Origin of the sequence: Spiribacter halobius, from assembly GCF_020883455.1 — a bacterium.
GTDB classification, from domain to species: domain Bacteria; phylum Pseudomonadota; class Gammaproteobacteria; order Nitrococcales; family Nitrococcaceae; genus Sediminicurvatus; species Sediminicurvatus halobius.
On the sequence record NZ_CP086615.1, the window covers coordinates 2,873,200 to 2,928,914 of the forward strand.

The window sequence follows — 55,715 nt, forward strand, 5'->3', positions numbered from 1 at the left end:
CGTCGGGCGCCCGACGCAGCAGGTCGGTGGAGATCCGCTCCAGCCGGCGAACCAGCTCCGTGGCGGCGGTAAGGCTCATGGGCCGGGCCGCCGCGCTAGTCCTTTGCCGGGCCGTGGCCCTGAGAGCGCAGATAGTCCATGGCCTTTGCGCTGAAGGCATCGCTCTGCTGCCGGCTGTCCATGGCTTCCCACGCCTTCAGGTAGCGGTCGGCCAGCGCCAGGTTCTCCTCGAAGTCCGCATCCGCCGGGTCCGAGTCCCGGTAGGCCGCGGACAGGGCCTGATACAGCTGCTTGTAGACCGCCCGCACCTTCATGCTGGCCTCGATCGGGGCGGGAGTGGTGCCCGCGGCCCCGCCGAGCAGGGCCTGCATGGACCCGAACAGGTCGCTGGCAAGCTGCTCCGCCGATGGTGGCTCGATGCCCATGGCGCGCAGCATCGTCTCGGCCTGATGGAGATGCTCGCGGCCGGCGAAGGCATCGCCGGCATGGGTGCAGGCCACACCCAGCGCGATCAGCAGCTCCGCTGCCTCCAGGGACGGCCGGGCAACCGTGTCCAGGCGCTCCTGAATCGCCAGGATCTCGGCGTCATGGTCGCCGGACAGGAGTATCTGCAGGTCACGGATCTTGCGCTCCATGCGCTCGGCTTCCGCGCCGTCCCCGGCCTGCCGGAACTCCGCCAGCGCCCGCTCGTAGCGCTCCAGGGCCGCGGCGTCATCGCGCAGGGACTCGCAGGCGCGCCCGGCGAGCTCCTGACACTGCCCCATCTTGCGCCGCAGGTCCGCGGGCTCGATCAGCCGGGAGTCGCTCGGGGCGTCACGCAGGATCCGGGCGTAGGTGCCATGCAGATCGGAGAGCTCCTCGACGATCTCGGCGCTGGCCGACCCCGGCATCGTGGCCATCATGCCGCGGGTCAGCCGGCGGTCGGCGGCGAGCATGGCCTGCAGGGCTTCGATCTCGCCGAGCGGCGCCGGGGCGGCATCGGCGCCCGGCGCGGCGGGCACGGGGTCGCCCAGTATGGCGCGGGCGTGGCGCTGGAACGCCGCCATCCGCTCAGCCGGGGCGGGCTCGTCAGGTTCCGCCACCTCCGGCTCCGTCGACGGGGGCGACGGGTCCGGAGCCTGGAGCTCGGGCGCGCGCTCCTGCCAGAACTGCTGGGCGTACCGCGCCAGCAGGTTCAGATCGTGGAGTCGCTTCTCGGCGGCCTGCACGTGGGGGCTGTTGCCGGCATGATAGCCGGCCTGAATCTCGGCCATGTGCTGGGCCATGCGGTCCTCGAAGCTGTTGCCCCAGGACTCGCCACCCGGATTCTCGCGGGCCTGCTGCAGCGCCTGCTCGGCCTGCTGGATCTGCTGGCCCACCACGGTCATGAACAGCCGGTACTCGGCTTCACCGTCCATGCCGAAGACATGGCTGCGAAGCCGTTCCACGGCGGCCTCGTAGCTGGGCGCGTTCATGATCTGCTGGATGGCGTTGAGATGGCGCAGGTACTCGGCGCCGGTCTCCAGCACGGCACCGGCCGCCTTCTTGATCCAGTCCCACATCACGACTCTCCTTGATCGCAGCCGCGGGGAGCGGTCATGGAGGGACAACCGGTCCACCGGGCCGACCGGCGGACGGCGCCGGCCCGAGGTAGTCGCGGACGATTGCGCGGCACCCGAAGGAAATATAGACCGTGCGTCACCGGGTTGACGGGCGCACGCGCTCACCGACCCCGAACTCTATGGAGATCGGAAGCGGGACGGTGCCTTACTCACCCAGCACGCGGCGGCGTTCCTCGAACTCCTGGGTGTCGATCTCGCCGCGCGCATAGCGCTCCTTCAGGATATCCAGCGGTGTCCGTCCGGGCTGGCTGTGCTGCGGTGGCTGAGGCCCCTGCCCCGACCCGCCGAGCCAGCGAACGAGCATCACGGCGACGGCGACCACAACCACCAGCACCAGAATCATCATGAGCGGCCCGAGGAACATCCCGTACCATCCCGCGCCCCAGTCCATCATGTGGGGCCCATAGCCACGCTCGTAGGCGCCTCCTCCGGATTGCGCCCACGCCTGGATTGGAGCCGACGCCAGAACCCCGGCGGGCAGCCCCGGCAGTACCCAGTGCCTTTTCATGTTCATGCCCCTTCGCTTCCCCTCGTGTGCCCATGCCCACTGACTCTGCCACGCCGGCTACCGTCGGGGCTTGACTTCGCTCATGGGAACAACGGGCAGGCCGATCGTTGCCACGGCCTGCCGGATCAAGGCTTCGGAGCCCGCCCGGCGCGGCATCTGGACGCGACGCACCCGCGCAGCGCAACATCCTGCGGCATGCCCGATGCCGCCACTGTGCTCGCCGTTACGCTCACCTTCCTGCTCGCTGGCGCGGTAAAGGGCGTGGTGGGGCTCGGCCTGCCCAGCATCGCCCTCGCCCTGCTTACCGCCACCCAGGGTCTGCACAGCGCCATGGCCCTGCTGATCATGCCCTCGCTGGTGACCAACGTCTGGCAGGCCCTGAGCGGCGGCTACGGCCGCCGCACCCTGGCGCGGGTCTGGCCCTTCCTGCTCGCCGCCACCCTCACCGTGTGGGTCGGCGCCCTCGCCCTCCGGCGGATCGATGTGGCCTGGCTCTCCGGGCTGCTCGGGGTTCTGCTTGCCGCCTATGCCCTGTTTGCCCTGATGCGAGCGGCGGTGCGCATACCACCGGCGACGGAGCGCTGGGCCGGACCACTGCTAGGCGGCATCAACGGCGTGCTCACCGGCATGACCGGCGCATTCGCCTTTCCCGGCGTGCTCTATCTGCAGGGCCTAGGCCTGCCGCGGGACCAGCTCGTGCAGGCCATGGGCATGCTGTTCACGGCCTCGACCCTGGCGCTGGCCCTCGCACTCGGCGGCCAACAGCTCCTCGGCTGGGACACCGGGTTGCTCTCCACCGGCGCGGTGCTGCCCGCGCTGCTCGGCATGGCTCTGGGACGCCGCCTGCGCCACCGCCTGCCGGAACCCGTGTTCCGGCGGGTGTTCTTCCTCGCGCTGCTTGGCCTCGGGCTCTATATCCTGGTGCAGGCAGTGCGTTGAGCCGGTAACTGGCGTAGCTCGTTCTGATCGTGCCCGCGGGCAACCTCCTCACATCCCACCGCCCGGCGTCCCGATACCGTGGGCCCAAGCTGTCCTACGACTCGCAGAGCAAGCTGAGTGCTGACACAACCGTTCACCGGCAACCCGAAGTATCGCGGCCCCTGAGCGGCATCAACCGGCCATGAGCGGCCGGTCGGCACTCATGCTGCGTGCTTGATGAAAAACCTAGCCTTGGATCCCAATAGTAGTGCGGAAGCCACATCGTTGAGAGGTGGAACGTAAGCGTACGACGACCACCCCTTGCGCAGGCCGGCGGATGGTCTAACGCGGCGGGTTGATCTCGTCGGTGCGCTCGCCTTCCTCGAGCGCGAGGTGGACGGCGGCGTCGAGCCGGCGCAGCAGCGCGGCGAGGTTCTCACCCCGGCGACGCCGCAGCATGGCCAGGGCGTTGTGCTCGTCGTTGGCGATGGCGACGACGCCGACCGGGTCGAGGTGGCCGACCGTGATCTGGCCATCCTCCTCGATCAGGGCCTCGATGTTCGGCAGTGCCGGTGGCGGGGGCTCGGTCATGGGATCTTCGCTCAGGCAGCCTGACGGCGATGGTCGCCCAGCTCGGCGGCCAGGTTCCAGGGCAGCAGCGCGTCGATCTCCCGGATCGGATGCTCGGCGATGCGCTCGAGCACCGTACGCAGGTAGGCGAAGGGGTCGAGCCCATTGAGTCGGGCGCTGCCGATGAGGCTGTAGATCAGTGCGGCGCGCTCCCCGCCGTGGTCGGAGCCCATGAACAGGTAGTTCTTGCGCCCGAGGGCGACCGTGCGCAGCGCCCGCTCGGCGGCGTTGTTGTCGATCTCAAGCCGCCCGTCGCCGAGGTAGCGCGCAAGCGCCTCCCAGCGGCCAAGGGCATAGCCCGCTGCCGCGGCGAGCGCGGATTTTGCCGAGAGCGTGCGCAGGATCTCCTCGAGCCAGGTTCTGAGCCCGGCAACGAGCGGGCCGGCGCGGGCCTCGCGGGCAGCGCGGCGCACCTCGGCCGGGCGGCCACGGATCTCGGCCTCCAGCGCGTAGAGCGCGCCGATGCGCGCGAGCGCCTCGCGCGCGAGCGGCGAGTCGGTGGCCGCGGCCACGTCGTGGAACTTGCGGCGCACGTGCGCCCAGCACGCCGCCTCCTCGATGCGCCCGCTGGCGTACAGCGCCCCGAAGCCGGCATAGCCGTCGGCCTGGAGCGTGCCGCGGTAGCCGGCCAGGTGGCGCTGGGGGTGGATGCCCTTGCGGTCGGCGCTGTAGCGGAAGACCACCGCGGGGGCGGCCGCGCCGCCCCAGCCGCGCTCCTCGCGCACGTAGGTCCACAGGCGCGCGGTGCGCGTGCGCCCGCGCCCGGGATCGAGCACCGGCACCGGCGTGTCGTCGGCGTGCAGGCTCGCGCCACCGAGGACGTGGCGCTCCAGCGCCTCGCCGAGCGGGGCGAGCAGCGCGCTCGCCGCGCCCACCCAGTCGGCGAGCGTGGAGCGCTCGATGGCAACGCCCTCGCGGGCATAGATCTGCGCCTGGCGGTAGAGCGGCAGGTGATCGCAGTACTTCGCCACGAGCACGTGGGCGAGCAGCCCCGGGCCGGCGAGCCCTCGGGCGATGGGCCGCTCCGCAGCCGGCGCCTGCACCACCGCCGCGCAGGCGCGGCAGCGCTGCTTGGGGCGCACGTGGCGGATCACCCGGAAGGAGGCCGGTACGTACTCGAGCACCTCCGAGACGTCCTCACCGAAGGTGACCAGCACCCCGCCGCAGCTCGGGCAGGCGCAGGGGCCCTCATGGCGCTGGGTCTCACGCGGCAGGTGCGCCGGCAGCGCCCGCGGGGTGCGCGGCGCGCTCTGCCGTGCCGGCTTGGTGGCAGGGGGAGCCGCCACCGCTTCCCCGGCCGGCTCCCCGCCAAGCGCCTCGATGGCGAGCTCGAGCTGCGCGATCTGCGCCTGCAGCCGCTCCGAGGAGCGCCCGAACTGCATCCGGCGCAGCTTCGCGAGCTGCAGGCGCAGCCGCTCGAGCTCCTCGGCCTGGCGGCGCACCGTCGCCTGCGAGGCGGCAAGCTCCGCGCGGCTCGCGAGCAGCAGCTCGCGCAGCGCCGCGGCGTCGACGGGCAGGGCGTCAGGCGGATGGGGAGTGGTGGATTGCACCGGCTAATTATACCCGGGCAGATCGGCCAAGTCGCTCTTTTTCGGATCGATTCAGGCCGCGCATTGCGGGTCGAAGGTGCGCTGCGGGAGGCGCCAGTCGATGCCCTCGAGCAGCATCGAGAGCTGTGCGGCGGTGAGGTGCACCGCCCCCTCGCGCACCTGCGGCCAGATGAACCGGCCCCGCTCGAGGCGCTTGGCATAGAGGCACAGCCCCTGGCCGTCCCACCAGAGCACCTTGATCCGATCCCCGCGCCGGCCGCGGAAGACGAACAGCTGCCCCGAGAAGGCGTTCTTCGCCAGCGCCTGCTGCACCAGCGCCGCGAGCCCGTCGAAGCCCTTGCGCATGTCGGTCACGCCGGCCACCAGGTAGATGCGCACCCCCGAGGGCAGCGCGATCATCGCCCGAGCACCTCGAGCGCGACGCGCAGGGCCGCGGCGTCCGCCGCGCCGCGCACCACCAGGCGGTGGCCGGCGGCGAGCACGATCTCCAGGCTGCCCGACGGCGCCGCGCTCTTCACCTCCGGCGGCACCGGCGGCGGCTCGGAGGCGGCCAGGCGCACCGGCAGCAGGCTCAGCGCCGAACCCTCACTCGGCGCCCCAAGTTCCCCGAGGCGGTAGAGCCGGCGCCAGCGGAAGAGCTGGTTGGCGTTGACGTCGTGGCGGCGCGCGACCACCGAGACCGAGTCCGGGCCCTCGAGGCTCTCCTCAACGAGGCGGCGCTTGTATTCAATGCTGAAGCGCCGCCGGCGCTGGCGGCTCAGCGTCTGATCCCCATCGATGGTGTCCACCTCGCCTCCAAGTGGGCACCTCACAAGTGCCCGCCTATGCGTGAGCGCTGATCATCGGCGAGGCGACGTCACAACGAGAAGTGGGTGCTGGCCGGACGCTTACGGTGGAACGGGTTTAGACGAAAAACCTAATAAAGAGGGAATATAATCAGGGCTTAGGGCTCTGTAGGGGTGGACGCTTGCGGCCTCACAGGCGCAGCACCCAAAGGGATGATGGTTCAAAATTAATCCGAAATTCGACACCTAGATTATTGTGGCGTCCCCTGTTCTCCTAAGTACAGCCCATCCGAGCCATCTGCTCAGCGAGTGCCGCTCGGTTCTCGGGCGCAGCTCCCAACTCGTCAAGCCTCTGCGCGATTTTTCGAAGGTCGCCGCATTCCCAGCGAGGAAGACCGGCTCGAACTAACTCTACAAGATACCGCGCCACCTCATCCGGATACTGCTGCAAATACTCGGAGTCAACCAGGGTGTGGGGGATTAGCGCGCGGTCCATAGGAATTCGGCGCATGCGCACTGCGACGTCGACAGCGTGCGGAAACAAATCGCCCATGTGGAGCGGCCATTCCCACATATGACGTAGCTCTGCATCGTCGATAGGTCTAGGGATTGCCATGAGGCGCCTCTCCCAATACTCACGCAGCCATCGACCCCAGAGCTCCCGCCGCGCAAGGTTCTCCATCTGTCGCAGCAGGCGACCAAGCTGGTCGGCGAACGTACCTCTGTCTTCCAGCGAAGCGTGTTGGAAGAATTCCGGTACCCAATCTTGAAGGGGATCATTTAGATGGTAGATGAGCAGCAGGGTTAGTACTCGCGTAAAGCCTTCGCTTCTCTCGGCGAGCAAGCCATCCAGTGCTCTTATGCCTTCTCGAAACGCGGGCTCCATCGCTTCAGCGAGCTTAGGGTTGACGCGCGCCCCAGCGAGAAAGCCATCCCATGCCTGGTGCAAACAGTCCTCGCCTGCAGTTGGCAGAAAGCAAGGCAAGAGTTGCTCTGTTGTCCACTCGGTGTCGTTCTTGAAGAGGAATAACAGTTGGTTAGCCAGAATGGAGCGGGCATACGCTCCGGCTACACTCTCATCTTCGGCGACTGTAGTAAGGGCATTGCGGTGCTCAAGTGGCAGCCCCTCCCCCCCCTCATTGACATGCTGGCGGTAGACTGCAATGGAATGGAGCCAGTACTGGGCTAGAGTGCCGGCTAAGGAGTTGAGAGCCTTTGCAAACCAATCGTCAGGCCTGTTCCCCGGAACTGGCTCATCGCAACTGCTCCATAGCTGCCTCGCGATGCTGTTGGTTCTGGTCTGAAACCTAGCAGCTATCGGTTTCGCGTCCTCGACCAATCGCCGCAGTAAGTCCGCTACGCCTTGCGGGTCGGCACACTGGAGTTCCCGCATCTCGAGCCACTGGATCACGTTCCCCCAGTCTTCCATCTGGAGATCGGCCCGGTGCCAACCGCGCAGGATTGCGCGCCAAAGGTCGGTCTGCCACCGACTCTTGTTCGACAAAGCTGTCGCGAGATCTAGGGACCAATAGAAGTTTTCTTGAACGGCGTTGGATACCGCTGCTAACAATCCTTCGCGGTTTGGACCAAGTAGCCCTTCCCCTCGGAACTCCAGGAGATTATTGACCCATGCTTCCGCCGGACTATTGAGAAGCTCCTCAGAGCTCCAAGGGCTACGATCACCCACCCAGCCAGAGCTCATCCAGAACGTCAGGTCAGGGTGTTCCTGAGGCTGCCACTCGGGAAACGCTTTCCATAGTGCATCCAACTCGCGCTTTGTTTCAACGCAATCAGGCACGGACTCATAGAGCCAGTGTAGCCAATTGAAACGCACGCGAGCGCCAAGTGTTTCAGCGTTCTTATCATCAGGGTCGGGCCATTGGTAACTCGCAATTGCATCTAGGACGTCCCGCCGAGTCTTCTGCCCCGCTTCCGGGTACGAGAGCCTTGCTAACCGATACACTTCGTGATGAGTCGATACCTCATGGAGCCCCGTAGTCTTCAGAAGCAATTGCAGCCGATCGTCCGAGGACATCTGAGTTAGGGTGCTCAACGCATGCGCAGCTAGCCGGCGTAGCAGAGGCGCGTTTGAATCTAGCAGTTGGAGAACCCAACGTTTGCCCCCCTCGTAATTGGCCGCAGACAGCGACTCAAGCGCATCTCGTGCTGAGTCAATCACTGCATCAACCGGTTCCCTAAGCTCATCTTGCTCATGATGCTCTATTGCCGATCTGTGCCAAGTCTCAGGGTCCCCTCCCCGATCCGCTTGGCTCCAGCACGCGAGCGTTCTGTGCGATGCCTCCAATGCAGGTATAGATACCCTCAGTACCTCCTCCGCAAACTCCGAGAGATGAGGTTTAAGTCGCTGTTCCCACAGTTCCGTGAGCGCGTATTCGGTGGAGAGTCGACGTACTTCCCCGGCAACAGCCACCGTGCCCCCAACCGAGCCGTCCACGGCGACGCGTCGCCTCAGATGGAGGCGGGGTGTGACTAGGAGTGCCCATATGTCCAACACCGAGTGGAGCAACCCCTTGTCTGTGCAGCGTTCCGCGAGAAACGTCATGAGATGATGGTCAATTTGCCTCGGCGCGGCAGCAACCAGAAGAGACACCCATTGACTCAGAAGTTCAGCGGAATAGGCGTTACGGTCTTCGCGGTAGAGGGCGAGGACCAGTGCTTGCCACAGTGCAGGGTTGAGCTGTGCACCATGTCGCTCAAGCAGAGAGAAAATCACCGATGCATTCGCGGTGGCATACGTGTTGGCGAGCCATGCGGCGAGTTCCTGTGCCTGTTCCGAGAGGGCGGGTTGGTCGAAAAGTGAGTCAAGATAGCCACGCTCGTTGAGCCACCTAGGCCATTCGGAGTGTGTGGCAGTTTCCAGGAGAAAACGAGTCAAATGGAATTCAGTAAGCGCATGATCAATTTGCCCGACCGACTCCGCGTCCTGGGGCGGACCAGCTTCGGCGATCTCATTGAGTTGCGTGCGCCACTCGAGAGCACCTCTCGAAGCGTGCTGTGCAAGCTTTCCCACACCGTCATACAGTCGTTGATGAGGGTTGTCCTCGTTCGGCTGCTTTTTGTACGGGATGGCTGTAACGCCAAGCAGGTCCCAACGAGTTGGGCTATCCTCGGTTACCTCCATGAGCGCATATCGACCGTACGCACCCGTCGCTGGAATGGCACGGGCTAGGTAGTTCACGACCGCATCCTGATGGCTGTAGCCGACGAAGAGCACCGTGAAGTGCCTGAATAGGCTCACCAAGAATCGCCGTGCCCATCCCTCCAGCAGGTAGGCACGACCGAAGTCTGCGTCCGTCAATACCATGGTGTGTGGGTCACTCAGCCCTCCATGGATATGCACAACGCCCCTAAAGTCAGACCCGACGGGAATTGCCGGTGCTTCGAATGATCGAGGGCGTTGGCCTAGGGCTTCTTCTGCGGCTGCCTCTATGAGGAACTCGAAGTTCGTCGTAACGACTCGCATACGACCGGCTTCTCGAAATAACCGCGCCAGCGCCCTGTGGAGGTCGTTTGGAGCGCCTTGGTTCCCTGAAAGGGCCCGCGCGGCCGTCGTATGAACATCGACCTTGCGACCGTCACCCAACCTTCCCAAGAACCGGTCTGGCGGTTCCTTCTCGCCGGGGGACTCGCCGGTCCCCTGGGCGATGGCGTCGACAAGCTCTCCGAAGCTAGGCATGTTTGATGGGGCGCCGATCGACACTCCCGCGCCGGCCAGCACGACGAGTCGGTCGTCGCGTAGTGCGTCAACGACCTCGTTCGGGAAATCGATTACTCCGAGCTTCATGGTTAGTCGCTATGCACTGAATCCGGCGATAAGAGACAGTTATCACATTCGAACATGTTCATGGTGAATCCGGCCGCTTTGGGTCCAGGCCGTGTGAAAACACCCTCTGAGCAGCGCAGAGGGCGGTTCCGGACCGGCGGTGGGCAGCCACAGCTGCCGTGCCGGAATCTGTACCCGGTCGCAGCAGAGACTCCTCTGCCGATGTATCTACAGGCCGATTATTCCCTAGGAGGGCCGTTGGGCGGTTTCGGGACGGTATGCCGCCCTGCCACTCAAATCTGCATGGCCTCGGCCAGGGGTCTGCAACCGAGGATGTTGACGACCCGTTTGAGGTTGTAGGCGAGCACATGGAGGCTCATCTCGGTGCTCACGTGCTCGAGCGTCTTCGTCAGGAAGTGCGTTGAGCCCATCCAGGATTTCAGTGTGCCGAATGGATGCTCGACAGTTTGCCGCCGGATGCGCATGACCTCCGGGCGACGTTCGAGCCTTGCCTGGACCGCCTCCAGCACGGCTTCATGCTCCCAGCGCTTGATGCGCCGTTGCTGACCACCGGTACACCGGGGGCGCAGCGAACACCCAGGGCAGGCCGAACTCCAGTAGCAGTGAAGCGTCTGTCCCTTCTCGACGGTGGTGAATCGCCATCGGAGGCGCTCGCCGGCCGGGCATTCGTACTCGTCGTCTTCGCTCCGGTAGCGGAAAGCGTGTCGCGGGAATAATCCCTTCGCCTGGTTCCCCGAGGTCTGGGGCTTGGGCAGATAGGTGGTGATGCCGTCGGTTTCGCAGGCGAGGATCTCCTCGCCCTTGAAGTAGCCTCGGTCGGCGACCACCGTGAGTTCCTCCGCTGTCAGCGCTTCCTTGGCCTGCGTGGCCATTCTGGCCAGTTGCCCGCGATCGTTACCTATGTTCGTCACCTCGTGGGCGACGATCAGGTGGTGCTCGCTGTCCACGGCGGTCTGCACGTTGTATCCCACCATGCCGGTGCCGCGGCCACTGGTGGCCATGGAGCGCGCGTCCGGGTCGGTCAGCGAGATCTGTTCATCGGACGCCTGGCGGCGCTGTACTTCGATGGCCGCAAGGCGCTGCGCTTCCTCCTTGAGTCGTGCGATCTTCTCTTTGAGGCGTGTCGTCTTCGCCTCCGCTACCGAGGGCTCGTCGCGATCGGCGTAATCGAGCTGGCCGAGATACCGCTCGATGCTCTGCTCGATTTGCTCCATGCGCCGCTTCATCTTGGCGGCGGTGAAGTTACGGTCGCGATTGTTGACTGCCTTGAACTTGCTGCCGTCGATGACCACCAACGCCTGCGAGAAGAGATTCAGCCGCCGGCACAGCAGCACGAACTCGCGGCACACCCCCCGGATCGCCTTGCCGTTGTCGCGGCGGAAGTCGGCAATGGTCTTGAAGTCCGGTGACAGGCGCTCGGCCAGCCACATGAGCTCGACATTGCGCTGAGTCTCGCGCTCCAGGCGTCGGCTCGACTGAATCCGATTCAGGTAACCGTAGATGTAGATCTTGAGCAGCGTCGCGGGATGATAGGCGGGGCGGCCCGTGGCGTGCGGATCGACACCGTCGAAGCCCAAGGCCCGGAGATTGAGACCTTCCACGAACGCCTCGACGGCCCGGACCGGATTGTCGTCTGCGATGAAGTCATCAAGGTAAGCCGGGAACAGGGTGCTTTGACCACGGGCCTCGCCGACAACGAAGCGCTTCATCGCTTGGTCCCCGCCTTACCGCCGAGGAACCCAGTATACCCCGGGTTTTCACACAGCCTGGGTCGATCCCGGTCACTCATGCCACAGAGATCGAAGCTTCATACTCGCGTCTCGCAGATTCGCGTCCTACCACGTTGCATGGTTAGCCGAGGCGATGGGTTTCGTTGCATACGGTGCGTGCCACGCGGCGGACTGGCACCTCTGTGGCTCCCTTGCTGCCCTACCCAGCCTTTCGCCGCGCACTACAGCGCATCCAGAACCGCGCGGAACACGCCCAGGACCTGCAGCTCGGCCGCGTCGTCGCCGTCGAGGACGATATCCTCGTGACCCGGGGCCAGGGTGTCACAGGCCAGCGTGATGCGATCGTGGCGCCACTCGTTGTCCGGGTCCAAGACCATTTCGCTGCGATAGAGCTTCACGGTCAAGCCGCCGCCGTGGTCCAGTTCCTGGATATCGCGGTGGTAGACGAGGACTACGCGGCCATTACGGCTGCCGCCCGGCTTGGCCTCGAACAGGCAATAGGCGCCGTTCGGAATGCGGCGGTTCATGGATTCGCCCTCGACACGGGCGACGAACAAGTTCGGTCGGGCGCGATAGAAGTCGGGCAGAGCCACCCACGTTTCCGCGTCGTGCAGGTTCGCCGTCTGCGCGAATCCCTCGGCGAATCCGCCTGCCGCTACGGGAATGCGATCGGCGATGCGGTTCTTTCTGACGTCCTCGACGAACGTGCGCTTGTCGCCGCTGTAGACCAGCATGCGTCCCGGCCCCCCGCGGCCGGCTACCCGATGCGCTCAGAGCTCAGTGTACTTGCGGGCGCTCCCCCGCGCCCGGCTCACCGGGTGCTTGTGCTCGTTCTTCTCGATTTTCCGCTCCACCGCCGCCTCCAGACCACGCCCACGCGGTCGGCCAGCAGCAACAGGTAAATCTGCACGTCTGCGAGCTCATCCTGCACTGCATCCCGCTTATCGTCGTCCAGGCCGTCAGATTGCTCCGCGGTCAGCCACTGGAACTCTTCGGAGAGCTCTCCGACCTCTCCCGTGAGCGCCATGACCAGGTTCTTGGGGGTCTGGAACTGCTCCCAGTCGCGCTCACGGACGAAGGCGCGCAGGCGCTGGCGGATGCCCGCGAGCCGATCGGAATTGCCTGAATCATCCATACCACTCTCCATAGCCCTGCCCCGAGGCGGCTTGCGTTCTATCTTGCCCGACCCGCTAACCGTCGACCCCGAAGTGTGCTAACCCCCGGTGCCGTGATCACACGCCTTGTACGCGAACTCGGGCCAGCAACGTGAACGGCAGGATCACCCGCCCGTACTGGGATTGCTTCAGATCACCGCGCAGCAGGTCCGCCACGGACCAGATGAAGGCGGCCGTCCGGGAGTGGTTCTCGGTGTTCAAGGGGCTTTCCGGTTCGCTGTTCCGGTTGATCGCTGGAAGCAGATGATACGCAGGGCACTCCGGGTTTCCGAAGGCTCCCGCCATACGCAGTTCACGGCTGTGTGGTGCTCAGTCGGCAGCAAACCAGTTCTCGACCGCGATACCGGGAACGGGCTCGAAGTGCCGCGTGTTGCGGGTGACGAGGATGAGCCCGGCCTCCAGGGCCGTCGCGGCGAGCAGCGGGTCGAGGCTGCCGCAGGGGCGTCCCTGCCGACGCAGGGAGGCGGCGAGCACGCCCGCTCGCTCGGCGACGGCCTGGGTGACGGGCACCCAGGTGACAAGGGGCAGGAGCTGATCCGCGATTCGCGCCCAGAAATCATCCGCGTCGTCACGCAGGGCGGCACCGTAGCGGAGCTCGTAGCGCGTGACCGCCGAGCCGAACAGGGACGCGCTCGTGTTCTCGCCAAGGCGCCGGACGACGCCGGCATCCGGATGCCGACGCACCACCTCGCTCAGGATGTTCGTATCCAGCAGGTACATCAGCGGCGCTCGCTGAAGGGATCGCGCGGCGGTTGCTCACGGTCGGCGTCCCGCAGCTGCGCCAGCGCGTCGAAAAAGGCCTCGTCCTCGATGCCTTTGGGGTTGGTGTATTGGCCGTCTTCATCGAGAACCAGCTCCGAGCGCCAGCGCTGCACCGGATCGCTCGACGGCTGGTTTGGCGGGCACTCCATTCCACGGCGCAGCAGCTCCTCGACGACGTCCTTGAGGCGACGATCCGAGCGCGCGGCCCGAACGCGGATGGCGCGCATCAGGTCATCCGGCAGCTCCAAGGTGGTCTTCATGCCCATATCCCCACGAAACCATATTGATGGATACCGTAACGTAGGCCGCTCCGATCTGGAACAGGCCGGGCGTGAGCCGGGCACCGGTCCGACGTTATACTGCGCGCCGACGCCCCGGTAGCTCAGTCGGATAGAGCAATCGCCTCCTAAGCGATAGGTCGCAGGTTCGAGTCCTGCCCGGGGCACCATTTTTCCCCGCGCGCCCAGGGGCGCTGCCGGAAGGCCCTATGCCCGTAGCGATTGCCGGTTACAGCCATGTGGGGCGGGTTCGCGCCCGCAACGAGGACGCCATCGACTGGGACGACGCGCTCGGTGTCGCCGTGGTGGCGGACGGGCTGGGCGGGCACCCTGCCGGGGACGTGGCGAGCCGGCTGGCCGTCGAGGCCGTGCTGCACATGGCGCGGAACGAGAGTGGGGGCGGGAACTGGCTCGAGGCCGGCGGCGATCCCGTGAGCGCGACGCAGCTCGCGCATCAGACGCTGCTGGCACACGGCCGGCGCCACCGCTCAACGGCGGGCATGGGGACGACCCTGGTGGTCGCGGTCCGGGCGCCGGGGCGGGTGGTGCTCGCCCATGTGGGGGATTCCCGGGCCTACCGCTTCCATGCCGGCGCCCTCGAGCGCCTGACGCGGGACCACAACGCCGCCCAGGAGGCGGTCAGCGAGGGCCGCATGACGGCGGCGCAGGCACGGATGTCGCCGGAGCGGCATCACCTGACCCGGGCAGTGGGCGTGGACCCGGACGTGCGCCCCGAGCGCACCGAGAGCGTCCTCGAGGCCGATGACTGGCTGCTGCTCGCGAGCGACGGTCTGACCGGTGAGGTGGACGATGCCGAGATCGAATCCATCCTCGCCGAGGCGGCGGATCCGGCCGACGCGGCCCGGCGGCTGGTGACCGCCGCCATCGGGCATGGCGGGCGGGACAACGTGTCGGTGGTGGTGATGCCCGGGGTGGGTTGAGGCACCCCACGGTCGGAGCCTACCGCTTGATATGCCGCAGCATCCGCTTGCGCTTGGCCTGCTGCCTCGGGGTGAGGCGGTTGCGGCGGCCGGCGTAGGGGTTCTGGCCGGTGCGGAATTCCAGGGCGATGGGCGTGCCCCAGAGGTTGAGCTCGCGGCGGAAGCGGTTGGTGAGATACCGGCGGTAGGTGTCCGGCAGGGCCGCGGTCTGGTTGCCGTGGATGACGATGGTCGGCGGGTTGCGGCCGCCCTGGTGGGCGTAGCGCAGCTTGATGCGCCGGCCGCGCACCAGCGGCGGCTGGTGGGCCTCCACCGCGTCGGCCAGGATCTCGTTGAGCCGCGGGGTCTCCAGGTCGCGGCCGGCGGCGGCGTGGACCTCGCGCACCGCGTCCAGCAGCAGGCCGACGCCGCTGCCGTGCAATGCGGAGATGAAGTGCGGCCGGGCGAAGTCGAGGAAGCCGAGCTTCACGTCCAGGCCGCGGCGCACGTCGTCGCGCTCGTCGGGGGTGAGGCCGTCCCACTTGTTCACGGCGAGCACCAGGCCGCGGCCCGCTTCGAGCACGTGGCCGATGAGGTGGGCATCCTGCTCGGAGACGTTCTCCCGGGCATCCACCACCATGATGACGACGTGGGCGGCCTCCACCGCCTGCAGCGTCTTCACCACGCTGAACTTCTCCACCGCCTCGCGCACTCGCCGCCGGCGGCGGACGCCGGCGGTGTCGATGAGGGTGTAGGCCTGCCCGTCGCGCTCGAAGGGGATGAAGATGCTGTCCCGCGTGGTGCCGGGCATGTCGTAGACGAGCACCCGCTCCTCGCCGAGCAGGCGGTTCACCAGGGTGCTCTTGCCGACGTTGGGGCGTCCGACGACGGCGACGCGGATGGCGTCCTCGGCCTCCGCCTCCTCCGGCGGCAGCTCGGCCTGGTCCAGCGTGTCCTCCTCCGCCGGCAGCAGGGTATCCAGCACGTGGTCCATCAGCCGGCGCACGCCGCGGCCGTGGGCGGCGGCGATCATCATCGGCTCGCCGAGGCCCAGGCTGTGGAAGTCGGCGCCGGCGACGTCGGCATCGAGCCCGTCGATCTTGTTGACCACCAGCTGCACCGGCCTGCCCCGGCGGCGCAGCTCCGCCACCAGGGCCTCGTCGCCGGGGGTGACGCCGGTGCGCGCGTCGGTGAGGAAGAGCACCAGGTCGGCTTCGTCCAGCGCCCGCTGCGGCTGGCTCTGCATGCCGTGGTAGACGCCGTCGTCGGGCTCGCCGAGGCCGCCGGTATCGATGACCACGTAGGGCCGCCGGCCGACCCGCCCGCGCCCGTACTGGCGATCCCGGGTGAGGCCGGGGAAGTCCGCCACCAGCGCGTCGCGGGTGCGCGTGAGCTGGTTGAACAGGGTCGACTTGCCGACGTTGGGCCGGCCGACGAGGGCGATGACGGGGTCCATGGGGGGCGCTACCGGGGCGGGAGTGGCTTCATTCCTGGGGGCGGAGAATAACAGAGCGCCGGGGGCCTTGCGGGCCGGTTTCGGGTTTCGGGTTCCATGTTTAAGGTTCAGCGCCTTTCGGTGAGGGGCTAAGGCGTGGCCGTGATCATCGCTCCAAGTTTGCACCGCCGCTGCGAGGCGGTTCGCGGCGGGGGCGCCGCTCCTACAGCATCGGGATGTCGCACACCGCCTGCGGCGGTGCACGACCTACGGGTCCCTTGCCACTTGTTACTTGCAGCTTGCAACTTGTTACTTACCACTCGCCGCCTGCCACTGCGGCGCGCCCAGCGCCGCCGCCATCAGGCGCTGCGTGTAGGGGTGCTCGGGGCGGTCGAAGACGCGCTCGGCTTCGCCGGCCTCCACCACCTTGCCGGCCTGCATGACCATGATGCGGTGGCTCATGGCGCGGACCACCTTGAGATCGTGGCTGATGAAGAGATAGGCGAGGCCGTGGCGGGCCTGGAGGTCGCGCAGTAGATCGATGAGCTGGCTCTGCACGGAGCGGTCCAGCGCCGAGGTGGGCTCGTCGAGGACGATGAGCCTCGGCTTCAGCACCACGGCGCGGGCGACGGCGACGCGCTGGCGCTGGCCGCCGGAGAGCTCGTGCGGGAAGCGCTCGGCGATGGCCGGGTCGAGGCCCACCTCGGCCAGCGCCTCACGGGCGAGCCGCCCGCGCTCGGCGGCGTCGGCGCCGATGCGGTGCACGCCCAGGCCCTCGCCGACGATCTGCTCCACGGACATGCGCGGGCTGAGGCTGCCGTAGGGGTCCTGGAAGACCACCTGCATCCCCCGCCGCAGCGGTCGCAGGGCGCGCTTGCCGAGGCCGCTGATGTCCCGGCCGTCGAAGCGGATGGCGCCGGTGGCCGACTGCAGGCGCAGCAGCGCCATGCCGAGGGTGGTCTTGCCGGAGCCGCTCTCCCCCACCACGCCCAGCGTCTCTCCGGGGCCCACGTTGAGGCTCACGCCGTCCACGGCGCGCAGGTGGTCCACCACCCGGTGCAGCACGCCGCCCCGGCGCGGGAACCAGACCCGCAGGTCCTCCGCCGCCATCACCGGCGCGCCGCCGCCGGATGGTGCCGGCCGGCCTGAGGGCTCGGCCGCGAGCAGCGAACGGGTGTACTCGTGACGGGGTTGGTCGAACACCTCGGCGAGGCTGCCCTGCTCCACCACGCGGCCGCGCTGCATCACCGCTACCCGGTCGGCGATGCGGCGCACGATGTTGAGGTCGTGGCTGATGAACAGCAGCGCCATGCCGAGGCGGCGCTTGAGGTCCGCCAGCAGCTCCAGGATCTCGGCCTGGATAGTGACGTCGAGCGCGGTGGTGGGCTCGTCGGCGATCAGCAGCGCCGGGTCGTTGGCCAGCGCCATGGCGATCATCACGCGCTGGCGCTGACCGCCGGAGAGCTGGTGGGGGAAGGCGTTGAGCCGGTTCGCCGCCTCCGGCAGCCGCACCAGCTCCAGCAGCGCGACGATACGCTCCCGCGCCTGCTGCCGGGTCATGCCCTGGTGGATGCGCAGGCTCTCGCCGATCTGCTTCTCCACGGTATGCAGCGGGTTGAGGGAGGTCATGGGCTCCTGAAAGACCATGCCCATGGCCCCGCCGCGGAGCTGGCGCAGCCGCTCCGCAGGGGCAGTGAGCAGCTCCTCGCCGCGCAGGCGGATGCTGCCGCGGGGGTGCGCGGCGTAGGGATAGGGCAGCAGCCGCGGCACGGAGAGCGCCGTGACCGACTTGCCGGAGCCGCTCTCCCCCACCAGCGCCAGGGTCTCGCCGGCGGCGAGGGTCAGATCCACGCCCTCGGCGGCGACCACCCGCCCCGGGCCGTGACCGAAGGTGACGTCCAGCCCGCGGATGGCGAGCAGCGGCGCCTCGCTCATGCGCCCCCCTGCAGCGTCTTGCGCGGGTCGAAGGCGTCCCGCGCCGCCTCGCCGATGAACACCAGCAGTGAGAGCATGATGGCGAGGGAGAAGAACGCCGTCAGCCCGAGCCACGGCGCCTGCAGGTTGGCCTTGCCCTGGGCCAGCAGCTCGCCCAGCGACGGCGAGCCCGGCGGCAGACCGAAGCCGAGGAAGTCCAGCGAGGTGAGGGTGGTGATGGAGCCGGTGAGGATGAACGGCATGAAGGTGATGGTGGCCACCATGGCGTTGGGCAGGGCGTGGCGGACGATGATGACGCTGTCGGAGACGCCCAGCGCCCGCGCCGCCTTGACGTAGTCGAAGTTGCGCACCCGCAGGAACTCCGCGCGCACCACCCCCACCAGCTGGGTCCAGCTGAACAGCAGCATGATGGTCAGCAGCCACCAGAAGTTCGGCTGCACGAAGCCGGACATGATGATGAGCAGGTACAGCACCGGCAGCCCGCCCCAGATCTCGATGAAGCGCTGGCCGAAGAGGTCCATGCGGCCGCCGAAGTAGCCCTGCACCGCGCCCACGGCGACGCCGATGAGGGAGCTCGCGATGGTGAGCGCGAGGCCGAACAGCACCGAGATGCGAAAGCCGTAGATCAGCCGCGCCAGCACGTCCCGGGCCTGGTCGTCGGTGCCGAGCCAGTTCTCCGCCGAGGGCGGCGCCGGCGCGGCGCTGCGGGAGTCGTAGTTGATGGTGCGGTAGTGGTAGCGGATGGGCGGCCAGAGCATCCAGCCCTGCTCGTTGATCAGCTCCTGGACGAACTCGTCGCGGTATTCGGCCTCGGTGGCGAAGTCCCCGCCGAAGGTGGTCTCCGGGTAGCTCACCAGCACCGGGAAGTAGAGCTCGCCGTCGTAGTGCACCAGCAGCGGGCGCTCGTTGGCGAGGAATTCCGCCCCGAGGGAGAGCACGAACAGCACCGTGAACAGCCACAGCGACCACCAGCCCCGGCGGTTGCGGCGGAACTGCTGCCAGCGGCGCTGGTTGATGGGGGAGAGCGCCACGCCCTCAGCCCTCGCGGGTCTCGAAGTCGATGCGCGGGTCCACCGCGACGTACATCAGGTCCCCGAGCAGGTTCAGCGCGAGCCCCACCAGGGTGAAGATGAACAGGCTCCCGAACACCACCGGATAGTCGCGGTTGACCACCGCCTGAAAGCCCAGGAGCCCGAGCCCGTCCAGCGAGAAGATCACCTCGATCAGCAGCGCACCGGTGAACAGCACGCCGACGAACGCCGCCGGGAAGCCGGCGATGACGATGAGCATGGCGTTGCGGAAGACGTGCCCGTAGAGCACCCGGCGCTCGGTGACGCCCTTGGCCCGGGCCGTCATCACATACTGCTTGTGGATCTCCTCGAGGAAGGAGTTCTTGGTGAGCATGGTGAGCCCGGCAAAGCCGCCGATGACCATGGAGATCACCGGCAGGGTCAGGTGCCAGAAGTAGTCGGCGATGCGCGCCGGCCAGGAGAGCTCCTCCCAGTTGTCGGAGACCAGCCCGCGCAGGGGGAACCAGTCCAGATAGGTGCCGCCGGCGAACAGCACGATCAGCAGGATGGCGAACAGAAATCCCGGGATGGCGTAGCCGACGATCACCACCGCGCTGGTCCAGACATCGAACACGGAGCCGTCGCGCACGGCCTTGCGGATGCCGAGGGGAATGGAGATGAGGTAGGTCAGCAGCAGGGTCCAGACGCCCAGGGACACCGACACCGGCAGCTTCTCGCCGATCAGCTCGAGCACGCTGCGGTCGCGGTAGAAGCTCTCGCCGAAATCCAGCCGCACGTAGTCCCAGAGCATCTTCAGGAAGCGCTCGTGGGCCGGGCGGTCGAAGCCGAACTGTGCCTCCAGCTCGGCGATGAACTCCGGATCAAGGCCGCGGCCGCCGCGGCTCTCGCCGGCCACCTCGTCGGCGGCCACGCCGGAAAAACGCGAGGTGGAGTACTCGGCGGTGCCCTGCAGCTGCGCCACCACCTGCTCGATGGGCCCGCCCGGGGCGAACTGCACGATCACGAAGTTGATCAGCAGCACGCCGAGGAGCGTGGGCACCATCAGCAGCAGACGGCGCGCGATATAGGCGTACATGGGCGGGGAGTGCTCTTCCCTAGGGCCTCAGCCGCCTCCGCCGGTGGGTACGTCGCCGTGGGGCTCGCTGTGGCGGAGCTGCTCGACGGCGCCCCTCACCGCGGCCGCCGCCGCCGCATCCGGCCCGCTGTCGGCGGCGGCGATGATGGCATCGGTACGCAGCACGGCCTCCTCCACGCGCGCCGTGCCGGTGAGCATCAGCACCTGGGTGCTCGCCTCCGGGTGCAGCCCCTCCTCGCCGTTCCAGTGTGTGGTCACCAGCACCACGCCGGCCTCGCGGGCGAGCCGCCCTACTTCCTCCTCGATGGCGCGGGCACCGTGCTCCAGGGCGTCGTCGGTCATGTCCGGGTTTGCTCCGTTAGGGTCTGTCAGCGGTTGTCGACGCGCTCGGCCTTGTCCTCGTCGTACCACCAGGTATCCAGAGCAAGGCCGTAGGGCGGGTTCTGCGGGGGCCGGCCGAAGCGGTCCCAATAGGCGACGCGGTAGACGTCGGTATGCCAGTTGGGCACGGCGTAGAAGCCGTACTGCAGCACGCGGTCCAGCGCCCGGGTGCGGGTCACCAGCGCCTCGCGCGTGGGCGCATCGATGACCCGCTCCACCAGCTCGTCCACCACCGGATCGCAGACGCCGGCAACGTTGCGGCTGCCCTGGGTCTCGGCGGCGGCGCAGCTCCAGAAGTCGCGCTGCTCGTTGCCGGGGGAGAGGGACTGCGGCGCCACGTGCACGGTCATGTCGAAGTCGAACTGGTCCATCCGGTTCTGGTACTGGGTGGGGTCCACCGTGCGCACCGAGACCTCGGCACCGAGCCGCTCCAGGTTCTGCTCGAAGGGCAGCACCACGCGCTCGAATGACGGGCTCACCAGCAGGATCTCGAAGCGCATCTCGCGCCCGCTCTCCTGATGGGTGAGGACCCCGTCCTGCACCTGCCAGCCGGCCTCGCGCAGCAGCGCCATGGCCTCGCGCAGGTTCTGGCGCAGCGAGCGGCCCTCGGTACTCGGGGGCTGGTAGGCCTGGGTGAACACCCGCTCGGGCAGCTGGTCACGGTGCGGCTCCAGCAGCTCGAGCTCGGCCGCGGACGGCAGCCCGGTGGCGGCGAGCTCGGAGTTCTCGAAGTAGCTGCGGGTGCGCTCGTAGGCGCCATAGAAGAGATTCTCGTTGGTCCACTCGAAATCGAAGGCGTAGGTCAGGGCCTCGCGCACCTGCGGGTCGCTGAAGATCTCCCGCCGGGTGTTGAAGAAGAACCCCTGCATGCCGGCGGGCTGGCTGTGGGGGATCTCCTCCTTGCGCAGCAGGCCGCGCTCCACGGCGTCGATGTCATAGGCCGTGGCCCAGTTGCGGGCCACGTTTTCCTGGCGCAGGTCGTACTCGCCGGCCTTCAGCGCCTGCAGGGCGACGGTGCCGTCACGATAGTAGTCGTAGCTGATGCGCCCGATGTTGTGGTGCCCGCGTTTCACCGGCACATCCTCGGCCCAGTAGTCGGCCACGCGCTCGTAGACGATGCGCCGGCCGGGCTCGACCTCCACCACGCGATAGGGGCCGCTGCCGAGGGGCGCTTCCAGCGTGGTGGCGGTGAAGTCCCGGTCCTCCCAGTAGTGCTGCGGCAGCACCGGCATCTGGCCGATGATCAGCGGCAGCTCCGGGTTCTGCGTGGTGGCGAAGTGGAAGGTCACCTGCCGCGGCCCGGTCTGCTCGGCGCGCTCGACGTCACGGTAGTAGAGCCGATACTGGGGATGGCCGTCCTGCTTCAGGCGCTGGAAGGTGAAGACCACGTCCTCGGGGGTCACCGGCTCGCCGTCGTGGAAGCGCGCCGCCTCGCGCAGGGTGAAGCGCACGTGGCTGTTGTCCTCGGCCACCTGGATGCGCTCGGCGAGCAGGCCGTACTCCGTGAACGGCTCGTCCAGAGAGCGCTCGGTGAGGGTGTCGTAGACGAGGCCGAGGCCCGCGGCCGGCGTGCCGCGGAGGATGAAGGGGTGGAGGCTGTCGAAGGTGGACGCGGCGACGTTGGCGAGCCGCAGGGTACCGCCCTTGGGAGCGTCGGGGTTGACGTAGTCGAAGTGCTCGAACCCGGGGCCGTACTTCGGCTCGCCGTGCATGGCCAGGGCATGGTCGTCGGCGGCGGCCTGGCCGGCGGCGAGCGCCAGCACGAGGGCGAGGCAGACGAGGCATCGTTTGGCGTGCATGGGTCTCCCCTCTCCGCGAATCCCGCTCATCCTAGCACTCGGCCAGCGCCGCAGGCCCGTCGGCCCGACTTGTCCCGGGAGAACCGGAGTCAGTAGTGTAAGCGCGTTTCCGGCGGCCGCCCGGCGGCCATCACTGCTGACCACAAGACCGCGGGGTTCGGTTCCATGGGATTTCTGTCTGACCGCAAGGCGCTGGTGGTAGGCATCGCCAGCAACCGTTCCATTGCCTGGGGCATCGCCGAGGCGCTGCACCGCGAGGGCGCGCAGCTGGCGCTCACCTACCAGAACGACAAGCTCAAGAAGCGCGTCGAGCAGTGCTCGGAGGCCTGCGGCGGCGGGCCAGTGCTGCCCCTGGACGTGACCGACGACGCCCAGATCGACGCCGTGTTCCAGCACCTGCAGGAGGCCTGGGGCGGGCTGGACATCCTCGTCCATGCCGTCGGCTTCGCGCCGCGGGAGGAGCTGGAGGGCTCGTTCGTGGACAACACCACCCGCGGCGGCTGGGCCATGGCCCAGGACATCAGCGCCTACAGCTTCGTGGCGCTGGCCCGCGGCGCCCGGCCGCTGATGCAGGGCCGCAACGCCAGCCTGCTGACGCTGACCTACCTCGGCGGCGAGCGCGCCCTGCCCAACTACAACGTCATGGGTCCGGCGAAGGCGGCGCTGGAGGCGAGCGTGCGCTACATGGCCTACGACCTCGGGCCCGATGGGATCCGCGTCAACGCCATCTCCGCGGGGCCGATCCGCACCCTCGCCGCCTCCGGCATCGGCAACTTCCGCAAGATGCTGGACTACAACGCCCAGGCGGCACCGCTGCGGCGCAACGTCGGCATCGACGAGGTGGGCAACGCGAGCGCGTTCCTCTGCTCGGATCTCGCCTCCGGCATCACCGGCGAGGTGGTGCACGTGGATGCCGGCTTCCACGCCGTGGCGCTCTCCGGGGCGGAGTTCGAGAGCCAGTAGCGGCGGCCCGCCGCCGCCCGCGGGGCGGGCCATCCCGCCTATCTCACCGATTCACGGCTGCGGGCGCGGATCTGGCGGACAGGCCGGCGTTGCGCTCGGTCCGGGTGCTCGACGTACTGTCGAGTACGCCTGCACGCCCGGACTCTCCCGCGCCTTGTCCTCCACGCCCTCGCTGCGCGCACCGGTGAGATCTGCGGGCTAGAGCCGGTCCTCGCGGATGGAGATATCCGCCTCCTCCCGCAGCGCGGCCACCAGGGCCTCGAAGGCGGCGTTGCCGTCGAGGCGGTCCAGGGTGCTGCGCAGCTGCGCCCGCTCCTCGTCGCCGAGGTCGGAGACGTCGCCGGGCCGGACCGCGTCCACCATCACCACGGCCCAGCCGCCGTCCAGGCGGGCCAGCTCCGCCGCCTGTTCGTCCCCGGCCACGGCCAGGCGGAAGGCCTGCTCGCGCACGGCCGCCGGAACCTCGCCGGAGTCCCGGCGGATCCAGCGCGGCGACTGCGCGCTCACGCCCTCGCTGGCCTCCCCGGCGACGGCCTCGAAGGCCTCGCCATCGGCGAGCCGCTGCTGCAGGGCCTCGGCCCGCTCGCGGGCGGCGTCCGCGGCGCGCGCCTCGCGCACCGCCGCCTCGACGCGGTCACGCACCTCGTCCAGGGGCTCTACCGCGGCGTCGCGATGATCGGCGACCCGGATCACGGCATAGCGATTGCCCTCCAGCTCCAGCAGGTCGCTGTTGACCCGCTCGCCGATGCGCTCCTCGCTGAAGGCCGCCTCGAGCACCGCGGGCTCGGCCGCGATGCCCTCGCCGCCGCCCTCCGGGGTGATCCAGTCGGTCTCCTGCACCTCGATGCCCAGCGTCTCGGCCGCAGGCTGCAGGCTGTCCGGGTTCTCGAAGGCCAGGGTCTCGAGCTCGTTGCCGAGCTCGTAGAGCCGGCGCTCGGCACGCTCCCGGGCCACTTCCGCCCGAAGCTCGTCGCGCAGCTCTTCGAAGGCGGGCACGTCCGCCGAGCGCACCTCCGTGACCTCGATCAGGTGCCAACCGAACTCCGTGCGCACGGGCTCGCTCAGCTCGCCTTCCTCCAGGGACCAGGCGGCCTCCTCGAAGGGCTCGACGAAATCGCCCTGCCGCACGAGGCCAAGGTCGCCCCCCTGACGGGCTGAGCCGGGGTCGTCCGAGGCGTCCTCGGCCACCTGCGCGAAGGACTCGCCGCCCTGGATGCGCTCGCGCAGTGCCTGCGCCTCCTCGCGGGCCTCCGCCACCGCCGCCTCGTCGGCGGACTCGGGCACCTCCACGAGGATGTGACGGATGCGCCTGGGCGCGCCGCGCTCGGCCTGGGCGACGCGCTCCTCGTAGCGCTCGCGCAGGGTGTCCTCGTCCACCTCGATGTCGGCAGCGAGGCGCTGCGGGTCGAGCAGGACGTAGCGCAGCCGCACCGCCTCCGGCCGGCGGTAGTCGTCCCGGTTGGCCTCGTAGTATTCCTGCACGGCCGCGTCGTCGACGCTCACCTCGTCCTCGAAGGCAGCGGCGGAGACGCTCAGCCAGCCGGCGCGCCGCTCCTGGCGCTGCAGCGCCACCAGGCGCTCGATCTCCGCGTCGCTGGTGATGGCGGTGCCAACCACCGCATCGCGCAGCGCCTCCAGGGCCAGATCCCGGCGCAGCTGGGCCTCGTACTGCTCGGGGGTGATGTTGTTCTGGGACAGCAGGCTGCGGTAGCGCTCCACGGAGAACTCCCCGTCCACCTGGAACACGGACTGCCGGCGCAGGGCATTGGCGACGTCCTGGTCGGCCACGCGCAGCCCGGCATCCTGGGCGTAGCCGAGGAGGAGCTGGCGGTCGATGAGCTGCTGCAAGGTCTCGCGGCGCAGCTGCTGGTCGTCGAACATCGCCGGGTCGAAGCGGTCTCCCAGGGCCTCGCGCAGCTGCGCCTGGCGCTGGCGGTGCGCCTGGTCGAGGCGGGTGCGGGTGATCTCCTCGCCGTTCACCGTCGCCACCGTCTGCGCGCCGCCGCCCTCGGCGAGATAGTTGTACATCCCGAACAGGGCGAAGGGGATGACAAGGAGCGCGACGATGACGTACGCGATCCAGCCTCGGGTGCGGTCTCGGATGGCTTGCAGCATGTCTGTCCAGTGTCCGTCGGCGGCGCCGGGCGCCGCATGGTAGCCCCGGTGGGGGCGGAGGCGTCACCTGCCGGAAAGCAAAAAGGCGCCGTGGGGCGCCTTCCGGGTGCTGGGATGAAGATGGCGGAGCGGACGGGACTTGAACCCGCGACCTCCGGCGTGACAGGCCGGCATTCTAACCAGCTGAACTACCGCTCCGTATTCGTTTTGGTGGGTGGTGAGGGGTTCGAACCCCCGACATTCGCCTTGTAAGGGCGACGCTCTCCCAGCTGAGCTAACCACCCCGCGAAAAGGCCGCTAGTTTACGGCATCCTTCAGGGCCTTGCCAGCCTTGAATCCGGGCACCTTGGACGCCGGGATGTTGATCGAGGCGCCGGTGCGCGGATTACGACCGGTGCGGGCGGCCCTCTCGCGGACGGTAAACGTCCCGAAACCCACCAGTGTGACCTGATCTCCCTCCTTCAGCGCGTCCGTGACCGAAGAGACGAACGCATCCACCGCCCGGGTGGCAGCGGACTTGGAAATGTCCGCGGACTGGGCGACGGCTTCGATGAGCTCCGACTTGTTCATTTGGTCTTCCCCTTGATGGTTCTTGGTCTTGGCCGGCGCCGACCGCGCCCTGACGAGCACGGCGCCGTGACAACGACGGAGCCCATGCTAGCGTTGCTCCCCCGCGGGGACAATGCCCCAGGGGCCGGACCGACCACCGCTCCCCCGAAAGACTCTTCCGCTGGTCGACCGGAGAGCGGATGCCGCCGCGCAGGCCGCGGTGGCATCGCCGGTCTTATATCAGTCAGGTTTTTCAGGTGTCAACGACGCCCCTCAGTGGGCGCGGACCACATCACGCTTGCGCCGGCGCTTGGCGGGAGCCTCCTCCTTGCTGCCGGTCTCCTCCGGCAGCGGCGTCGGCCGCGCGGTGAGCGCCACCTCCAGCACCTCGTCGATCCAGCGCACCGGGCGGATGTCGAGCTTGCCCTTGATGTCCCTGGAGATCTCGGTGAGATCCTTGCGGTTCTCCTCGGGGATGAGCACCGTGTCGATGCCGCCGCGCAGGGCCGCCAGCAGCTTCTCCTTGAGGCCGCCGATGGGCAGGATCTCCCCGCGCAGCGTGATCTCGCCGGTCATGGCCACATTGGCCCGCACCGGGATCTCGGTGAGCGCCGAGACCAGCGCCGTGCACATCCCGATGCCGGCACTCGGGCCATCCTTCGGGATGGCGCCCTCGGGGACGTGGACGTGGACGTCCAGCTTCTGGTGGAACTCGGGGTCGATGCCGAGGGGGCGGGCGCGGCTGCGCACCACCGTCATCGCCGCCTGGATCGACTCCTTCATGACGTCGCCGAGCTGGCCGGTGTTGCTGAGCCGGCCCTTGCCGGGCATCACCGCGCTCTCGATGGTCAGCAGCTCGCCCCCCACCTCGGTCCAGGCAAGACCGGTGACGCGGCCGACCTGATCGTTCTCCTCGGCCATCCCGTAACGGTAGCGGCGCACGCCGAGGTACTTGTCCAGATTCTGGGTCGTGACCTGGACGCGGCCATCGCGGGGCTTCAGCAGGATGCCCTTGACCACCTTGCGCGCGATCTTGGCGACCTCGCGCTCCAGGTTGCGCACGCCGGCCTCGCGGGTGTAGTGGCGGACGATGTCGCGCAGGGCGTTGTCGCTGATCTCGAGCTCGCGCTGCTTGAGGCCGTTGGCCTTGACCTGCTTCGGCACCAGATAGCGCTTGGCGATGTTGACCTTCTCCTCCTCCGTGTAGCCCGGCAGGCGGATGACCTCCATGCGGTCGAGCAGCGGCGCCGGGATGTTCATGGTGTTCGCCGTGCAGACGAACATCACGTCGGAGAGGTCGAAGTCCACCTCCAGGTAGTGGTCGTTGAAGGTGGCGTTCTGCTCGGGGTCCAGCACCTCGAGCAGGGCCGAGGCGGGATCGCCCCGGAAGTCCATCGCCATCTTGTCCACCTCGTCGAGGAGGAACAGCGGGTTGCGCGTACCCACCTTGGAGAGCTTCTGCACGATCTTGCCCGGCAGCGAGCCGATGTAGGTGCGCCGGTGGCCACGGATCTCGGCCTCGTCGCGCACGCCGCCCAGGGACATGCGCACGAAGCGGCGATTGATCGCCCGGGCAATGGACTGGCCGAGGGAGGTCTTGCCGACGCCGGGCGGGCCCACCAGGCACAGGATCGGGCCCTTGAGCTTGCGCACCCGCTGCTGGACGGCCAGATACTCGAGGATCCGCTCCTTGACCTTCTCCAGGCCGTAGTGGTCGGCATCGAGGATCTGCTCGGCGCGCTTGAGGTCGTGGCGCACGCGGGTGCGCTTCTTCCAGGGCACGCTCACCATCCACTCGAGATAGTTGCGCACCACCGTCGCCTCGGCGGACATCGGGGACATGAGCTTGAGCTTGGAGAGCTCCTGGTCCGCCTTCTCCCGGGCCTCCTTGGACATGCCCGATTCCTCGATCTTCTTCTCGAGGTCCTCGATCTCGTTGGGCACGTCCTCCAGCTCACCCAGCTCCTTCTGAATGGCCTTCATCTGCTCGTTCAGGTAGTACTCGCGCTGCGACTTCTCCATCTGCTGCTTGACGCGGCCGCGGATGCGCTTTTCCACCTGCAGGATGTCGAGCTCGCCCTCGATCAGCGCCATCAGGTGCTCGAGGCGGGCGCGCGGATCCTCCATCTCGAGGATCTTCTGCTTCTCCTCGATCTTGAGGCTCATGTGCGCAGCGACGGTGTCCGCCAGTCGCCCCGGCTCCTCGATCCCCTGCAGCGAGGAGAGGATCTCCGGGGGCACCTTCTTGTTCAGCTTGACGTACTGCTCGAACAGCGACATCAGCGAGCGGGTCATCACCTCGACCTCGCGATCCCCGCCGACGTCGGGCTCGGGCAGCACCTCGAGGCCGGCCGCGAAATACTCGCCGCCGGTGTCGAGGCCGCGCACGCGGGCGCGCTCGGCCCCCTCCACAAGCACCTTCACGGTGCCGTCGGGGAGCTTGAGCATCTGCAGGATGTTGGCCAGCGTGCCGACATCGTAGATGTCGTCGGCCCCGGGCTCGTCCACCTCGGCGCTGCGCTGGGCCACCAGCAGGATGCGCTTGTCCACCGCCATGGCGGCTTCCAGGGCCTGGATGGACTTCTCGCGGCCAACGAACAGCGGGATGACCATGTGCGGATAGACGACGACGTCACGCAGCGGGAGTACCGGCGTGCCCTGGTCGCTACCCTGGAGAGCGCCCTCGGTGGAGGCTTCCTGGCTCATAGGGATTCCTCGATCGGCTGGGACGGCGCGGCGTGCGCACCGCCACGGGGTTCGGGGGGAGAGATGCGGACGCATCCCCGCGCTTTCAATGCGGGAATGATACCAGCGGCGCGCGCCGGCAGGCACACCGCCGGACACCGCCGGACACCGCCGGACACCGCCGGGCGGCGACGGCCGCCCGGCGGTACGGCGCGCGTACGGTCAGTCGGAGGCGGCGGCCGGCTGCTCGGCGCCGTCGTAGATGATGTAGGGCCGGCTCTCGCCGCGGATCACCGAGTCGTCCAGCACCACCTTGCTCACGTTGTCCAGCGAGGGCAGGTCGTACATGGTGTCCAGCAGCACCGACTCGATCAGGGTGCGCAGCCCCCGGGCGCCGGTCTTGCGGGCGATGGCCTTGCGCGCCACCTCGCGCAGGGCCTCGTCGCGGAACTCGAGCTCCACGCCCTCCATGTCGAAGAGCTTCTGGAACTGCTTGACCAGCGCGTTCTTCGGCTCGCGCAGGATCTGGATCAGCGCCTCCTCGTCGAGCTCGTCCAGCGTCGCCACCACGGGCATGCGGCCGACGAACTCGGGGATGAGGCCGAAGCGGATCAGATCCTCCGGCTCGATGTCGCGCAGGGTATCGCCCACGCTCTTGCGCTGGGCCTCGCCCTTGATCTCGGCGGAGAAGCCGATGCCGCCCTTCTCCGAGCGCTGCTGGATGATCTTCTCGAGCCCCGCGAAGGCACCGCCGCAGATGAACAGGATGTTGCCCGTGTTCACCTGCAGGAACTCCTGCTGCGGGTGCTTGCGCCCGCCCTGGGGCGGCACCGAGGCCACGGTGCCCTCGATCAGCTTGAGCAGGGCCTGCTGCACGCCCTCGCCGGAGACGTCCCGGGTGATCGAGGGGTTGTCCGCCTTGCGCGAGATCTTGTCGATCTCGTCGATGTAGACGATGCCCTGCTGCGCCTTCTCGACGTCGTAGTCGCACTTCTGCAGCAGCTTCTGGATGATGTTCTCCACGTCCTCGCCGACGTAGCCTGCCTCGGTGAGGGTGGTGGCGTCGGCGATGGTGAAGGGCACCTCCAGCAGCCGGGCCAGCGTCTCGGCAAGGAGGGTCTTGCCCGAGCCCGTGGGGCCGATCAGCAGGATGTTGCTCTTGGCGAGCTCGACGTCGTTCTTGCCGTGGCTCGCCTCCATGCGCTTGTAGTGGTTGTACACGGCCACGGACAGGACCTTCTTGGCGTGATCCTGGCCGATGACGTACTCGTCCAGCACGCCCTTGATCTCGTGCGGACGCGGCAGCTTGTTGCCGGAGCCTGCCGCCTTCTCTTCCATCTCCTCGCGGATAATGTCGTTGCACAGCTCGACGCACTCGTCGCACACGAAGACGGACGGCCCGGCAATGAGCTTGCGCACCTCGTGCTGGCTCTTGCCGCAGAAGGAGCAATAGAGCAGCTTGCCGTTGTCTTCGCCCCGACCGCCGTTGTCTCTGTCAGTCATTGGCTACCCTCGAGCAGGAGAGAAGGTCACATCGAAAACCTTGCCCGCTTTTCCGGATGCACGCAAGGGAGCGCGTCCCGTCGCGGGTTGCAGGCTACGATCCGTCTATCGGCTTGGAAAGGCAGCCCGGGAAGGGAGTTCCCGACAGCCGGTGGCGGGCCCCGGGCGGGCGGCCCCCACCGGGACCGCCCGCCCGCCGGTCACTCGATGGGCAGATTGCTGCGGTCGGTCAGCACCCGGTCGATCAGGCCGTACTCCCGGGCCGACTCGGGGGACATGAAGTTGTCCCGCTCGGTGTCGCGGCGGATGGTGTCGATGTCCTGCCCGGTGTGGTGGGCGAGGATCTCGTTCAGCCGCTCGCGCATGTGCAGGATCTCCCGGGCATGGATCTCGATGTCCGAGGCCTGGCCCTGGAAGCCGCCCAGGGGCTGGTGGATCATCACCCGCGAGTTGGGCAGCGCGTAGCGCTTGCCGGCGGCGCCGCCGGCAAGCAGCAGCGAGCCCATGCTGGCCGCCTGGCCGAGGCAAACGGTGCTGATGTCCGGCTTGATGAACTGCATCGTGTCGTAGATCGCGAGCCCCGCGGTCACCAGGCCGCCGGGGCTGTTGATGTAGAAGTGGATGTCCTTGTCAGGGTTGTCCGACTCCAGGAACAGGAGCTGGGCGATCAGCAGATTGGCCTGATGGTCCTCCACCGGACCCACCAGGAAGATCACCCGCTCCTTGAGCAGACGCGAGTAGATATCGAAGGCGCGCTCGCCCCGGGCCGTCTGCTCGACGACCATGGGCACCAGGCCCGTCGCCTCGGGCCCGTCGTCGCGACGCTCGTGCTGTTCACTCATGCTGGCTCACTCCGGCCGGTTCACGCGTCCGCGGACGCGCTGTCCTCGTCCGCCTCGCGCCCGGTCAGGGCGTCGAGGCTCATGGGCTTGTCGGTGACCTGGGCGCGCTCGGCCACCCAGTCCACCACCTGATCCTCCATTACCTGGAGCTGCAGGCTCTGCATCAGTTCCTGATTCTGGAGGTAGTACTGCATGATCTGCTCGGGCTGCTCGTAGCCCGCGGCGACGCGCTGCAGCGCCTCCTGCACGCGCTCGCGATCGAGCTCGATCTCGTTGGCGCGCACCAGCTCGTTGACGATGAGCCCCAGCGCCACGCGGCGGCGGGCCTCGTCCTCGAACCGGCTGGCCGGCAGCTCGGCGTCGTCGTCGCCCTGGCCGGCCTGGCGCATGCGCTCGCGGGTCTGCTCGCGCAGCTGCTGGATCTCGCTGTCGAGCAGGCTCTGCGGCAGCTCGATGGGGTTGCGCTCGAGCAGCGCCTCCATCACCTGATTCTTCACCCGGGCGCGCACGGCCTGGTCCCGCTCGCGCTGCAGGCTCTCGCGGATGCGCTCGCGCAGGGCGTCGATGCCGCCCTCGATGCCGAGGCGCTCGGCGAAGGCGTCGTCCGCCGCCGGCAGCTCGGCGGCCTCGACCTTCTTCACCTTCACCGCGAACTGCGCCTCGCGCCCGGCGATCTTCTCGTCCGGGAAGGCCTCGGGGAAGGTGTAGGCGATGGTCTTGTCGTCGCCGGCGGCGAGACCGGCCAGCTCCGCCTCGAAGGCCTCGGGCATCTGCCCCTCGCCGAGCGGGACGGGGACATCCTCGCCGCTGTTGCCGTCGAAGGCCTCGCCGTCCACGGTGCCCTCGAAGTCGATGGTGACCCGGTCGCCCTCGGCGGCGGGGCGATCGACCTCGGTGTACTCGGCGTGCTGCTTGCGCAGGCGCTCCAGGATGCGATCGACATCCTCATCGGTGATGTCCACCACGGGGCGCTCGATGGCGATGTCCTCGACGCCCTGGACCTCGATGCTCGGGAGCACCTCGAATTCGGCCTGGTACTCGAGATCCTGCCCCGCCTCGGTCTGCAGCGGCTCGATCTCCGGCGCGCCGGCCGGGCGGAGGGACTCCTGCTCCAGCGCCTCGGCGTAGGTGCGGCGCACCACCTCATCCAGCACCTCGCCACGCACCTGGGCGCCGTAGCGCTTCTGGACGACCTTGAGCGGCACCTTGCCGGGACGGAAGCCGTCGAGGCGCACGCGCCCGCGCAGGTCGCGCAGGCGGCTCTCGACCTCCTGGTCCACGCGCTCCGAAGGGACCTGCACCTTCATCCGGCGCTTCAGCCCCTCGGTCGTCTCCACGGATACTTGCATCGAGCACACCTCTGATCAGTGACCGCCATCGCGGCGGGCAAGCGGTTTGTCTGGTGCGAAAGGCGAGACTCGAACTCGCACGGGGCGTCAACCCCACTGGGACCTAAACCCAGCGCGTCTACCAGTTCCGCCACTTTCGCAAGGTACCCGGGCCCGGTACGGGCATACCCGCCCGGATAGCCCGCGGAGTATACCGCCGCCGCAGCCGCCGGAAAAACAACGGCCCGCCGGTCTCCCGGCGGGCCGCGATATGGTGGGCCGTCAAGGACTCGAACCTTGAACCTACTGATTAAGAGTCAGCTGCTCTACCAATTGAGCTAACGGCCCGCTTTTTAACTGGGGTGAGCGATGGGACTTGAACCCACGACCACCGGAGCCACAATCCGGAGCTCTACCAACTGAGCTACGCCCACCATTGACACTGCGCCCGCCGGAACTGGCGCGCCCGGCAGGACTCGAACCTGCAACCACCGGCTTAGAAGGCCGGTGCTCTATCCGCTTGAGCTACGGGCGCCTCGCGAACAGTCTAAACAACTCGCGCGCCCGGCGCCGGCAGAATCTGGTCGGGGTGGAGGGATTCGAACCCCCGACATCCTGCCCCCAAAGCAGGCGCGCTACCAGGCTGCGCTACACCCCGGTCGGGCCGGCGCACCCCGGCCGGGCCTCCGGCCGAAGTGCCGGAATGATACGCAGCGCCCCCAGGGCCGTCAAACCGCGCGCGCCGCGCGGTTGAGGGGGGTCCGGGCGCGTGCGAGAATCCGCGCGCACCGCCGCCAGGAGAGCACCCCATGCCCGCCCGCATTCTCGACGGCAAGGCCGTTGCCGCCCGCATCCGCGAACAGCTGCGCGAGCGCGTCGAGGCGCGGCAGGCGGCAGGCCGGCGGCCGCCGGGGCTGGCGGTCGTGCTGGTTGGCGAGCATCCGGCGTCGTCGGTCTACGTGCGAATGAAGCGCCGCGACTGCGCCCAGGTCGGCTTCGACTCCCAGGCCCACGACCTGCCGGAGCAGACCTCCCAGGCGGAGCTCCTGGCGCTCATCGACCGCCTGAACGCCGCCCCCGAGACCCACGGCATCCTGGTGCAGCTGCCGCTGCCCCGGCATATCGACGCCCAGGCGGTGATCGAGCGCATCGACCCGGCGAAGGACGTGGACGGTTTCCACCCGGCGAACGTCGGCCGCCTCACCCTGCGGCTGCCCGGGCTGCGCTCCTGCACGCCCCACGGCGTCATGACCCTGCTCCGGGAGACCGGCGAGCCGCTGGAGGGGCGCAACGCCGTGGTGCTCGGGCAGTCCAACATCGTCGGCCGGCCGATGGCGCTGGAGCTGCTGAACGCCCGCTGCACGGTGACCATCTGCCACAGCCGCACGCGTGACCTGGCGGCCGAGGTGGGCCGCGCGGATGTCCTCGTCGCCGCCGTGGGCCGGCCCGAATTCGTCCCCGGCGAGTGGATCCGCGAGGGGTCGACGGTGATCGACGTCGGTATCAACCGCCGGGACGATGGCAGCCTGGTGGGGGACGTGGACTACCCCACCGCCGCCGAGCGCGCGGCCTGGATTACCCCGGTGCCCGGCGGCGTCGGCCCCATGACCCGCGCCACGCTGCTGGAGAACACCCTCGCCGCCGCCGAGGCGCTGGACGCCTAGCCCGTATTTCTCACCGATCCGCGGCTGCGGGCGCGGATCGGTGAGAAATACGGGCTAGGGCTGACCGGCGGCCAACCGCCGGCCCCCGCCGGCGTGTTACTACTCATGTTATTGAGGGTATCGTTCGCCGGGGAAGGAGCCATTGCATGCCCCGCCGCGCCAGTGATCAGCGCCGCTTCGCGCGCCTGCCGATGAACCGCCCCGCCGCGCTGGACGGCCCGCGCGGCCGGGTGGAGGGGCGGCTGCGGGATATCGGGCTGAACGGCGTGCGCCTGGACCTGCCCGGGGACTGGGCCGGGGGCCCGGAGACCCAGTACCGACTGCGGGTCAGCCTCGCGCCGGGGGCGACGCTGAAGATGGGCCTGCGCCTGATCCACCGCCGCGGTGCCAGCGCCGGCTTCCGCTGCACCGGCCTCGACGGCGGCAGCCGCGGCCAGCTGACGGGGCTGCTGCGGCTCTACTATGGTGACGAGGGGGCGGTGCAGGCGGAACTGGACCGCTTCGAGCAGGACCACGGCGGCTGACCGGGAGCACCCCATGAGCGGAAGCGAGCCAGACGAGCGCCGGCATTTCCACCGCATCCACTTCGGGCAACCGGCGACGCTGCACGCCCCGGGCGGCGATGTGGACGTCACCGTGGAGGACATCAGCCTGCACGGCGCGCGCCTGGGCCTCGCCGCCGGCACGCCGCTGCGCCTCGAGGTCGGCGAGCGCGCCCAGCTTACCCTGGCGCTCACCGCCGGCGAGACCATCCGCATGGAGCTGGAGCTCCGCCACCGCGAGGGCGACAGCCTCGGCTGCGCCTGCCGCCACATCGACATCGACAGCATCAGCCGCCTGCGCCGCCTGGTGGAGCTCAACCTCGGCGACCCCGCCCTCCTCCAGCGCGACCTCGCCGAGCTCGCCGGCTGAGCCGCGCTCTTGGGAGGGGCATAACCGCGAAGGCGCTAAGGACGCGAAGCATAAGCGCAAAGGCAGGATCGCCCGGAGCGTGGGCGCAAGACACCCGGATTTTTCGTTCATGCTCGGCGAAAGGCGCCGTAGCGACCGGTCAGCCAAAAAACAAACCTTGGCGTCTTCACTTTGCGACCTTGGCGCCTTTGCGGTTATCCCCCTTGCTAACCCCCAAGACGTCGACAGCCAGGTCAGCTCAAGGCTTCGACCGCCTCGTCGAGGCGTTCCACGGCGATGATTTCCAGGCCTTTCGGGGCCTCGCCGCGGGGCGGGCGGTTCTTGCGGGGGACCAGGGCGTGGCGGAAGCCGTGGCGGGCGGCCTCGGCGAGGCGTTCGGGGCCGTTCGGCACCGGGCGGATCTCGCCGGCGAGGCCGACCTCGCCGAAGGTCACCCAGTCCTGGGGGATGGGCCGGTCGCGCAGGCTGGAGAGCACCGCCAGCAGCGCCGGCAGGTCGCTCGCCGTCTCGCCCACCCGCACCCCGCCGACCACGTTCAGGAAGACGTCCTCGCCGAAGGTGCTGATGCCGGCATGGCGGTGCAGCACCGCCAGCAGCATGGCGAGCCGGTTGCCGTCGAGCCCCACCGCCACCCGGCGCGGGTTGGACAGCGGGCTCTCCGCCACCAGCGCCTGCACCTCCAGCAGCAGCGGCCGGGTGCCCTCGCGGGTCACCAGGATCGCGCTGCCCGGCACCGGCTTCTCGTGCCGGGAGAGGAAGATCGCCGAAGGGTTTTTCACCTCCTTCAGCCCGGTCTCGAGCATGGCGAACACGCCAAGCTCGTTGGCCGCGCCGAAGCGGTTCTTCACCGCCCGCAGCAGGCGGTAGCGGCTGCCGGAGTCGCTCTCGAAGTAGAGCACCGTGTCCACCATGTGCTCCAGCACTCGCGGGCCGGCGAGCTGGCCGTCCTTGGTGACGTGCCCCACCAGGAACAGCACCGTGCCCGTGCGCTTGGCGAAGCGCACGAGCTGCGCCGCGGACTCACGGACCTGGGCCACCGCCCCGGGGGCGGAGCCCAGCGCCTCGCTGTGCACGGTCTGGATGGAGTCCACCACCAGCACCTCCGGCGCCTCGCGGGCGGCGGTGTCGAGGATCGCCTCCACCCGGGTCTCGGCGAGCAGCTGCAGGCCGTCGCCGCTGAGGCCGAGGCGCCCGGCCCGCAGCCCCACCTGGCGCAGGGATTCCTCGCCGGTGACGTAGAGCGCCCCATGGCCTGCGGCGAGCCGCGCCACCGCCTCCAGCAGCAGCGTGGACTTGCCGATGCCGGGGTCGCCGCCGAGCAGCACCACGCCACCCGGCACCAGGCCGCCGCCGAGCACGCGGTCGAACTCGCCGATGCCGGTGCCGAAGCGGCTCTCCTCGTCCCGCGGCACCTCCGAGAGCCGGCGCACGCCGGTATCGCCGGCGTACTGGCCGCGGGCGGCAGCGGGCCGCTCCGGCGTCGCCACGGTCTCCTCCAGGGTGTTCCAGGCGCCGCAGTCCGGGCACTGGCCGGCCCACTTGGGCGAGCGCCCGCCGCACTCCTGGCAGACGAATACGGTGCGCGCCGCCTTCGGCGCCACCTCAGCCGCCCCTCTGGTGCCAGCGCTGCACCCGAGGCGTGACCTGGCAGTAGAGCTCGTAGCCGATGGTGCCGCAGAGCTCGGCAACCTCCTCCACGCCCGGGTCCTCGCCCCAGAGCACCACGGTGTCACCCACCTCGGCCTCGGGCACCGCCCGCAGGTCGATGCAGGTCATGTCCATGGACACGCGCCCGGCCACGCCGGCCCGGCGGCCGCGGATCTGCACCGGCGTGCCGTTGGGGGCGTGCCGGGGGTAGCCGTCGCCGTAGCCAATGGAGGCGACGCCCACGGGCATGTCCTCCGGACAGACGAAGGTGCCGCCATAGCCGATGCGATCGCCCCGGCGATGATGGTTCACCGCGATCAGGCGGGCCTCGAGGCGCATGGTCGGGCGCAGCGCCGGTGCCGGAAGGCCGTCCACGAAGGGCTGGCAGCCGTAGAGCATGATACCGGGGCGCACCCACTGCGCATGCGAGCCATGCCAGCCGAGGGTGCCGGCGGAGTTGGCGATGGAGCGCTCGCCCTCGAGCCCCCGCAGGGCCTCGTCGAAGAGCTCGAGCTGGCGGTGGGTGGTGTCGTCCTCCCGGTCGTCGGCGCAGGCGAGGTGGGTCATGAAGCGCAGCGTGCCCACGGCGGGGGCAGCAGCCAGGCGGGCCGCCATCCCGGCGGCGCGCTCCGGCGGAAAGCCCAGCCGGCCCATGCCGGTGTCCACCTTCAGCCAGACGTCCACCGGCGCTGGCAGGCGGGCGCCCTCGAAGGCCGCCACCTGCCAGTCCGTGTGCACCACCGCGTCCAGCTGCCGGCGGGCGAAGACCGGCAGCTCGGCGGCGGTGAACGGCCCCTCCAGCAGCACCAGGCGCTGCTGGAAACCGGCCTCGCGCAGCGGCAGCGCCTCCTCCAGGCAGCTTACGGCAAACGCCTCGGCCTCGCGCAGGGCGTCGGCCACGCCGAGCAGCCCATGGCCGTAGCCGTTTGCCTTCAGCACCGCGATCACCCGCGCCGGCGCCACGGCCTCCCGGGCCACGGCCAGATTGTGGCGCAGCGCGGCGTGATCGATCACGGCCCGCGCCACGCGGCTCACGACCAGCCCTCGCCGCCGTAGGGGTCGTGGATGTAGTTCTCGAAGCGGGTGTACTGGCCGAGGAAGGTCAGCCGCAGGGTGCCCACCGGGCCGTTGCGCTGCTTGCCGATGATGATCTCCGCGGTGCCCTTGTCGGGGCTGTCCTCGTTGTAGACCTCGTCGCGGTAGATGAAGAGGATGACGTCCGCGTCCTGCTCGATGGCGCCGGACTCTCGCAGGTCGGACATTACCGGGCGCTTGTTGGGGCGCTGCTCGAGGCTGCGGTTGAGCTGGGAGAGCACCATCACCGGCACGCCGAGCTCCTTCGCCATGCCCTTCAGCGAGCGCGAGATCTCGGAGATTTCCATCGCCCGGTTCTCCTTGAAGCCCGGCAGCTGCATGAGCTGCAGGTAGTCCACCAGCACCAGGCCGAGGTCGTGCTCGCGCTTCAGCCGCCGGCAGCGCGCGCGCATCTCGGTGGGCGTGAGCCCGGGCGTGTCGTCGATGAACAGCCGTGCCTGGGAGAGCAGGTTCATGGTGCTGGTCAGCCGCGGCCAGTCCTCGTCCGCCAGCCGCCCGGAGCGGATCTTCTGCAGCTCCACCCGCCCCAGCGAGGAGAGCATGCGCATGGCGAGCGCGTCCGCCGGCATCTCCATGCTGAACACCGCCACCGGCGGCCCGTCCTGATGCAGGGCCGCGCCCTCGGCGATGTTCATCGCGAAGGTCGTCTTCCCCATCGAGGGCCTTCCCGCCACGATCACCAGGTCGCCGGCCTGGAGGCCGGAGGTCATGCGGTCGAGGTCGGTGAAGCCGGTGGCGAGGCCGGTGACGTCGCTGTCCTGGTGGTAGAGGGTGTCGATGCGGTCCACCACCTGGGGCAGGACATCGCGCACGCTCTGGAAACCGCGGCGGTTGCGGCCGGACTGCTCGGCGATCTCGAAGATCAGGCGCTCGGCATGATCGAGCAGATCCGCGGAGGCGCGGCCGTCCGGGTTGTAGCCGGTCTCCGCCACCTGCGTCCCGGCCGCGATCAGCTGGCGCAGTACCGATTTCTCGCGGACGATGTCCGCATACGCGCGGATGTTCGCGGAGCTCGGGGTATCCCGGGCAAGTGCCCCGAGATACGGCAGGCCGCCGGCATCCTCCAGCTCGCCGTTGGACTTCAGCCACTCGGAGAGGGTGACTGCGTCCATCGGCTGGCCGGCCTCGGCCAGCGACGCCACGGCGCGGAAGATGAGCCGGTGGTCGCGTCGGTAGAAGTCCTCTTCCGCCACCCGGTCGGCGACCTGATCCCAGGCGCCGTTGTCCAGCATGAGCCCACCGAGAACCGCCTGCTCCGCCTCCAGCGAGTGCGGCGGCACCTTGAGCGCATCGGTCTCACTCGCGTAGGGACGGACTTCCGCCATGCGGCTATCGGCTCCAGGGCTCGTTAACCCCGGCAGTCGCGGCGGTCACCGCGAACGCCAGGCGGGGCAGGCACCACGGCCCGCCGGGTCGAAGCCCGCATCGATCACCGGTGGATCGTTGCGGGCCAGCCCGGACAGCTACCCGGGCTAGGCCTCGCCGGTCACCACCACCTGCACGGTGCTGTTGACGTCGGCATGCAGGTGCAGCTCGATCTCGTACTCGCCGGTGGCGCGCAGCGGGCCCTCGGGCAGGCGCACCTCGTGCTTGCCGATCTCCACGCCGGCGGCGGTGACGGCATCGGCGATGTCGGCGGTGCCGACCGAGCCGAACAGCTTGCCCTCCTCGCCGGCCTTGGCCGCGATGGTCACCGTCAGGCCCTCGAGCTGGGCGGCACGGGCCTGCGCGGCGGCCAGCTCCTCGGCGGCCTTGCGCTCGAGCTCGGCGCGGCGCGCCTCGAAGTAGCGGATGTTCTCCTCGGTGGCCGGCTTGGCCTTGCCCTGGGGGATGAGGTAGTTGCGCCCGTAGCCGGGACGCACCTTCACCCGGTCACCGAGACCGCCCAGGTTGTCCACCTTCTCCAGCAGAATGACTTCCATCTCCAGACCCCGATTGGTTGGTTCAGTAAACGCGGGCCGGGCGCGTCACGCCTGGCCCGATGGTCCTGCGAAGCGGCGCCGCAGGTCCAGGAACACGTCGGCAATGCCGAGCGCGGCCACCGGCCGCAGCGCCAGCGGCAGGAGCAGATACACCCCCACCAGCCAGCCGCCGTGCCAGCCGCGCCGCGCGAACAAAGCGTGCACCACCGCCAGCGCCTGGAGCACGAACACGCCGGTGAGCACCAGCGAGAGGTCGCGCACCAGCCCCGCCGGCGTGAACAGCGCCAGGGCCGCCGCGGCGACAGCGATGCCGGTGAACCAGACCTCCAGCCGCAGCTCGTGGAACTCGGCGCGGAATCCGCCCGGATTGTACAGCAGCGCCTGCCACCAGCGACCCAGCAGCAGGCTGGCCACGGCCAGCGCCAGCATGTTCACCGCCCAGAGGCCGGTGAGCATGGGCGCGAGCTCGGCGGTGGCGCGCTGCCAGGTCTCGGCGGCCGGATCCCCGCCCATGAGCAGCGCCACCTGCTCCAGCACCCGCGTCCAGAAGGCCGCCGGGTCCGGATGCAGCACGTGAAACACGAGCACGCCCGCGGCCGCCACCAGGGCCCCGGTCTCCAGCGTGCGGGCCAGGGAGACCGTGGCCCGCAGCACCAGGGCGAGCAGCAGCACCGGCAGCCAGATGAGCAGCAGCGGCTGCAGCGCGGCCAGCGGCGTGCCGATGAGCCCGGCGCTGATCACGCCGAGCAGCAGCGTCGCTCCGGCCATCACCAGCGCACCCTCGCTCGGCCCCCGCCGCAGCGCCACCAGCGCCAGCGCCGCCCCGCTCAGCCAGAACAGCAGCGGCAGCAGCGCCGGTGCCGCCACCACCGTGATGGCGGTGAAGCGGCTGCGCATGATGAAGCCGGCAATGGCACGCACGAAGCCGCCGTGGCCCGGCCGGTCAGTGCCGATCGGTGTAAGGCAGCAGCGCCAGGTAGCGTGCGCGCTTGATCGCCGTGGACAGCTGGCGCTGATACTTCGCCCGGGTACCGGTGATGCGGCTCGGCACGATCTTGCCGGTCTCGGTGACGTAGGCGCGCAGGGTGTTGAGATCCTTGTAGTCGATCTCCTTCACGCCCTCGGCGGTGAAGCGGCAGAACTTGCGACGACGGAAGAAACGGGCCATGACTCAGTTCCTCGAAGACTCGGGCTCGAGCCGCTCGATGCGGCTCGCGCTGATTATGATCGGATCGGTTTCGACGCCACGCTGACGCGAGCGCACGAGAAAGCCGGTAACGCGTATGCGGCTGCCGGCCGCCAGCTCGGCGAGCACCCCGGCCGCCGCCTCGCCCGCGGCGCGCACGCCGACGCGGAAGCGGATCGCGCGCGGGACCCCGGCCTCGGCCTGTTCGGAGTCATGCTCCAGCAGGCAGCGGGCAATGGGCACACCGGCCGGGGAATGCCGCACCATGGGCGGGTCGACCAGCACGCCGGTCAGCCGCACGCGGTTCTCGGCCTCCCCGTCCACGCCGGCGCCGTCAGGCGTCGTCGCCGGCCGGCGCCTCGCGCCGCTCGCGGGGCTCGCGCTCCTCCCGCGGCTCGCGGTCGTCGTCATCGTCGCCCCGGCGACGCTCGCCGCGGGCAGGGCGGTCATCGTCACGCTTGTCGTCATTGCTCTTGGCAAGCGGCGACGGCTCGGTGTCCGGCCCCGGGCGCGAGAGCACCAGGTTGCGGATGACGGCGTCGTTGAAGCGGAACATGGACTCGAGCTCGTCGATGTCCTCGGGCCGGCACTCCACGTTCATCAGCACGTAGTGCGCCTTGATGAGCTTCTTGATCGGATAGGCGAGCTGGCGCCGCCCCCAGTCCTCGAGGCGATGGATGGTACCGCCGTTGCCCTCGATGAGCCCGCGGTAGCGCTCGATCATCGCCGGCACCTGGTCGCTCTGGTCCGGGTGGACCATGAACACGATCTCGTAATGTCGCATTTCGACTCCTTACGGTTGATCCGGCCGTCCCACCGGCCGGCAAAAGCCGCCCGCCGTCGGCGGGAGGCAAGGAGGGGCACGCCGGTTACCCGATGCGGAACCTGGCGAGCCGCGCAGTCTATCCCGGGTCGGGGTGCCAGGCAAACCCTCGTGCTCGGCGTGCCGTTCAAAGTTCCTGGTTCAAAGTTCAAAGAGCGCCCCGTGCTCCGTCGCAGGCACCAAGGCGTTCAATCCCCACCCTCGGCAGCCGGCATGTCGGCAGCCGCCTGCGGCGGGCACCGACCTGACGTCTTTGAACCTTGAACTTTCACCCTTGAACTCGCCGCTGCACAGCAGCGGCGCGCTGCCTCACCGCCTCGTAAAGCATCACCCCCGCCGCCACCGAGACGTTCAGGCTCTCCACCCGGCCGGCCATGGGGATGGCCACGAGCTGGTCGCAGGCCTCGCGGGTGAGGCGGCGGAGGCCGTTTTCCTCCGCGCCGAGGACCAGCGCGAGGGAGCCGGTCAGGTCGGTGTCGTAGAGGGAGGCGGCGGCGGTGTCGGCGGCCCCCACCAGCCAGATGCCGCGCTCGCGCAGGTCGCGCAGGGCGCGGGCGAGGTTGGTGACCTGGAACAGCGGCAGGGTCTCGGCAGCGCCGGCGGCGACCTTGTGCACCGCCGGCGTGAGCCCCGCGGCGCGATCGCGCGGGGTGATGACCGCATCCACCCCGGCCCCTTCCGCGGTACGCAGACAGGCGCCGAGATTGTGCGGGTCCTGGACCTGATCCAGCACCAGCAGGAACGGCGCCCGCGCCAGGCCGTCAAGCAGCTGCGCGAGCTCGTCGTCCCCCCGCGGCGGCGGGCCGCGGTAGCGAATGGCCACGCCCTGATGGGCGTCACTGCCGGTAAGCCGGTCGAGCTCGCGCCGCTCCACCTCGTGCACCGGGCAGCCCAGGCCCTGGAGCTGGCGGCGCAGCCGCTGCATGCGGCCATCCCGCCGGCGCCGCTCGACCCAGGCCTCAACAACCCCAGCGGGCTCGTAGCGCACCGCCGCCTGCACCGCGTGCAGGCCGTGGATCAGATCGTCCTGGCTCATTCGCTCCGGCGGCGGCGCCCGCGACGGTTGCCGCGCTTGCCCGGCGGGCCACCGCGGCGGCGGCCGCCCTCGCGGCGCTTGATCTCGGAGCCCTCCAGCACCTCGCCGTTGGGGCCGAGGGGATGGGCCACGGGATCGAAGTCGAGCTTGCGCTCGTCGATGTCCACCCGGGCCACGCGCACGCGAATGCGGTCGGCGAGCTTGTACTCCTTGCCGGTGCGCTCCCCGGTGAGGCGATGGCCGACGGGGTCGAAGTGGAAGAAGTCCTGCTCCAGGTTGGTGATGTGGATCAGGCCGTCCACGTAGAGCTGGTCCAGCTCCACGAACAGGCCGAAGGAGGTGACGCCGCTGATCACCCCGTTGAACTCGTTGCCCACCTGGTTGGACATGTACCGGCACTTGAGCGTCATGGTGGCGTCGCGGGTGGCCTCCTCCGCACGCCGGTCGGTCATGGTGCAGTGCTCGCCGAGGGTGATCAGCTGGTCCTCGTGATACTCGAAGGTGTCCGGCTTGGCCCCGCTCAGGATGTGCTTGATCGCCCGATGGACGATGAGGTCCGGATAGCGGCGGATGGGCGAGGTGAAGTGGGCGTAGGCGTCCAGGGCGAGGCCGAAGTGGCCGCCGTTGTCCGGCCGGTACTCGGCGGCCATCATCGAGCGCAGCATCACCGTCTCGATGAGGTGGCGATCCGGGCGGTTGCGCACCCGCTGCATCAGCTTGGCGTAGTCCTTGGGCGAGGGCTCCTTGCTCACCTCGAGGCGCAGGCCGGTCTGGGCCACGAACTTGCGCAGGTTCTCCAGGCGATCCTCGCTCGGCGGCTCGTGCACACGGTACAGAGCGGGGATGCGGTGGCGGCGCAGGAAGCGGGCCGTGGCCACGTTGGCCTTGACCATGCATTCCTCGATCAGCTTGTGGGCATCGAGGCGCTCGGCGGGGTGGATGGCGAGCACCTGGCCCTGGTCGTCGAACTCGATCACCGACTCCGAGGTGTCGAAGTCGATGGCGCCGCGGCGCTCGCGCTCCTTGCGCAGGGCCCGGTAGACCTGGAAGAGATGATCGATGTGCTTGAGCACGCCGCGGTGCCTGCGCCGCAGCGACGGATCGCGGCGATGGTGGATGGCGTCGGCATCCTCGTAGGTCAGGCGCGCGGCGGAGTTCATCACGCCCTCGTAGAAGCGCGAGCGCCGCAGCTGCCCCTCGCGGCCGATCTGCATCTCGCAGACCATGCACAGCCGGTCCACCTTCGGGTTCAGCGAGCACAGGCCGTTGGAGAGCACCTCCGGCAGCATCGGCACGACGTTGCGCGGGAAGTACACCGAGTTGCCGCGCTCGGCGGCCTCGGCGTCCAGCGCCGTCCCCGGACGCACGTAATGGGCGACGTCGGCAATGGCGACGATGAGCTTCCAGCCGGTGGCGGTGGGCTCGCAGTAGACGGCATCGTCGAAGTCCCGGGCATCGGCGCCGTCGATGGTCACCAGCGGCAGCTGGCGCAGGTCCTTGCGGCCGGCCTTGGCCGGCTCCGGGACCTCCTCCCCGAACTCGCGGCTCTCGCGCAGCACGGCCGCCGGGAACTCCACGGGTATGCCATGCACGCTGGCGGCGACGTCGATCTCGCTGCCCGGCTCGATATGCTCGCCGAAGACCTCGATCACCCGGCCGATGGGCTGGCGGCGGCGGGACGGCTGGCTCAGCACCTCCGCCACCACGAGCTGGCCGTCCTTGGCCTCGCCGCGATAATCCGGCGGGATGATCAGGTCCTGGTGCAGGCGCTTGTTGTCCGGGACCACGAACCCGATGCCGCTCTCCTCGAAGTAGCGTCCGGTGATCTGCTCGTTGGCCCGCTCCAGCACGTCCACCAGCTCGCCGGCGGGCCGGCCCTGGTCATCCAGGCCGACGATGCGCACCACGATGCGGTCGCCATTGAGGAGGCTGCGCATCTCCCGGGGCGAGAGGTAGACCGGGTCACCGGGCCGGTCCGGGCGCAGCATGCCGCTGCCGTCGGGCCCGGCGCGGACCCGCCCGCGCACCAGATCCTCGTTGTCCACCACCACGTAGCCGCCACGGCGGTTGCGCACCACCTGGCCGTCCCGCTCCATCGCCCGCAGGCGCCGGCGCAGCCCTTCCAGCGCATCCTCGTCGGTGAGGCCGAAGAGCTCGGCGAAGTCCTTGCGGGAGAGGGGCTTGCGCTGCTGCTGCAGCTGCTCGAGGAGGAACTCACGGCTGGGTACGGGCTGGCCGTACTTCTCGCGCTCCCGGTCCAGGTAGGGATCCTTGGCTGGATCGGCGCCGCGCGTGGGGTCTTTTGGCATGGGGAGATGGACTTCCGGATGGAGCGTGGGTTGTCAAGAGTGAGCGCAGGATACGTCATCGCCTGTTTCCTGCAAACGCCGACGCGACGCGCCGTTGACACCCCCCTGCCCCGACTGTAATCTCTGCGCCGCTGTGCCGGGGGCTCCCCGCACAACGCCGAGGTGGCGGAATTGGTAGACGCGCTAGCTTCAGGTGCTAGTGGGCGAAAGCCCGTGGAGGTTCAAGTCCTCTCCTCGGCACCAGACATGAAAAAAGCGGGCCTTGAGCCCGCTTTTTTCATGTCTGGTGCAGTTCAAAGTTCGAAGTACAAAGTTCAAAGACGGCCTCCGCAACGCATTGAAGCGCGAACGGCGCCGGAGTCCGCCGCGAGCGTTTCGGTGGGAGCCTTTGAACTTTGACCTGAGAACTCCGAACTGTGCGCCGGCACCCGTTTGATTGAGCGGCTTCGCGCTCAATCAAACGGGTGCCGGCGCACGATGGTCTCCATCCGATCCGCCCCCGTGGAGACGATGTCCACCGGCACGCCGCAGAGCGCCTCGATGCGGTCAAGATAGGCGCGGGCCTCGGCGGGCAGGTCCTCGTCCCGCTGGATGCCCAGGGTGGAGCACTTCCAGCCCGGAAGCTCGATGTATTCCGGGTCGCACTCGGCCAGGGCCTCGGCGCCGCTCGGGAGGTGGTCACAGGCCTTGCCGCCGCAGCGGTAGCCGACACAGATGCGCAGGGTGTCCAGCTCGTCGAGGACGTCCAGCTTGGTCATGCACAGTCCCGAGATGCTGTTGATCTGCACCGCCCGGCGCAGGGCCACGGCGTCGAACCAGCCGCAGCGGCGCGGGCGGCCGGTGGTGGCGCCGAACTCGTGGCCCCGGCGGGCCAGGTGCTCACCGAGCTCGTCGGCGAGCTCGGTGGGGAACGGGCCTGCCCCGACCCGCGTGGTGTAGGCCTTGGTGATGCCGAGCACGTAGTCCAGCTCGCGCGGGCCGACGCCGCTGCCGGTGGCGGCGGCCCCGGCGGTGGTGTTCGAGGAGGTGACGAAGGGATAGGTGCCCTGGTCGATGTCCAGCAGCGTACCCTGGGCACCCTCGAACAGCAGGTTCTCGCCGGCGGCGCGACGCTCGGCGAGCAGGCCGGCGACGTCTGCCACCATCGGCTCGAGCAGGCCCGCCACCTGCAGGCACTCCTCCTGGATGCGCTGAAAGTCCTGCGGCGGCTCGCCGTAGAAGCGCTGCAGCACGAAGTTGTGGTAGTCCAGCAGCTCGCCCAGCTTGGCGGCGAGGCGCTCGCGGTGGAAGAGATCCTCCACGCGCACGCCGCGCCGGGCGACCTTGTCCTCGTAGGCGGGGCCGATGCCGCGGCCGGTGGTGCCGATGGCGGCCTTGCCGCGGGCGCGCTCCCGGGCCTGGTCCAGGGCCACGTGGGAGGGCAGGATCACCGGGCAGGCCGGGCTGATGCGCAACCGCTCGCGCACCGGCACACCGGTACCCTCCAGCGCCTGCATCTCGCTCACCAGCGCCTCGGGGGAGAGCACCACCCCGTTGCCGATGAGGCAGAGCACGTGCTCGCGAAGGATCCCCGAGGGGATGAGGTGGAGCACCGTCTTGCGGCCCTCAATCACCAGGGTATGCCCGGCGTTGTGGCCGCCCTGGAAGCGCACCACCGCCCCGGCGCGGTCCGTCAGCAGGTCGACGATCTTGCCCTTGCCCTCGTCGCCCCACTGGGAGCCGACCACCACAACGCTCTTGCCCATCTTCGCGCCAGCCCCTCTGGATTCCGTCACTCGATCGGTTCGATCCGCCAGTGTCCGCTGCCGTCCGCCCGCAGCACACGGTCGCAGCCCATGGCGACGGCCTCCTGCTCGTGCCCCGGCAGCAGCCAGATCACGCGCTCGCCCTCGGCCCGCAGGGCGCGCACGCGCGCCAGCAGGGCCGCGTCGCCGCGCCAGGGCGCGCCGATGGCGGCCGGCTGCGGCGCCGCCTCCGCGGCGGCCAGGCGGTGCAGCGCCTTCAGGTCGGTGCTGAACCCGGTGGCCGGGCGGGCCCGCCCGAAGACACGGCCGATGTCGTCATAGCGCCCGCCCCGGGCAAGCTCGGCGCTGTGCCCCGGCACGTAGGCGGCGAACACCACGCCGGTGTGATAGCGATAGCCCCGCAGCTCGCCGAGGTCGAAGTGCAGCGGCACGCTCGGCAGCCAGCGCTCCAGCGCCGAGGCCACCGACCAGAGTGCCTGCAGCGCCTCGCGCACCGGCGCGGCAGCCCCGGCGAGCTCGCCGTTGGCATGCTCCAGCACCTCGACGCCGCCGGCAAGGCCCGGCAGCGCCGCGAGCCGCCGGCGCACCGCCTCGGGCATCTCGAGCTCGCCGAGCAGCGTCTCGATCTCGGCCGTGGCCTTGCGCTGCAGGGCGTCCCAGAGCCGGATCTCGGCCTCGTCGTCAAGCCCCGCCTCCGCGGCGAGGCCGCGGAATATGCCGACGTGGCCGAGGTCGAGGTGGACATCCTGGGCGCCCGCCGTGGTCAGGATCTCCAGCATCAGCGCGATGATCTCGACGTCGCTCTCGATGCCGGCGTGGCCGTAGAGCTCGGCGCCCATCTGCAGCGGGTTGCGGCTTCCGGTGGGACCGTCCGGCCGGGTCTGCAGCACGGTGCCCGTGTAGCACAGCCGCACCGGGCAGTCGCGCCGCAGCTGATGGGCATCGATGCGCGCGGCCTGGGGCGTGATGTCCGCGCGCACGCCCATCAGGCGCCCGGTGAGCTGATCGGTGAGCTTGAAGGTCTGCAGGTCCAGATCGTGGGCCACGCCGGTGAGCAGGGACTCGAGATACTCGATGGCCGGCGGCATCACCAGCTCGTAGCCCCAGCGCTCGCAGGTGGCGAGCACCTGCTGGCGCAGCTGCTCCAGGCCGCGGGCCGCCGGTGGCAGCAGCTCTTCCACGGCGTCCGGCAGCAGCCAGGGATCGTTGCGGCCGTCGTACGGTTGGCTCATGTCGTTTCCCCTGCCCCGCTCAGCGGACGAGATAGAGCAGCAGCAGCCCCGCAAGCATGGTCACGAGACCCGTGGTGCGCAGGGTCTTGTCGTTGTGCTGCACGATCTGGAACAGCGCACGCCGCATCCCCCGCGGGCTCAGGAACGGCAGGATACCCTCGATCACCAGCAGCAGGGCGAGCGCCGTCAGCAGATCTTGAATCATGGGGATCCCGGTGGCCGACCCGATGGGCGGCACGGGGGCCGCCCATCGGGTCGGGGATTCACTGGTCCAGGGTTTCGACCTGGTCGAAGTAGCGGAAGAACTCGGAGTCCGGCGAGAGAATGAGCAGGTCGTCCTCGTTGGAGAACGTCTGCTCATAGGCGCCCAGGCTGCGGTAGAAGCGATAGAACTCGCGGTCGCCGCTGTAGGCGTCCGCGTAGATCTCGGTCGCCCTCGCGTCGGCCTCACCACGCATCATCTCGCCCTCGCGCCGGGCCTCGGCGACGATCACCGAGCGCTCGCGATCCGCCTCGGCGCGAATGCGGGTGGCCTGCTCCTGGCCCTCGGCCCGGAATTCCCGGGCGACCCGCTCCCGGGCCGACACCATGCGGTTGTAGACCGACTCGCTCACCCCCTCCGGCAGGTCCACCCGGCGGATGCGCACGTCAAGGACCTGAATGCCGAGGGAAAGCCCGGCGGCTCCCGCCTGCTCGGTGAGGATGTTCATGATCTCGGCGCGGTCGCCGGAGATCACGTCCTGCACCGTGCGCCTGCCGAACTCGTTGCGCAGCCCGTCCTGGATGATCTCCGAGAGCCGCAGGTTGGCGCGGCGCGGATCGGCGCCGACGGTGACGTAATAGCGCTCGACATCGCCAACCCGCCATTTCACGAACGAGTCCACGATCACGTTCTTCTGCTCGATGGTGAGGAAGCGCTGGGGCTCCTCGTCCAGGGTCTGCACCCGGGCGTCCACCTTGCGGACGTTGTTGACGAAGGGGATCTGGAAGTAGAGCCCCGGCTCGAAGTCGGTGCGCACCACCTCGCCCAGCCGGAATTTCAGCGCCTTTTCAGTCTCGTGCACCTGGAAGGCACCGAAGTACAGGCCTCCCAGAACCAGCACGACGATCACGCCGACGACGGAGAGGATTCGATTCATCAGCGCGTCTCCCGCATCCGCAGGCGGCTGTTGCTGGTGCTGCTGCCGCCGCTGCTCTGGTTGCCGGCGGCGGAACCGCCAGCGCGTGCGCTCTCACCCTGGGAGCCGGAGCCCTCACCGCCGCTCGAGCCCGAGCGGAGCATGCGGTCGAGCGGCAGGTACATGAGCGGCTGGCTGGAATCGACGTCGATCAGCACCTTGCCGCTTCTGCCGAGCACCCGCTCCATGGTGTCCAGGTAGAGCCGGTCGCGGGTGACGTCCGGTGCCTGCCGGTACTCGGCCACCAGCTGGGTAAAGCGGCTGGCGTCACCTTCGGCGCGGTTCACCACCTCCGCCTGGTAGGCCTGGGCCTGCTCCAGGATCTGTGCCGCCTGGCCCTGGGCCTGCGGAATCACCTCGTTGCGGTAGGCCTCGGCCTGATTGATCAGCCGCTCGCGATCCTCGCGTGCCTGGATGGCATCGAGGAAGGCGTCCTGGACCTGCTCCGGCGGCTGCACGTCCTGGATCACCACGGCCACGACTTCGATGCCGGCGAAGTAGGCGGACATTACCTCCTCCACCAGCTCCCGGGTGCGGTTGGCCACCTCGGCCCGTCCCTCGGTGAGGACGAAGTCCATGTTGCGCTTGCCCACGATCTCGCGCAGGGCGCTCTCGGTGACCTCCTTGAGGGTCTGCTCGGGATTGACGAACTCGAACAGGAACTGCGCCGGATCCCCCACCTCGTACTGCACCGCGAGCTGGACGTTCACGATGTTCTCGTCCTCGGTGAGCATCAGCGCCTCGGAGAGCACCGGGCGTGTCTGGTTGGGCGCCACCGCGTCGTAGCCGACCGTGATGGTCCGCCGCTCGGAGACGTTGACCGTCTGCACCGACTCGATCGGATAGGGCAGATGCCAGTGCGGCCCGGGCTGGTCGGTGCGGACGTAGTCACCGAAGCGGGTCACCACGCCACGCGTGCCCTCGTCGACGATGTGGATGCCGGAGACGAGCCAGCCGAGGACGAGAAGACCGACGATGACGCCGACCCCCTTGGCCCCAGGGCCGCCGCCACCACCGCCACTCTGCTCGCCATCGCCGCCACGGCGACCGCCGCGGCCGCCGAACAGGCCTTCCAGCCGCGAGCGCAGCTTGCGGATCACCTCGTCCAGGTCCGGCGGCCCTTGATTGCCGCGCCCCCCGCCGCCGCCACCGCTCCAGGGGTCGCGGTTGCCACCGCCGGGTTCATTCCACGCCATTGAGTGCTCTCCAGCTTCGGAGTGTTGCCGCCGCCGGGGTCGGCGCCCTGCCGGGCGCCTCGCCGGGCCCAGGGGGCGGCGGAGGTTGACGGGGATCCCGTCCCTGCGGAACGGAACAAGCAGCCGCCGGATTCTAATGAGCGTTGACCGCTTCAGGCAAGGCGGGTTCGGCCATCGGCTCGAGCTGCGCGCTCAGACCTTCGTGGCGGTAGAGGCGTTCCAGCTCCCGGCGGGGCAGCACCACGGCCAGGCGCACGCCCCCGGTGTCGGTGATCGTCTCCTCCAGCACCTCGCCGAGCTGGTAGAAGCGAGCCCGCAGTCGCCCCTCGCCCGGGCCGAGCTCGACCACGCCCCGCGCCTGTGCCGCGCTGAGGCGTTCACTGATGGCGGTAATGAGCGCCTCGATGCCGGCGCCGCTGGCGGCCGACAGCCACACCGCCACCGGTCGGCCGCTGTCGTCGCGCTCCACATGGGGGTCGCCGCCGGTGAGGTCGACCTTGTTATAGACCCGCAGCTGGGGCACCTCGTCGGCGCCCAGCTCGGCGAGGACGGCATCCACCTCGGCAGCGTTGTCGTCGCGGCCGGGGTCGGAGGCGTCGATGACGTGCAGCAGCAGCTCGGCCTCCACCACCTCTTCCAGGGTGGAGCGGAAGGCCGCGACCAGCTGCGGCGGCAGATCGCGGATGAAGCCGACGGTATCGGCCAGCACCGCGGCCTCGCCGCCCGGCAGATCGAGCCGGCGCAGCGTGGTATCCAGCGTGGCGAAGAGCTGATCGGCCACGTAGACGCCCGCCTCGGCCACCCGGTTGAACAGCGTCGACTTGCCGGCGTTGGTGTAGCCGACCAGCGAAATCGCCGGCAGCTCCCGGCGCCGGCGGGCCTGGCGGCCCTGCTCGCGCTGGCGGCGCACGCGCCCGAGACGCTTCTCCAGCTGCTTGATCCGACCGCCGAGCAGGCGGCGGTCCATCTCGAGCTGGGTCTCGCCCGGGCCGCGCAGGCCGATGCCGCCCTTCTGCCGCTCCAGATGCGACCAGCCGCGCACCAGGCGGCTCGCGATATGGCGCAGCTGGGCGAGCTCCACCTGCAGCTTGCCCTCGTGGGAGCGGGCGCGCTGGGCGAAGATGTCGAGAATGAGGCCGGTGCGGTCGAGCACGCGGCACTCGAGCTCGCGCTCGAGGTTGCGCTCCTGGGCGGGGCTCAGGGCGTGGTTGACCAGCACCAGATCGCCGCCGGCGTCGGCCAGCGCCGCACGGATCTCCGCCACCTTGCCGGGGCCAACGAAGGTCCGCGGATCCGGGGCGCGCCGGCGGCCGTACAGACGCCCGACCACTTCCGCCCCGGCCGAGGCGGCCAGCGCCTCGAACTCGGAAAGCGCCTCCGCCGGATCGGTGCGGCCGTCTTCAGGCTGCACCAGCAGTGCCCGCTCGCCGCCCTCGGGGCGCTCGAACAGCTGCGCGGGCGCGGTGGCAGCGCCCGGCGCGCTGCCGCTATTCGTTGCCGGGTTCCTGGGCGCGCTCATCCTGAAGGAGAGGCCTCACGTTGCGCGACGGCACGATGGTGGAGATGGCGTGCTTGTACACCATCTGACTGACGCTGTTGCGGAGCAGGATGACGAACTGGTCGAACGACTCCACCTGACCCTGCAGCTTGATGCCGTTGACCAGATAGATGGACACCGGGATCTTCTCCTTGCGCAGGGCGTTGAGGAACGGCTCCTGTAGTGACTGCCCTTTGGCCATCTCGGTGACTCCTTGCTCTCACGAGGCCTGTTGTTGTTGTGCCCGGCGTCCTGATGATCCATCCCATCAGGGCGCCGGGCAGGGGCGCTGGCACCTTCCACCGCCATGCTCCCGGTATTGGGGTCACTCTAGCATGCGCGCAAGATGTTCCCGAACCCGATTTTGCAGCGCCGCATCGTCGCCGTCGAACCACGTGACCGCCGCCTCCCGGCGCAGCCAGGTGAGCTGCCGCTTGGCGAACCGGCGGGTCGCCGCCGCCCCGCGTTCGAGCAATGTCGCGCGATCGTAGGCCCCCTCCAGATACTCCCAAACCTGACGATACCCCACCGCCCGCAGCGCCGGCAGCTCGGGGCCGAGGTCGCCGCGTGCCCGCAGGCCCGCCACCTCCTCGATCAGCCCCTGCTCCAGCATGCGCCGGAAGCGCTCGCCGATGCGCCGATGCAGGACCGTGCGCTCCGGTGGAGCGATTGCCAGTTTGACGGGTCGCCCGGGTGATCGTTCCTGCCCCCTGCGCGCAAGCAGCGTGCTCGGGGCCTCGCCGGTGAGGGCGTGGACCTCAAGCGCCCGCTGGATGCGCTGGGCGTCGCGGGGATGCAGGCGGGCCGCGGTGGCCGGATCCACCGCCGCGAGCCGGCGATGCAGGGCCGGCCAGCCGTCGGCGGCGGCCTCGGCCTCGAGCCGCAGGCGCACCCCCGGATCCGCCGCCGGCAGCGGCGAGAGGCCCTGCAGCAGGGCCTGGAAGTAGAGCATGGTGCCGCCGACCAGCAGCGGAATCCGGCCCTCCCGCCGCACGGCGGCGATGGCGGCCAGGGCATCGTCGCTAAAGCGCGCGGCGGAGTAAGCCTCGGCCGGGTCGGCGATATCGATCAGCCAGTGCGGCGCCCGGGCCAGCACGGCGGGCGAGGGCTTGGCGCTGCCGATATCGAGCCCGCGGTAGACCATGACGGAATCCACGCTGATCAGGCCGAAGCGGCCGGTCTCCGCCAGGGCCACGGCGAGCTCGGTCTTGCCCGCGGCGGTGGGGCCCATGAGGCAGACCAGGGGGGCGTCGGTGTCGGCCATGCCGCTCAGCGGCCGCGCAGGAACAGGCGGTCGAGGTCGGCCATGCTGAGCCGCGTCCAGGTGGGGCGGCCGTGATTGCACTGGTCGATATTCGGGGTGCGCTCCATCTCCCGCAGCAGGCCGTCCATCTCCTCCCGGGTCAGGCGACGGTTGGCGCGGACCGAACCGTGGCAGCCCATGGTGGCGAGCACGCCGAGCAGCGCCTCCTGCACCCGGTGGCTGTCGCCGAGCTCGGCGAGGTCGGAGAGGACGTCGCGCACCAGCGCCTCGGGGTCCGCCGCCGCGAGCAGCGCAGGCACCTCGCGGACCCGCAGCTGCTCGGGCCCGGCCCGGTCCACCTCGAAGCCGAGGGCGCGGAAGGTGTCGCCGGCGGCTTCGGCGAGCTCGGCGGTGGCAGGCGTCACTGCCAGCGTCACCGGCACCAGCAGGGGCTGGCGGGCGATGCCGTCGGCCTCGAGCTGGCGCTTCAGCCGCTCGTAGACCACCCGCTCGTGGGCTGCGTGCATGTCCACCAGCACCAGGCCCTGCTCCGTCTCGGCCAGGACGTAGACACCATGCAGCTGCGCCAGGGCGTGGCCGAGCGGCGGTGCGGCGCCCGCAGGCGCTGCCGGGGCCTGCGCCGTGGCCGCCGCGGACGCGGCCGGCCCGTACAGGGCCCGGGCCTCTGCCACCGGCAGGCCGAGGGCGTGCTGACGGGGCGCCGGCGCCCCTGCTGCCGGCACGCCCGCACGTGACGGCATCGCCGGCTGCAGCATGCCCGGCGCCTGCCCGTGCCCCGGCGCCGCTACATCCGCCCCGTCATCCGCCGCGGCCGGCGCCCCGGCGCCGCCCTCCGCCAGGGCCCGCTGCACCTGGCGATGCAGCACGTCGAACACCAGCCGCCCCTCGCGGAAGCGGACCTCGTGCTTGGTGGGATGGACGTTCACGTCCACCTGCTCCGGGTCCATGGCGAGATAGAGCACGTAGGCCGGGTAGCGGTCCTTGAACAGGACGTCCGCATAGGCGCGGCGCAGCGCCTGGGCCACCAGGCGATCGCGGATCATGCGGCCGTTGAGATAGACATACTGCAGATCGGCCTGGGCCCGGGCGGCGGTGGGGAGGCCGAGCCAGCCGCTGAGGCGCAGCCCGGCGGCCTCGCAGTCGAGGCGCAGGGCGCGGGTGGCGAAGTCCTCCCCCAGCAGCTCGGTGAGCCGGCGCCGGGTGCCGGCGTCGTCCTCCGCGGCGCCGAGCTGCAGCACGGCGCGGCCGTTGTGCCAGAGCGAGAAGGCGACGTCCGGCCGGGCCAGCGCCATGCGCCGCAGCAGCTCGTGGACGTGCCGGAACTCGGTTCGGTCCGTGCGCAGGAACTTGCGCCGCGCCGGGACGTTGTGGAAGAGATCCCGCACCTCGACCGTGGTGCCCGGCGGGTGCGGCGCCGGCGCCGGATCGGCCGCCTGGGCGCCCTGCCCGGCCTCCAGGCGATGGCCGTGGTCCGCGCCGGCGGCGCGGGAGGTGAGCTGCAGCCGCGCCACCGAGGCGATGCTCGGGAGGGCCTCGCCGCGAAAGCCGAGGCTCGCGATGTGGGCCAGGTCGGCGAGCTCGCGGATCTTGCTGGTGGCGTGCGAGGCCACGGCCTCACGCAGATCCTCGGGCGGCATGCCGTGGCCGTCGTCGCGCACGCGGATCAGGCGCTTGCCGCCCCCCTCCACGGCCACCTCGATGCGCCGGGCACCGGCGTCCAGAGCGTTCTCCAGGAGCTCCTTCACCACCGAGGCCGGGCGCTCGATGATCTCGCCGGCGGCGATCTGATTGACCAGCTCCGGCGGCAGGCGGCGGACGCGCGGTATTGTCGGGGCGGCATCGGACATGGCCGCCATTATGGTGACCTCGCCCGCATCCGTCACCGATCCGCGGCTGCGGGCTAGGAGTCTGCGCCGTAGAACGTCTCCCGGCTGCGGCGCAGACTCCTGGTCAGGGGATTTGCAGGGTGCGCCCGGCCATGATGATGTCGTCGTCGAGGCCGTTGGCCTCGCGCAGGGCACTCACCGAGATACTATGCCGGCGCGCGATGCCGGAGAGGGTATCGCCGCGGCGCACCGTGTACTCGCCGCCGGCAAGGCGCAGCGCCGGCATGTGGTTCCGGGCATAGTCGCGCAGGCCCTCGAACAGCGCCTGGGCGAGCCGTTCCTGGTAGGCATCCGAGCGCAGACGCCGCTCCTCCTCGGGGTTGGAGATGAAAGCCAGCTCCACCAGCACCGAGGGGATGTCCAGCGACTTCAGCACGGCAAAGCCGGCCTTCTCGACGCGGCCGCCGTGGACATCGCCCACGCCGGCCAGCTGCCCGAGCAGGGCCTCGGCGAGCCCGGTGCTGGCCTCGATGGTGGCGGCCCGGGAGAGATCCAGCAGCACGCTGGCGAGCTGGTCGTCCTTGTCCTCCAGCGAGACACCCCCGATGCGGTCCGCCCGGTTTTCGCTGCGCGCCAGCATGCGCGCCATCTCGCTGGAGGCGCCGTTCTCGGAGAGCACGAACACCGAAGAGCCGCGCACCGTGCGCTGGTGGAAGGCATCGGCATGCAGGGAGAGGAACAGGTCGGCATTGGCCTCGTGAGCCTTCACCGTGCGCTCGCGCAGGCCGATGTAGTAGTCGCCATCGCGGATCAGCACCGCGCGTATGCCGGGCTGGCGGT

General features: G+C 69.4%; 50 protein-coding genes, 9 tRNA genes and 2 pseudogenes (2 of these 61 only partly in view). 8 read left to right on the forward strand and 53 right to left on the reverse strand.

Annotated features, from left to right (window positions below; translation table 11 throughout):
* From LMH63_RS13290 to LMH63_RS13300, 3 genes are all read right to left on the reverse strand, one after another.
* On the reverse strand, positions 1-79 hold the start of the coding sequence (locus LMH63_RS13290; protein ID WP_158280323.1) for a CHAT domain-containing protein. Its footprint begins 1,745 nt before the window's first position; the window shows 79 of its 1,824 coding nt (coding positions 1-79); it begins with the start codon at positions 77-79; the stop codon falls past the left edge of the window.
* A 16-nt stretch (positions 80-95) separates the two neighbouring features.
* The gene (locus tag LMH63_RS13295; RefSeq protein ID WP_109677219.1) at positions 96-1,541 is read right to left on the reverse strand and encodes a hypothetical protein; all 1,446 of its coding nucleotides are present in this window, start codon (positions 1,539-1,541) and stop codon (positions 96-98) included.
* Between the two features lie 205 nt (positions 1,542-1,746).
* Positions 1,747-2,115, reverse strand: coding sequence for an SHOCT domain-containing protein (locus LMH63_RS13300; protein ID WP_199225610.1), 369 nt, complete (start codon positions 2,113-2,115; stop codon positions 1,747-1,749).
* Between the two features lie 189 nt (positions 2,116-2,304).
* Here LMH63_RS13300 and LMH63_RS13305 point away from each other — a divergent pair, with 189 nt between their 5' ends.
* Entirely contained in the window at positions 2,305-3,048 is a 744-nt protein-coding gene (locus LMH63_RS13305; protein WP_109677217.1) for a sulfite exporter TauE/SafE family protein, read from the forward strand.
* A gap of 321 nt (positions 3,049-3,369) precedes the next feature.
* Here the strand turns inward: LMH63_RS13305 and LMH63_RS13310 are convergent, their stop codons facing one another.
* The 11 genes and pseudogenes from LMH63_RS13310 to LMH63_RS13360 form a co-directional block, all read right to left on the reverse strand.
* Positions 3,370-3,618: a hypothetical protein gene (locus LMH63_RS13310; RefSeq protein ID WP_109680411.1), complete on the reverse strand. Its 249-nt coding sequence runs from the start codon at positions 3,616-3,618 to the stop codon at positions 3,370-3,372.
* An 11-nt stretch (positions 3,619-3,629) separates the two neighbouring features.
* A complete protein-coding gene (gene tnpC, locus LMH63_RS13315; RefSeq protein WP_373317936.1) occupies positions 3,630-5,174 on the reverse strand; it encodes an IS66 family transposase in 1,545 nt (514 codons plus the stop codon).
* 84 nt (positions 5,175-5,258) lie between these two features.
* Positions 5,259-5,606: an IS66 family insertion sequence element accessory protein TnpB gene (tnpB, locus tag LMH63_RS13320; RefSeq protein ID WP_109680413.1), complete on the reverse strand. Its 348-nt coding sequence runs from the start codon at positions 5,604-5,606 to the stop codon at positions 5,259-5,261.
* Entirely contained in the window at positions 5,603-5,995 is a 393-nt protein-coding gene (tnpA, locus tag LMH63_RS19400) for an IS66-like element accessory protein TnpA (protein ID WP_146205305.1), read from the reverse strand. The genes tnpB and tnpA overlap by 4 nt, the downstream gene beginning before the upstream one ends.
* A 271-nt stretch (positions 5,996-6,266) precedes the next feature.
* On the reverse strand, positions 6,267-9,797 hold the full coding sequence (locus LMH63_RS13330) for an SIR2 family protein (RefSeq protein WP_109680404.1): 3,531 nt from the start codon (positions 9,795-9,797) through the stop codon (positions 6,267-6,269).
* A gap of 272 nt (positions 9,798-10,069) precedes the next feature.
* Positions 10,070-11,506, reverse strand: a complete 1,437-nt coding sequence (locus LMH63_RS13335) for an IS1182 family transposase (protein ID WP_109680425.1) — start codon at positions 11,504-11,506, stop codon at positions 10,070-10,072.
* A 242-nt stretch (positions 11,507-11,748) separates the two neighbouring features.
* Positions 11,749-12,261, reverse strand: coding sequence for a S24 family peptidase (locus LMH63_RS13340; RefSeq protein ID WP_109679945.1), 513 nt, complete (start codon positions 12,259-12,261; stop codon positions 11,749-11,751).
* Between the two features lie 36 nt (positions 12,262-12,297).
* Positions 12,298-12,674, reverse strand: a pseudogene (locus tag LMH63_RS13345) (nucleotide pyrophosphohydrolase).
* Between the two features lie 103 nt (positions 12,675-12,777).
* Positions 12,778-12,903, reverse strand: a pseudogene (locus LMH63_RS13350) (type I restriction-modification system subunit M N-terminal domain-containing protein); the annotation flags it as partial.
* Positions 12,904-13,011: 108 nt separating this feature from the next.
* Positions 13,012-13,422: a type II toxin-antitoxin system VapC family toxin gene (locus tag LMH63_RS13355; protein WP_109679944.1), complete on the reverse strand. Its 411-nt coding sequence runs from the start codon at positions 13,420-13,422 to the stop codon at positions 13,012-13,014.
* The gene (locus LMH63_RS13360; RefSeq protein ID WP_109679943.1) at positions 13,422-13,724 is read right to left on the reverse strand and encodes a hypothetical protein; all 303 of its coding nucleotides are present in this window, start codon (positions 13,722-13,724) and stop codon (positions 13,422-13,424) included. Before LMH63_RS13360 ends, LMH63_RS13355 begins: the two co-directional genes overlap by 1 nt.
* A 111-nt stretch (positions 13,725-13,835) precedes the next feature.
* Between LMH63_RS13360 and LMH63_RS13365 the strand changes: the two genes are divergently transcribed.
* Both LMH63_RS13365 and LMH63_RS13370 read left to right on the forward strand, forming a co-directional pair.
* Positions 13,836-13,912, forward strand: a tRNA-Arg gene (locus tag LMH63_RS13365).
* A gap of 39 nt (positions 13,913-13,951) precedes the next feature.
* On the forward strand, positions 13,952-14,683 hold the full coding sequence (locus LMH63_RS13370) for a PP2C family protein-serine/threonine phosphatase (RefSeq protein ID WP_109679942.1): 732 nt from the start codon (positions 13,952-13,954) through the stop codon (positions 14,681-14,683).
* Between the two features lie 19 nt (positions 14,684-14,702).
* On the opposite strand, the gene der is transcribed toward LMH63_RS13370, so the two are convergent.
* From der to LMH63_RS13400, 6 genes are all read right to left on the reverse strand, one after another.
* Positions 14,703-16,118 (reverse strand): ribosome biogenesis GTPase Der, encoded by a 1,416-nt coding sequence (der, locus tag LMH63_RS13375; protein ID WP_109679941.1) that lies wholly within the window; start codon positions 16,116-16,118, stop codon positions 14,703-14,705.
* A 288-nt stretch (positions 16,119-16,406) separates the two neighbouring features.
* Positions 16,407-18,032: an ABC transporter ATP-binding protein gene (locus tag LMH63_RS13380; RefSeq protein WP_109679940.1), complete on the reverse strand. Its 1,626-nt coding sequence runs from the start codon at positions 18,030-18,032 to the stop codon at positions 16,407-16,409.
* The gene (locus LMH63_RS13385) at positions 18,029-19,063 is read right to left on the reverse strand and encodes an ABC transporter permease (RefSeq protein WP_109679939.1); all 1,035 of its coding nucleotides are present in this window, start codon (positions 19,061-19,063) and stop codon (positions 18,029-18,031) included. Before LMH63_RS13385 ends, LMH63_RS13380 begins: the two co-directional genes overlap by 4 nt.
* Before the next feature lie 4 nt (positions 19,064-19,067).
* The gene (locus tag LMH63_RS13390; protein WP_109679938.1) at positions 19,068-20,138 is read right to left on the reverse strand and encodes a microcin C ABC transporter permease YejB; all 1,071 of its coding nucleotides are present in this window, start codon (positions 20,136-20,138) and stop codon (positions 19,068-19,070) included.
* Between the two features lie 27 nt (positions 20,139-20,165).
* Positions 20,166-20,480 (reverse strand): hypothetical protein, encoded by a 315-nt coding sequence (locus LMH63_RS13395; protein ID WP_109679937.1) that lies wholly within the window; start codon positions 20,478-20,480, stop codon positions 20,166-20,168.
* Between the two features lie 26 nt (positions 20,481-20,506).
* Positions 20,507-22,318 (reverse strand): extracellular solute-binding protein, encoded by a 1,812-nt coding sequence (locus LMH63_RS13400; RefSeq protein WP_109679936.1) that lies wholly within the window; start codon positions 22,316-22,318, stop codon positions 20,507-20,509.
* Positions 22,319-22,483: 165 nt separating this feature from the next.
* On the opposite strand from LMH63_RS13400, the gene LMH63_RS13405 reads away from it, so the two are divergent.
* The gene (locus tag LMH63_RS13405) at positions 22,484-23,281 is read left to right on the forward strand and encodes an enoyl-ACP reductase FabI (protein WP_109679935.1); all 798 of its coding nucleotides are present in this window, start codon (positions 22,484-22,486) and stop codon (positions 23,279-23,281) included.
* Positions 23,282-23,479: 198 nt separating this feature from the next.
* Here LMH63_RS13405 and LMH63_RS13410 read toward each other — a convergent pair whose 3' ends face one another.
* From LMH63_RS13410 to LMH63_RS13470, 13 genes are all read right to left on the reverse strand, one after another.
* Positions 23,480-25,396 (reverse strand): SurA N-terminal domain-containing protein, encoded by a 1,917-nt coding sequence (locus LMH63_RS13410; protein ID WP_109679934.1) that lies wholly within the window; start codon positions 25,394-25,396, stop codon positions 23,480-23,482.
* Between the two features lie 121 nt (positions 25,397-25,517).
* Positions 25,518-25,594: transfer RNA gene (locus LMH63_RS13415), tRNA-Asp, on the reverse strand.
* 10 nt (positions 25,595-25,604) lie between these two features.
* A tRNA-Val gene (locus LMH63_RS13420) sits at positions 25,605-25,680 on the reverse strand.
* A 13-nt stretch (positions 25,681-25,693) separates the two neighbouring features.
* Entirely contained in the window at positions 25,694-25,966 is a 273-nt protein-coding gene (hbs, locus tag LMH63_RS13425) for a non-specific DNA-binding protein Hbs (protein WP_109679933.1), read from the reverse strand.
* A 252-nt stretch (positions 25,967-26,218) separates the two neighbouring features.
* On the reverse strand, positions 26,219-28,651 hold the full coding sequence (lon, locus tag LMH63_RS13430; RefSeq protein WP_109679932.1) for an endopeptidase La: 2,433 nt from the start codon (positions 28,649-28,651) through the stop codon (positions 26,219-26,221).
* 201 nt (positions 28,652-28,852) lie between these two features.
* On the reverse strand, positions 28,853-30,133 hold the full coding sequence (clpX, locus tag LMH63_RS13435; RefSeq protein WP_109679931.1) for an ATP-dependent Clp protease ATP-binding subunit ClpX: 1,281 nt from the start codon (positions 30,131-30,133) through the stop codon (positions 28,853-28,855).
* A 200-nt stretch (positions 30,134-30,333) separates the two neighbouring features.
* On the reverse strand, positions 30,334-30,975 hold the full coding sequence (gene clpP, locus LMH63_RS13440) for an ATP-dependent Clp endopeptidase proteolytic subunit ClpP (protein WP_109679930.1): 642 nt from the start codon (positions 30,973-30,975) through the stop codon (positions 30,334-30,336).
* Between the two features lie 20 nt (positions 30,976-30,995).
* Positions 30,996-32,324 carry a trigger factor gene (gene tig, locus LMH63_RS13445; protein ID WP_109679929.1) on the reverse strand — a complete coding sequence of 443 codons (1,329 nt, stop codon included), beginning with the start codon at positions 32,322-32,324 and terminating at the stop codon, positions 30,996-30,998.
* Between the two features lie 51 nt (positions 32,325-32,375).
* Positions 32,376-32,464 (reverse strand) — tRNA-Leu (locus LMH63_RS13450).
* Between the two features lie 111 nt (positions 32,465-32,575).
* Positions 32,576-32,651: transfer RNA gene (locus LMH63_RS13455), tRNA-Lys, on the reverse strand.
* A 10-nt stretch (positions 32,652-32,661) separates the two neighbouring features.
* Positions 32,662-32,737: transfer RNA gene (locus tag LMH63_RS13460), tRNA-His, on the reverse strand.
* Positions 32,738-32,761: 24 nt separating this feature from the next.
* Positions 32,762-32,838: transfer RNA gene (locus LMH63_RS13465), tRNA-Arg, on the reverse strand.
* A 46-nt stretch (positions 32,839-32,884) separates the two neighbouring features.
* Positions 32,885-32,961 (reverse strand) — tRNA-Pro (locus LMH63_RS13470).
* Between the two features lie 151 nt (positions 32,962-33,112).
* On the opposite strand from LMH63_RS13470, the gene folD reads away from it, so the two are divergent.
* The 3 genes from folD (at position 33,113) to LMH63_RS13485 (ending at position 34,879) form a co-directional block, all read left to right on the forward strand.
* Positions 33,113-33,967 carry a bifunctional methylenetetrahydrofolate dehydrogenase/methenyltetrahydrofolate cyclohydrolase FolD gene (folD, locus tag LMH63_RS13475; RefSeq protein WP_109679928.1) on the forward strand — a complete coding sequence of 285 codons (855 nt, stop codon included), beginning with the start codon at positions 33,113-33,115 and terminating at the stop codon, positions 33,965-33,967.
* Positions 33,968-34,113: 146 nt separating this feature from the next.
* On the forward strand, positions 34,114-34,491 hold the full coding sequence (locus LMH63_RS13480; protein WP_109679927.1) for a PilZ domain-containing protein: 378 nt from the start codon (positions 34,114-34,116) through the stop codon (positions 34,489-34,491).
* 13 nt (positions 34,492-34,504) lie between these two features.
* Positions 34,505-34,879, forward strand: a complete 375-nt coding sequence (locus LMH63_RS13485) for a PilZ domain-containing protein (protein ID WP_109679926.1) — start codon at positions 34,505-34,507, stop codon at positions 34,877-34,879.
* Between the two features lie 233 nt (positions 34,880-35,112).
* On the opposite strand, the gene radA is transcribed toward LMH63_RS13485, so the two are convergent.
* From radA to rnr, 10 genes are all read right to left on the reverse strand, one after another.
* Entirely contained in the window at positions 35,113-36,480 is a 1,368-nt protein-coding gene (radA, locus tag LMH63_RS13490; RefSeq protein ID WP_109679925.1) for a DNA repair protein RadA, read from the reverse strand.
* Position 36,481: 1 nt separating this feature from the next.
* On the reverse strand, positions 36,482-37,561 hold the full coding sequence (alr, locus tag LMH63_RS13495) for an alanine racemase (protein ID WP_109679924.1): 1,080 nt from the start codon (positions 37,559-37,561) through the stop codon (positions 36,482-36,484).
* A complete protein-coding gene (gene dnaB, locus LMH63_RS13500) occupies positions 37,558-38,946 on the reverse strand; it encodes a replicative DNA helicase (RefSeq protein ID WP_109679923.1) in 1,389 nt (462 codons plus the stop codon). Before dnaB ends, alr begins: the two co-directional genes overlap by 4 nt.
* Before the next feature lie 147 nt (positions 38,947-39,093).
* Positions 39,094-39,543 carry a 50S ribosomal protein L9 gene (rplI, locus tag LMH63_RS13505; RefSeq protein ID WP_109679922.1) on the reverse strand — a complete coding sequence of 150 codons (450 nt, stop codon included), beginning with the start codon at positions 39,541-39,543 and terminating at the stop codon, positions 39,094-39,096.
* A gap of 45 nt (positions 39,544-39,588) precedes the next feature.
* Positions 39,589-40,464, reverse strand: coding sequence for a hypothetical protein (locus tag LMH63_RS13510; RefSeq protein ID WP_109679921.1), 876 nt, complete (start codon positions 40,462-40,464; stop codon positions 39,589-39,591).
* Positions 40,465-40,486: 22 nt separating this feature from the next.
* Complete coding sequence (gene rpsR / locus LMH63_RS13515; RefSeq protein ID WP_109679920.1) at positions 40,487-40,711, reverse strand: 30S ribosomal protein S18; 225 nt, start codon at positions 40,709-40,711, stop codon at positions 40,487-40,489.
* Positions 40,712-40,714: 3 nt separating this feature from the next.
* Complete coding sequence (gene priB / locus LMH63_RS13520) at positions 40,715-41,053, reverse strand: primosomal replication protein N (protein WP_229332599.1); 339 nt, start codon at positions 41,051-41,053, stop codon at positions 40,715-40,717.
* A 10-nt stretch (positions 41,054-41,063) separates the two neighbouring features.
* Entirely contained in the window at positions 41,064-41,513 is a 450-nt protein-coding gene (gene rpsF / locus LMH63_RS13525; protein ID WP_109679918.1) for a 30S ribosomal protein S6, read from the reverse strand.
* Between the two features lie 307 nt (positions 41,514-41,820).
* A complete protein-coding gene (rlmB, locus tag LMH63_RS13530; protein ID WP_109679917.1) occupies positions 41,821-42,588 on the reverse strand; it encodes a 23S rRNA (guanosine(2251)-2'-O)-methyltransferase RlmB in 768 nt (255 codons plus the stop codon).
* Positions 42,585-44,897 carry a ribonuclease R gene (gene rnr, locus LMH63_RS13535; RefSeq protein ID WP_109679916.1) on the reverse strand — a complete coding sequence of 771 codons (2,313 nt, stop codon included), beginning with the start codon at positions 44,895-44,897 and terminating at the stop codon, positions 42,585-42,587. The genes rlmB and rnr overlap by 4 nt, the downstream gene beginning before the upstream one ends.
* 156 nt (positions 44,898-45,053) lie before the next feature.
* Between rnr and LMH63_RS13540 the strand changes: the two genes are divergently transcribed.
* Positions 45,054-45,140, forward strand: a tRNA-Leu gene (locus tag LMH63_RS13540).
* Between the two features lie 209 nt (positions 45,141-45,349).
* Here LMH63_RS13540 and LMH63_RS13545 read toward each other — a convergent pair.
* From LMH63_RS13545 to LMH63_RS13590, 10 genes are all read right to left on the reverse strand, one after another.
* Positions 45,350-46,642 carry an adenylosuccinate synthase gene (locus LMH63_RS13545; protein WP_109678865.1) on the reverse strand — a complete coding sequence of 431 codons (1,293 nt, stop codon included), beginning with the start codon at positions 46,640-46,642 and terminating at the stop codon, positions 45,350-45,352.
* Positions 46,643-46,668: 26 nt separating this feature from the next.
* Positions 46,669-47,874, reverse strand: coding sequence for an ATP phosphoribosyltransferase regulatory subunit (locus LMH63_RS13550; RefSeq protein ID WP_109678864.1), 1,206 nt, complete (start codon positions 47,872-47,874; stop codon positions 46,669-46,671).
* Positions 47,875-47,893: 19 nt separating this feature from the next.
* On the reverse strand, positions 47,894-48,079 hold the full coding sequence (locus LMH63_RS13555; RefSeq protein ID WP_109678863.1) for a DUF2065 domain-containing protein: 186 nt from the start codon (positions 48,077-48,079) through the stop codon (positions 47,894-47,896).
* Between the two features lie 58 nt (positions 48,080-48,137).
* The gene (hflC, locus tag LMH63_RS13560; protein ID WP_109678862.1) at positions 48,138-49,013 is read right to left on the reverse strand and encodes a protease modulator HflC; all 876 of its coding nucleotides are present in this window, start codon (positions 49,011-49,013) and stop codon (positions 48,138-48,140) included.
* A complete protein-coding gene (gene hflK, locus LMH63_RS13565; RefSeq protein WP_109678861.1) occupies positions 49,013-50,248 on the reverse strand; it encodes an FtsH protease activity modulator HflK in 1,236 nt (411 codons plus the stop codon). Before hflK ends, hflC begins: the two co-directional genes overlap by 1 nt.
* Before the next feature lie 133 nt (positions 50,249-50,381).
* The gene (hflX, locus tag LMH63_RS13570) at positions 50,382-51,698 is read right to left on the reverse strand and encodes a ribosome rescue GTPase HflX (protein ID WP_229332796.1); all 1,317 of its coding nucleotides are present in this window, start codon (positions 51,696-51,698) and stop codon (positions 50,382-50,384) included.
* Between the two features lie 37 nt (positions 51,699-51,735).
* Positions 51,736-51,987 carry an RNA chaperone Hfq gene (gene hfq / locus LMH63_RS13575; RefSeq protein ID WP_109678859.1) on the reverse strand — a complete coding sequence of 84 codons (252 nt, stop codon included), beginning with the start codon at positions 51,985-51,987 and terminating at the stop codon, positions 51,736-51,738.
* A gap of 123 nt (positions 51,988-52,110) precedes the next feature.
* Positions 52,111-53,049, reverse strand: a complete 939-nt coding sequence (gene miaA, locus LMH63_RS13580; protein WP_109678858.1) for a tRNA (adenosine(37)-N6)-dimethylallyltransferase MiaA — start codon at positions 53,047-53,049, stop codon at positions 52,111-52,113.
* 5 nt (positions 53,050-53,054) lie between these two features.
* Positions 53,055-54,905 carry a DNA mismatch repair endonuclease MutL gene (mutL, locus tag LMH63_RS13585; RefSeq protein WP_109678857.1) on the reverse strand — a complete coding sequence of 617 codons (1,851 nt, stop codon included), beginning with the start codon at positions 54,903-54,905 and terminating at the stop codon, positions 53,055-53,057.
* 94 nt (positions 54,906-54,999) lie between these two features.
* Positions 55,000-55,715: the 3' portion of an N-acetylmuramoyl-L-alanine amidase gene (locus tag LMH63_RS13590; protein WP_109678856.1), read on the reverse strand. 550 nt of this gene lie beyond the right edge of the window; only the last 716 of its 1,266 coding nucleotides appear in the window; its start codon lies off the right edge, out of view; the stop codon is at positions 55,000-55,002.

Bases quoted from the DNA above. Each gene is read 5' to 3' on its own strand.
- LMH63_RS13295 (WP_109677219.1), bottom strand. From the start codon at position 1,541: ATGTGGGACTGGATCAAGAAGGCGGCCGGTGCCGTGCTGGAGACCGGC.
- LMH63_RS13300 (WP_199225610.1), bottom strand. From the start codon at position 2,115: ATGAACATGAAAAGGCACTGGGTACTGCCGGGGCTGCCCGCCGGGGTT.
- LMH63_RS13305 (WP_109677217.1), top strand. From the start codon at position 2,305: ATGCCCGATGCCGCCACTGTGCTCGCCGTTACGCTCACCTTCCTGCTC.
- LMH63_RS13310 (WP_109680411.1), bottom strand. From the start codon at position 3,618: ATGACCGAGCCCCCGCCACCGGCACTGCCGAACATCGAGGCCCTGATC.
- tnpB (WP_109680413.1), bottom strand. From the start codon at position 5,606: ATGATCGCGCTGCCCTCGGGGGTGCGCATCTACCTGGTGGCCGGCGTG.
- LMH63_RS13330 (WP_109680404.1), bottom strand. From the start codon at position 9,797: ATGAAGCTCGGAGTAATCGATTTCCCGAACGAGGTCGTTGACGCACTA.
- LMH63_RS13335 (WP_109680425.1), bottom strand. From the start codon at position 11,506: ATGAAGCGCTTCGTTGTCGGCGAGGCCCGTGGTCAAAGCACCCTGTTC.
- LMH63_RS13340 (WP_109679945.1), bottom strand. From the start codon at position 12,261: ATGCTGGTCTACAGCGGCGACAAGCGCACGTTCGTCGAGGACGTCAGA.
- LMH63_RS13355 (WP_109679944.1), bottom strand. From the start codon at position 13,422: ATGTACCTGCTGGATACGAACATCCTGAGCGAGGTGGTGCGTCGGCAT.
- LMH63_RS13360 (WP_109679943.1), bottom strand. From the start codon at position 13,724: ATGAAGACCACCTTGGAGCTGCCGGATGACCTGATGCGCGCCATCCGC.
- LMH63_RS13370 (WP_109679942.1), top strand. From the start codon at position 13,952: ATGCCCGTAGCGATTGCCGGTTACAGCCATGTGGGGCGGGTTCGCGCC.
- der (WP_109679941.1), bottom strand. From the start codon at position 16,118: ATGGACCCCGTCATCGCCCTCGTCGGCCGGCCCAACGTCGGCAAGTCG.
- LMH63_RS13380 (WP_109679940.1), bottom strand. From the start codon at position 18,032: ATGAGCGAGGCGCCGCTGCTCGCCATCCGCGGGCTGGACGTCACCTTC.
- LMH63_RS13390 (WP_109679938.1), bottom strand. From the start codon at position 20,138: ATGTACGCCTATATCGCGCGCCGTCTGCTGCTGATGGTGCCCACGCTC.
- LMH63_RS13395 (WP_109679937.1), bottom strand. From the start codon at position 20,480: ATGACCGACGACGCCCTGGAGCACGGTGCCCGCGCCATCGAGGAGGAA.
- LMH63_RS13400 (WP_109679936.1), bottom strand. From the start codon at position 22,318: ATGCACGCCAAACGATGCCTCGTCTGCCTCGCCCTCGTGCTGGCGCTC.
- LMH63_RS13405 (WP_109679935.1), top strand. From the start codon at position 22,484: ATGGGATTTCTGTCTGACCGCAAGGCGCTGGTGGTAGGCATCGCCAGC.
- LMH63_RS13410 (WP_109679934.1), bottom strand. From the start codon at position 25,396: ATGCTGCAAGCCATCCGAGACCGCACCCGAGGCTGGATCGCGTACGTC.
- hbs (WP_109679933.1), bottom strand. From the start codon at position 25,966: ATGAACAAGTCGGAGCTCATCGAAGCCGTCGCCCAGTCCGCGGACATT.
- lon (WP_109679932.1), bottom strand. From the start codon at position 28,651: ATGAGCCAGGAAGCCTCCACCGAGGGCGCTCTCCAGGGTAGCGACCAG.
- clpX (WP_109679931.1), bottom strand. From the start codon at position 30,133: ATGACTGACAGAGACAACGGCGGTCGGGGCGAAGACAACGGCAAGCTG.
- clpP (WP_109679930.1), bottom strand. From the start codon at position 30,975: ATGAGTGAACAGCACGAGCGTCGCGACGACGGGCCCGAGGCGACGGGC.
- tig (WP_109679929.1), bottom strand. From the start codon at position 32,324: ATGCAAGTATCCGTGGAGACGACCGAGGGGCTGAAGCGCCGGATGAAG.
- folD (WP_109679928.1), top strand. From the start codon at position 33,113: ATGCCCGCCCGCATTCTCGACGGCAAGGCCGTTGCCGCCCGCATCCGC.
- LMH63_RS13480 (WP_109679927.1), top strand. From the start codon at position 34,114: ATGCCCCGCCGCGCCAGTGATCAGCGCCGCTTCGCGCGCCTGCCGATG.
- LMH63_RS13485 (WP_109679926.1), top strand. From the start codon at position 34,505: ATGAGCGGAAGCGAGCCAGACGAGCGCCGGCATTTCCACCGCATCCAC.
- dnaB (WP_109679923.1), bottom strand. From the start codon at position 38,946: ATGGCGGAAGTCCGTCCCTACGCGAGTGAGACCGATGCGCTCAAGGTG.
- rplI (WP_109679922.1), bottom strand. From the start codon at position 39,543: ATGGAAGTCATTCTGCTGGAGAAGGTGGACAACCTGGGCGGTCTCGGT.
- rpsR (WP_109679920.1), bottom strand. From the start codon at position 40,711: ATGGCCCGTTTCTTCCGTCGTCGCAAGTTCTGCCGCTTCACCGCCGAG.
- rpsF (WP_109679918.1), bottom strand. From the start codon at position 41,513: ATGCGACATTACGAGATCGTGTTCATGGTCCACCCGGACCAGAGCGAC.
- rlmB (WP_109679917.1), bottom strand. From the start codon at position 42,588: ATGAGCCAGGACGATCTGATCCACGGCCTGCACGCGGTGCAGGCGGCG.
- rnr (WP_109679916.1), bottom strand. From the start codon at position 44,897: ATGCCAAAAGACCCCACGCGCGGCGCCGATCCAGCCAAGGATCCCTAC.
- LMH63_RS13545 (WP_109678865.1), bottom strand. From the start codon at position 46,642: ATGGGCAAGAGCGTTGTGGTGGTCGGCTCCCAGTGGGGCGACGAGGGC.
- LMH63_RS13550 (WP_109678864.1), bottom strand. From the start codon at position 47,874: ATGAGCCAACCGTACGACGGCCGCAACGATCCCTGGCTGCTGCCGGAC.
- LMH63_RS13555 (WP_109678863.1), bottom strand. From the start codon at position 48,079: ATGATTCAAGATCTGCTGACGGCGCTCGCCCTGCTGCTGGTGATCGAG.
- hflC (WP_109678862.1), bottom strand. From the start codon at position 49,013: ATGAATCGAATCCTCTCCGTCGTCGGCGTGATCGTCGTGCTGGTTCTG.
- hflK (WP_109678861.1), bottom strand. From the start codon at position 50,248: ATGGCGTGGAATGAACCCGGCGGTGGCAACCGCGACCCCTGGAGCGGT.
- hfq (WP_109678859.1), bottom strand. From the start codon at position 51,987: ATGGCCAAAGGGCAGTCACTACAGGAGCCGTTCCTCAACGCCCTGCGC.
- miaA (WP_109678858.1), bottom strand. From the start codon at position 53,049: ATGGCCGACACCGACGCCCCCCTGGTCTGCCTCATGGGCCCCACCGCC.
- mutL (WP_109678857.1), bottom strand. From the start codon at position 54,905: ATGGCGGCCATGTCCGATGCCGCCCCGACAATACCGCGCGTCCGCCGC.